This window comes from Bacillus sp. FSL R7-0685 (assembly GCF_038002425.1).
GTDB classification, from domain to species: domain Bacteria; phylum Bacillota; class Bacilli; order Bacillales; family Bacillaceae; genus Bacillus; species Bacillus subtilis.
Genome location: NZ_JBBOCN010000001.1, coordinates 2,580,376 through 2,637,127, shown reverse-complemented (window position 1 = coordinate 2,637,127; position 56,752 = coordinate 2,580,376). Strand labels below are relative to the sequence as shown.

62 protein-coding genes and 2 pseudogenes (2 of these 64 running past the window's edge) are annotated in these 56,752 nt (G+C 41.0%); 38 read left to right on the top strand and 26 right to left on the bottom strand.

Annotated elements, in window-relative coordinates; translation table 11 throughout:
- From MKY50_RS13840 to MKY50_RS13820, 5 genes are all read left to right on the top strand, one after another.
- Positions 1-567, top strand: partial view of a class I SAM-dependent DNA methyltransferase gene (locus MKY50_RS13840; protein WP_003229807.1) — the 3' portion only. The gene continues 75 nt to the left of window position 1, outside the view; the window shows 567 of its 642 coding nt (coding positions 76-642); the start codon falls outside the window, past its left edge; it ends in the stop codon at positions 565-567.
- Between the two features lie 20 nt (positions 568-587).
- Positions 588-1,283, top strand: a complete 696-nt coding sequence (gene mtnN, locus MKY50_RS13835) for a 5'-methylthioadenosine/S-adenosylhomocysteine nucleosidase (protein WP_009967881.1) — start codon at positions 588-590, stop codon at positions 1,281-1,283.
- Positions 1,284-1,348: 65 nt separating this feature from the next.
- Positions 1,349-2,272, top strand: a complete 924-nt coding sequence (locus MKY50_RS13830; protein WP_341116843.1) for an O-acetylserine dependent cystathionine beta-synthase — start codon at positions 1,349-1,351, stop codon at positions 2,270-2,272.
- A 1-nt stretch (position 2,273) separates the two neighbouring features.
- Complete coding sequence (locus MKY50_RS13825; RefSeq protein ID WP_341116842.1) at positions 2,274-3,413, top strand: bifunctional cystathionine gamma-lyase/homocysteine desulfhydrase; 1,140 nt, start codon at positions 2,274-2,276, stop codon at positions 3,411-3,413.
- Between the two features lie 82 nt (positions 3,414-3,495).
- Positions 3,496-3,726, top strand: a complete 231-nt coding sequence (locus MKY50_RS13820; protein WP_003237358.1) for a YrhC family protein — start codon at positions 3,496-3,498, stop codon at positions 3,724-3,726.
- 35 nt (positions 3,727-3,761) lie between these two features.
- Here the strand turns inward: MKY50_RS13820 and MKY50_RS13815 are convergent, their stop codons facing one another.
- Together MKY50_RS13815 and fdhF are read right to left on the bottom strand one after the other, a co-directional pair.
- Complete coding sequence (locus tag MKY50_RS13815) at positions 3,762-4,244, bottom strand: DUF1641 domain-containing protein (protein ID WP_003246168.1); 483 nt, start codon at positions 4,242-4,244, stop codon at positions 3,762-3,764.
- An 18-nt stretch (positions 4,245-4,262) separates the two neighbouring features.
- Positions 4,263-7,205: a formate dehydrogenase subunit alpha gene (fdhF, locus tag MKY50_RS13810; RefSeq protein ID WP_010886582.1), complete on the bottom strand. Its 2,943-nt coding sequence runs from the start codon at positions 7,203-7,205 to the stop codon at positions 4,263-4,265.
- Positions 7,206-7,520: 315 nt separating this feature from the next.
- Here fdhF and MKY50_RS13805 point away from each other — a divergent pair, with 315 nt between their 5' ends.
- The 7 genes from MKY50_RS13805 (at position 7,521) to cypB (ending at position 14,524) form a co-directional block, all read left to right on the top strand.
- Complete coding sequence (locus MKY50_RS13805; protein WP_004398508.1) at positions 7,521-7,889, top strand: DUF2294 domain-containing protein; 369 nt, start codon at positions 7,521-7,523, stop codon at positions 7,887-7,889.
- A 262-nt stretch (positions 7,890-8,151) separates the two neighbouring features.
- Positions 8,152-8,952, top strand: coding sequence for a formate/nitrite transporter family protein (locus tag MKY50_RS13800; RefSeq protein ID WP_003229815.1), 801 nt, complete (start codon positions 8,152-8,154; stop codon positions 8,950-8,952).
- A 389-nt stretch (positions 8,953-9,341) separates the two neighbouring features.
- The gene (locus tag MKY50_RS13795) at positions 9,342-9,491 is read left to right on the top strand and encodes a YrzI family small protein (protein ID WP_004399102.1); all 150 of its coding nucleotides are present in this window, start codon (positions 9,342-9,344) and stop codon (positions 9,489-9,491) included.
- A 156-nt stretch (positions 9,492-9,647) separates the two neighbouring features.
- Positions 9,648-9,806, top strand: a complete 159-nt coding sequence (locus tag MKY50_RS13790; protein WP_003229817.1) for a hypothetical protein — start codon at positions 9,648-9,650, stop codon at positions 9,804-9,806.
- Between the two features lie 188 nt (positions 9,807-9,994).
- Entirely contained in the window at positions 9,995-10,537 is a 543-nt protein-coding gene (locus MKY50_RS13785; RefSeq protein ID WP_041351773.1) for a class I SAM-dependent methyltransferase, read from the top strand.
- A 222-nt stretch (positions 10,538-10,759) separates the two neighbouring features.
- Positions 10,760-11,344, top strand: a complete 585-nt coding sequence (gene fatR / locus MKY50_RS13780; RefSeq protein ID WP_213379597.1) for a TetR/AcrR family transcriptional regulator — start codon at positions 10,760-10,762, stop codon at positions 11,342-11,344.
- 15 nt (positions 11,345-11,359) lie between these two features.
- Complete coding sequence (cypB, locus tag MKY50_RS13775; RefSeq protein ID WP_015251588.1) at positions 11,360-14,524, top strand: bifunctional cytochrome P450/NADPH--P450 reductase CypB; 3,165 nt, start codon at positions 11,360-11,362, stop codon at positions 14,522-14,524.
- Positions 14,525-14,767: 243 nt separating this feature from the next.
- Here cypB and MKY50_RS13770 read toward each other — a convergent pair whose 3' ends face one another.
- From MKY50_RS13770 to MKY50_RS13750, 5 genes are all read right to left on the bottom strand, one after another.
- Positions 14,768-15,058, bottom strand: a complete 291-nt coding sequence (locus tag MKY50_RS13770; RefSeq protein WP_029727149.1) for a YrhK family protein — start codon at positions 15,056-15,058, stop codon at positions 14,768-14,770.
- 133 nt (positions 15,059-15,191) lie between these two features.
- A complete protein-coding gene (gene oatA, locus MKY50_RS13765) occupies positions 15,192-17,096 on the bottom strand; it encodes a peptidoglycan O-acetyltransferase OatA (RefSeq protein ID WP_341116840.1) in 1,905 nt (634 codons plus the stop codon).
- Between the two features lie 110 nt (positions 17,097-17,206).
- The gene (gene rsiV, locus MKY50_RS13760) at positions 17,207-18,064 is read right to left on the bottom strand and encodes an anti-sigma-V factor RsiV (RefSeq protein ID WP_003229823.1); all 858 of its coding nucleotides are present in this window, start codon (positions 18,062-18,064) and stop codon (positions 17,207-17,209) included.
- Positions 18,064-18,564 (bottom strand): RNA polymerase sigma factor SigV, encoded by a 501-nt coding sequence (sigV, locus tag MKY50_RS13755; RefSeq protein ID WP_341116839.1) that lies wholly within the window; start codon positions 18,562-18,564, stop codon positions 18,064-18,066. Before sigV ends, rsiV begins: the two co-directional genes overlap by 1 nt.
- Before the next feature lie 196 nt (positions 18,565-18,760).
- Positions 18,761-19,588 carry a TrmB family transcriptional regulator gene (locus MKY50_RS13750; protein ID WP_040082334.1) on the bottom strand — a complete coding sequence of 276 codons (828 nt, stop codon included), beginning with the start codon at positions 19,586-19,588 and terminating at the stop codon, positions 18,761-18,763.
- Between the two features lie 152 nt (positions 19,589-19,740).
- Here MKY50_RS13750 and MKY50_RS13745 point away from each other — a divergent pair, with 152 nt between their 5' ends.
- Positions 19,741-20,373 (top strand): LysE family transporter, encoded by a 633-nt coding sequence (locus tag MKY50_RS13745; protein WP_003229828.1) that lies wholly within the window; start codon positions 19,741-19,743, stop codon positions 20,371-20,373.
- Between the two features lie 85 nt (positions 20,374-20,458).
- On the opposite strand, the gene MKY50_RS13740 is transcribed toward MKY50_RS13745, so the two are convergent.
- On the bottom strand, positions 20,459-21,847 hold the full coding sequence (locus MKY50_RS13740) for an amino acid permease (RefSeq protein ID WP_077671553.1): 1,389 nt from the start codon (positions 21,845-21,847) through the stop codon (positions 20,459-20,461).
- A gap of 38 nt (positions 21,848-21,885) precedes the next feature.
- A pseudogene (locus tag MKY50_RS13735) lies at positions 21,886-22,025 on the bottom strand (hypothetical protein).
- A 555-nt stretch (positions 22,026-22,580) separates the two neighbouring features.
- Between MKY50_RS13735 and levR the strand changes: the two are divergent.
- The 7 genes from levR to sacC all read left to right on the top strand — a co-directional run bounded on the left by levR (position 22,581) and on the right by sacC (position 30,374).
- Complete coding sequence (gene levR, locus MKY50_RS13730; RefSeq protein WP_341116836.1) at positions 22,581-25,388, top strand: transcriptional regulator LevR; 2,808 nt, start codon at positions 22,581-22,583, stop codon at positions 25,386-25,388.
- A gap of 189 nt (positions 25,389-25,577) precedes the next feature.
- Positions 25,578-26,018 (top strand): PTS fructose transporter subunit IIA, encoded by a 441-nt coding sequence (gene levD, locus MKY50_RS13725; protein ID WP_003246144.1) that lies wholly within the window; start codon positions 25,578-25,580, stop codon positions 26,016-26,018.
- On the top strand, positions 26,018-26,506 hold the full coding sequence (gene levE / locus MKY50_RS13720) for a PTS fructose transporter subunit IIB (protein ID WP_004399158.1): 489 nt from the start codon (positions 26,018-26,020) through the stop codon (positions 26,504-26,506). The genes levD and levE overlap by 1 nt, the downstream gene beginning before the upstream one ends.
- 16 nt (positions 26,507-26,522) lie before the next feature.
- Positions 26,523-27,335 (top strand): PTS fructose transporter subunit IIC, encoded by an 813-nt coding sequence (gene levF, locus MKY50_RS13715; RefSeq protein ID WP_133954247.1) that lies wholly within the window; start codon positions 26,523-26,525, stop codon positions 27,333-27,335.
- Positions 27,336-27,356: 21 nt separating this feature from the next.
- Positions 27,357-28,184: a PTS fructose transporter subunit IID gene (gene levG / locus MKY50_RS13710; RefSeq protein ID WP_003229834.1), complete on the top strand. Its 828-nt coding sequence runs from the start codon at positions 27,357-27,359 to the stop codon at positions 28,182-28,184.
- An 80-nt stretch (positions 28,185-28,264) separates the two neighbouring features.
- A complete protein-coding gene (locus tag MKY50_RS13705; RefSeq protein WP_119123072.1) occupies positions 28,265-28,432 on the top strand; it encodes a hypothetical protein in 168 nt (55 codons plus the stop codon).
- Complete coding sequence (gene sacC, locus MKY50_RS13700) at positions 28,365-30,374, top strand: levanase (RefSeq protein WP_341117319.1); 2,010 nt, start codon at positions 28,365-28,367, stop codon at positions 30,372-30,374. The genes MKY50_RS13705 and sacC overlap by 68 nt, the downstream gene beginning before the upstream one ends.
- 43 nt (positions 30,375-30,417) lie before the next feature.
- Here sacC and yraA read toward each other — a convergent pair whose 3' ends face one another.
- The 3 genes from yraA to MKY50_RS13685 form a co-directional block, all read right to left on the bottom strand.
- Positions 30,418-30,927 (bottom strand): cysteine protease YraA, encoded by a 510-nt coding sequence (yraA, locus tag MKY50_RS13695; protein WP_341116833.1) that lies wholly within the window; start codon positions 30,925-30,927, stop codon positions 30,418-30,420.
- A 130-nt stretch (positions 30,928-31,057) separates the two neighbouring features.
- Complete coding sequence (gene adhA / locus MKY50_RS13690) at positions 31,058-32,107, bottom strand: formaldehyde dehydrogenase AdhA (RefSeq protein ID WP_014480388.1); 1,050 nt, start codon at positions 32,105-32,107, stop codon at positions 31,058-31,060.
- A gap of 130 nt (positions 32,108-32,237) precedes the next feature.
- On the bottom strand, positions 32,238-32,432 hold the full coding sequence (locus MKY50_RS13685) for a carboxymuconolactone decarboxylase family protein (protein ID WP_251233095.1): 195 nt from the start codon (positions 32,430-32,432) through the stop codon (positions 32,238-32,240).
- Between the two features lie 182 nt (positions 32,433-32,614).
- Between MKY50_RS13685 and adhR the strand changes: the two genes are divergently transcribed.
- The gene (adhR, locus tag MKY50_RS13680) at positions 32,615-33,037 is read left to right on the top strand and encodes an aldehyde stress transcriptional regulator AdhR (protein WP_004398725.1); all 423 of its coding nucleotides are present in this window, start codon (positions 32,615-32,617) and stop codon (positions 33,035-33,037) included.
- 255 nt (positions 33,038-33,292) lie between these two features.
- Here the strand turns inward: adhR and MKY50_RS13675 are convergent, their stop codons facing one another.
- Genes MKY50_RS13675 through MKY50_RS13655 form a run of 5 tightly spaced genes read right to left on the bottom strand, consistent with a single transcriptional unit; the run spans position 33,293 to position 35,610 of the window.
- Complete coding sequence (locus MKY50_RS13675) at positions 33,293-33,592, bottom strand: spore coat protein (protein WP_080529600.1); 300 nt, start codon at positions 33,590-33,592, stop codon at positions 33,293-33,295.
- Positions 33,593-33,607: 15 nt separating this feature from the next.
- On the bottom strand, positions 33,608-33,805 hold the full coding sequence (locus MKY50_RS13670) for a hypothetical protein (RefSeq protein ID WP_264099079.1): 198 nt from the start codon (positions 33,803-33,805) through the stop codon (positions 33,608-33,610).
- A gap of 18 nt (positions 33,806-33,823) precedes the next feature.
- Positions 33,824-34,960, bottom strand: a complete 1,137-nt coding sequence (locus MKY50_RS13665) for a zinc-dependent alcohol dehydrogenase (RefSeq protein WP_003229843.1) — start codon at positions 34,958-34,960, stop codon at positions 33,824-33,826.
- Positions 34,961-34,978: 18 nt separating this feature from the next.
- Positions 34,979-35,347 carry a spore coat protein gene (locus tag MKY50_RS13660; protein WP_009967868.1) on the bottom strand — a complete coding sequence of 123 codons (369 nt, stop codon included), beginning with the start codon at positions 35,345-35,347 and terminating at the stop codon, positions 34,979-34,981.
- A gap of 17 nt (positions 35,348-35,364) precedes the next feature.
- A complete protein-coding gene (locus tag MKY50_RS13655; protein WP_014477469.1) occupies positions 35,365-35,610 on the bottom strand; it encodes a hypothetical protein in 246 nt (81 codons plus the stop codon).
- Between the two features lie 273 nt (positions 35,611-35,883).
- Here MKY50_RS13655 and MKY50_RS13650 point away from each other — a divergent pair, with 273 nt between their 5' ends.
- The 4 genes from MKY50_RS13650 (at position 35,884) to MKY50_RS13635 (ending at position 37,548) form a co-directional block, all read left to right on the top strand.
- Positions 35,884-36,270, top strand: a complete 387-nt coding sequence (locus MKY50_RS13650) for a VOC family protein (RefSeq protein WP_015251599.1) — start codon at positions 35,884-35,886, stop codon at positions 36,268-36,270.
- A 144-nt stretch (positions 36,271-36,414) separates the two neighbouring features.
- On the top strand, positions 36,415-36,516 hold the full coding sequence (locus MKY50_RS13645) for a hypothetical protein (RefSeq protein WP_121572432.1): 102 nt from the start codon (positions 36,415-36,417) through the stop codon (positions 36,514-36,516).
- A 263-nt stretch (positions 36,517-36,779) separates the two neighbouring features.
- A complete protein-coding gene (locus MKY50_RS13640; RefSeq protein WP_004399021.1) occupies positions 36,780-37,139 on the top strand; it encodes an SH3 domain-containing protein in 360 nt (119 codons plus the stop codon).
- A 52-nt stretch (positions 37,140-37,191) separates the two neighbouring features.
- Positions 37,192-37,548: an SH3 domain-containing protein gene (locus MKY50_RS13635; protein ID WP_004398671.1), complete on the top strand. Its 357-nt coding sequence runs from the start codon at positions 37,192-37,194 to the stop codon at positions 37,546-37,548.
- Between the two features lie 406 nt (positions 37,549-37,954).
- On the opposite strand, the gene MKY50_RS13630 is transcribed toward MKY50_RS13635, so the two are convergent.
- Both MKY50_RS13630 and MKY50_RS13625 read right to left on the bottom strand, forming a co-directional pair.
- Positions 37,955-38,770, bottom strand: a complete 816-nt coding sequence (locus MKY50_RS13630) for an alpha/beta fold hydrolase (RefSeq protein ID WP_339202941.1) — start codon at positions 38,768-38,770, stop codon at positions 37,955-37,957.
- Between the two features lie 136 nt (positions 38,771-38,906).
- Positions 38,907-39,170, bottom strand: coding sequence for a CD3324 family protein (locus MKY50_RS13625; RefSeq protein WP_003229850.1), 264 nt, complete (start codon positions 39,168-39,170; stop codon positions 38,907-38,909).
- Positions 39,171-39,263: 93 nt separating this feature from the next.
- Here MKY50_RS13625 and MKY50_RS13620 point away from each other — a divergent pair, with 93 nt between their 5' ends.
- Together MKY50_RS13620 and csn are read left to right on the top strand one after the other, a co-directional pair.
- The gene (locus MKY50_RS13620; RefSeq protein ID WP_341116829.1) at positions 39,264-39,416 is read left to right on the top strand and encodes a hypothetical protein; all 153 of its coding nucleotides are present in this window, start codon (positions 39,264-39,266) and stop codon (positions 39,414-39,416) included.
- A gap of 197 nt (positions 39,417-39,613) precedes the next feature.
- Positions 39,614-40,447, top strand: coding sequence for a chitosanase (gene csn / locus MKY50_RS13615; protein WP_003229851.1), 834 nt, complete (start codon positions 39,614-39,616; stop codon positions 40,445-40,447).
- A gap of 271 nt (positions 40,448-40,718) precedes the next feature.
- On the opposite strand, the gene MKY50_RS13610 is transcribed toward csn, so the two are convergent.
- Positions 40,719-41,822: a 2-methylaconitate cis-trans isomerase PrpF family protein gene (locus MKY50_RS13610; protein WP_017696050.1), complete on the bottom strand. Its 1,104-nt coding sequence runs from the start codon at positions 41,820-41,822 to the stop codon at positions 40,719-40,721.
- Positions 41,823-41,966: 144 nt separating this feature from the next.
- Here MKY50_RS13610 and MKY50_RS13605 point away from each other — a divergent pair, with 144 nt between their 5' ends.
- Both MKY50_RS13605 and MKY50_RS13600 read left to right on the top strand, forming a co-directional pair.
- On the top strand, positions 41,967-42,836 hold the full coding sequence (locus MKY50_RS13605; RefSeq protein ID WP_015251604.1) for a LysR family transcriptional regulator: 870 nt from the start codon (positions 41,967-41,969) through the stop codon (positions 42,834-42,836).
- Positions 42,837-42,950: 114 nt separating this feature from the next.
- A complete protein-coding gene (locus MKY50_RS13600) occupies positions 42,951-44,267 on the top strand; it encodes a CitMHS family transporter (RefSeq protein ID WP_038429373.1) in 1,317 nt (438 codons plus the stop codon).
- A gap of 275 nt (positions 44,268-44,542) precedes the next feature.
- Here the strand turns inward: MKY50_RS13600 and MKY50_RS13595 are convergent, their stop codons facing one another.
- Positions 44,543-45,523, bottom strand: coding sequence for an aldo/keto reductase (locus MKY50_RS13595; protein WP_004398762.1), 981 nt, complete (start codon positions 45,521-45,523; stop codon positions 44,543-44,545).
- A gap of 134 nt (positions 45,524-45,657) precedes the next feature.
- Here MKY50_RS13595 and sigZ point away from each other — a divergent pair, with 134 nt between their 5' ends.
- The 3 genes from sigZ (at position 45,658) to MKY50_RS13580 (ending at position 47,300) form a co-directional block, all read left to right on the top strand.
- Complete coding sequence (sigZ, locus tag MKY50_RS13590; RefSeq protein ID WP_015251607.1) at positions 45,658-46,188, top strand: RNA polymerase sigma factor SigZ; 531 nt, start codon at positions 45,658-45,660, stop codon at positions 46,186-46,188.
- 133 nt (positions 46,189-46,321) lie between these two features.
- The gene (locus MKY50_RS13585) at positions 46,322-47,077 is read left to right on the top strand and encodes a metal-binding protein ZinT (protein WP_251233093.1); all 756 of its coding nucleotides are present in this window, start codon (positions 46,322-46,324) and stop codon (positions 47,075-47,077) included.
- 73 nt (positions 47,078-47,150) lie between these two features.
- On the top strand, positions 47,151-47,300 hold the full coding sequence (locus tag MKY50_RS13580) for a hypothetical protein (RefSeq protein WP_128474279.1): 150 nt from the start codon (positions 47,151-47,153) through the stop codon (positions 47,298-47,300).
- 285 nt (positions 47,301-47,585) lie between these two features.
- On the opposite strand, the gene MKY50_RS13575 is transcribed toward MKY50_RS13580, so the two are convergent.
- From MKY50_RS13575 to MKY50_RS13560, 4 genes are all read right to left on the bottom strand, one after another.
- Complete coding sequence (locus tag MKY50_RS13575) at positions 47,586-47,663, bottom strand: YjcZ family sporulation protein (protein ID WP_072175780.1); 78 nt, start codon at positions 47,661-47,663, stop codon at positions 47,586-47,588.
- A 582-nt stretch (positions 47,664-48,245) separates the two neighbouring features.
- Positions 48,246-48,953 (bottom strand): YrpD family protein, encoded by a 708-nt coding sequence (locus MKY50_RS13570; RefSeq protein ID WP_015483480.1) that lies wholly within the window; start codon positions 48,951-48,953, stop codon positions 48,246-48,248.
- Between the two features lie 458 nt (positions 48,954-49,411).
- The gene (gene murI / locus MKY50_RS13565) at positions 49,412-50,209 is read right to left on the bottom strand and encodes a glutamate racemase (RefSeq protein WP_341116826.1); all 798 of its coding nucleotides are present in this window, start codon (positions 50,207-50,209) and stop codon (positions 49,412-49,414) included.
- Between the two features lie 349 nt (positions 50,210-50,558).
- Positions 50,559-51,602: a nitronate monooxygenase gene (locus tag MKY50_RS13560; protein WP_341116824.1), complete on the bottom strand. Its 1,044-nt coding sequence runs from the start codon at positions 51,600-51,602 to the stop codon at positions 50,559-50,561.
- A 389-nt stretch (positions 51,603-51,991) separates the two neighbouring features.
- Between MKY50_RS13560 and aadK the strand changes: the two genes are divergently transcribed.
- Both aadK and MKY50_RS13550 read left to right on the top strand, forming a co-directional pair.
- Entirely contained in the window at positions 51,992-52,846 is an 855-nt protein-coding gene (gene aadK / locus MKY50_RS13555) for an aminoglycoside 6-adenylyltransferase AadK (RefSeq protein ID WP_341116823.1), read from the top strand.
- A gap of 226 nt (positions 52,847-53,072) precedes the next feature.
- Positions 53,073-53,576: a DinB family protein gene (locus MKY50_RS13550; protein WP_015251612.1), complete on the top strand. Its 504-nt coding sequence runs from the start codon at positions 53,073-53,075 to the stop codon at positions 53,574-53,576.
- A 229-nt stretch (positions 53,577-53,805) separates the two neighbouring features.
- Here the strand turns inward: MKY50_RS13550 and MKY50_RS13545 are convergent.
- A pseudogene (locus MKY50_RS13545) lies at positions 53,806-53,931 on the bottom strand (TetR-like C-terminal domain-containing protein); the annotation flags it as partial.
- Between the two features lie 455 nt (positions 53,932-54,386).
- On the opposite strand from MKY50_RS13545, the gene MKY50_RS13540 reads away from it, so the two are divergent.
- From MKY50_RS13540 to MKY50_RS13525, 4 genes are all read left to right on the top strand, one after another.
- Positions 54,387-54,758, top strand: a complete 372-nt coding sequence (locus tag MKY50_RS13540; protein WP_341116822.1) for a YrdB family protein — start codon at positions 54,387-54,389, stop codon at positions 54,756-54,758.
- A 230-nt stretch (positions 54,759-54,988) separates the two neighbouring features.
- Positions 54,989-55,555, top strand: a complete 567-nt coding sequence (locus MKY50_RS13535) for a cysteine hydrolase family protein (RefSeq protein ID WP_341116820.1) — start codon at positions 54,989-54,991, stop codon at positions 55,553-55,555.
- Between the two features lie 179 nt (positions 55,556-55,734).
- Entirely contained in the window at positions 55,735-55,989 is a 255-nt protein-coding gene (locus tag MKY50_RS13530; protein WP_341116819.1) for a hypothetical protein, read from the top strand.
- 204 nt (positions 55,990-56,193) lie between these two features.
- On the top strand, positions 56,194-56,752 hold the 5' end (the start) of the coding sequence (locus MKY50_RS13525) for a cytochrome P450 family protein (RefSeq protein ID WP_341116817.1). It continues 674 nt past the right edge of the window; the window shows 559 of its 1,233 coding nt (coding positions 1-559); the start codon lies at positions 56,194-56,196; the stop codon falls past the right edge of the window.

The window sequence follows — 56,752 nt, the reverse complement described above, 5'->3', positions numbered from 1 at the left end:
CAGTATAAAGAAGCGTTCAGAGGCTACGATCATATCCTTGATGCCATCGTCAGAAAATCTGGAACGCATGTGTTAGAATTTGGCCCGGGGACCGGGAATTTGACAGCTAAGCTGCTCGATGCAGGCAAAACTGTATTTGGAATCGAACCTTCTCCAGCAATGCGTAAACTGGCTTCTGACAAGCTCTCAGGCAGGACGGAAATCGTTGATGGAGACTTCCTGACATTCCCTGAGCCGCCATTTCAGGCTGATACGATTGTCAGTTCATATGCTTTTCATCATTTGACTGACGAAGAAAAGCGGGCTGCCATAAAGCAATATGGCAAATACCTTCACTTGCATGATAAAATAGTGTTTGCCGATACCGTCTTTGAAAATGCGCAAGCGTATCAACAGGCTATCGATAAAGCCCGTTCTCAGGGCTTTTATCAGCTTGCAAATGATTTAGAGACAGAGCATTATCCTACATTGGATGCGTTGAAAGAAATGTTTACAGCTGAAGGTTTTGCAGTCCGATTCACTCAGCAAAACGACTTCGTGTGGATAATGGAGGCGATCAAACGGTAAAGTGAAGGGAATGTGAATAGATGAGACTAGCAGTCATCGGAGCAATGGAAGAGGAAGTTACCATCTTAAGAAACAAACTTGAAAATGCAAAAACAGAAACGATCGCACACTGTGAATTTACAACAGGCGAATATGAAGGAACTGAAGTGATTCTTTTAAAATCAGGAATTGGAAAAGTAAATGCTGCTATCAGCACGACGCTTCTGCTTGACCGTTACAAGCCTGATTATGTCATTAACACAGGCTCAGCCGGCGGATTTCATCATACATTGAATGTAGGGGATGTCGTCATTTCCACTGACGTTCGCCACCATGATGTAGACGTAACGGCTTTTGACTATGAATACGGCCAAGTGCCGGGTCTTCCGGCTGCTTATGCGGCGGATGAAAAGCTGATCAGCATCACTGAAGAAGCGGTATCTGAACTCGACGGCATTCAGGTTGCAAAAGGAACGATTGCAACAGGCGATTCTTTCATGAACGATCCGAAGCGGGTTGAAGAGGTGCGTGCGAGATTTTCTGATCTGTACGCGGTTGAAATGGAGGCTGCGGCAGTGGCTCAAGTATGCCATCAATTTAAAACGCCGTTTGTTGTCATCAGAGCGTTATCAGATATCGCAGGCAAAGAATCACATGTTTCATTTGACCAATTTTTAGAGCAGGCGGCTGTTCATTCAACAGAGCTTGTGTTAAAGGTGATCAAACGAATTCATTAAAACGGGGAGAACGTTTTCTCCTCCGTTTTTTCTAAAAACAACCTCTAATAAGGAGGAGGACATATATGACCGTGATTACGGACATTACCGAGCTGATTGGGAATACACCGCTTCTCCGCTTGAAGAACTTTGATGTTCCAGAAGGAGTCGCGGTGTATGCCAAGCTTGAAATGATGAATCCCGGGGGTAGCATCAAAGACAGACTGGGAAATATGCTGATTCGTGACGCGCTCGATTCAGGCAAGGTAAAACCCGGCGGAGTGATTATAGAAGCTACGGCAGGCAATACAGGGATCGGCCTTGCGCTAAGTGCCAGAAAATATGGGTTGAAAGCGATTTTCTGTGTCCCTGAACATTTCAGCAGAGAGAAACAGCAAATTATGCAAGCGCTTGGCGCATCAATCATTCATACACCGCGTCAAGACGGAATGCAGGGCGCCATTCAAAAAGCCATTCAACTGGAGACTGAAATTGAAAATTCTTATTGCGTTTTGCAATTTAAAAACCGAGTAAATCCATCGACTTACTATAAGACGCTTGGACCTGAAATGTGGGAAGCGCTTGATGGGAATATTCATACATTTGTCGCAGGGGCAGGATCAGGGGGCACGTTCGCAGGAACAGCTTCCTTCTTAAAAGAAAAAAATCCAGCAGTCAAAACGGTGATTGTTGAACCGGAGGGCTCGATTTTAAACGGAGGGGAGCCCCACGCTCATAAAACAGAAGGCATCGGCATGGAGTTTATCCCCGATTATATGGATAAGAGCCATTTTGACGAGATCTACACCGTAACAGATGAGAATGCGTTTAGACTTGTAAAAGAAGCGGCAGAAAAAGAAGGCCTGCTGATCGGAAGCTCTTCAGGTGCAGCGCTTTATGCGGCATTGGAGGAAGCGAAAAAAGCATCCGCTGGAACTAACATTGTCACAGTATTTCCTGACAGCAGCGATCGATATATCAGCAAACAAATATACGAAGGAGGCATCTGATATGAAGAAAAAAACATTGATGATACATGGCGGAATCACAGGTGATGAGAAAACAGGCGCAGTTTCCGTGCCGATTTATCAAGTAAGCACGTACAAGCAGCCGAAAGCAGGGCAGCATACAGGCTACGAGTATTCAAGAACGGCCAATCCGACTCGAACCGCTCTCGAAGCACTTGTGACAGAACTGGAAGGCGGGGAAGCAGGTTATGCGTTCAGTTCAGGAATGGCTGCCATTACAGCGGTTATGATGCTGTTTAACAGCGGAGATCATGTCGTGTTGACTGATGATGTGTACGGCGGAACATACCGCGTGATGACAAAGGTGCTTAACCGTCTTGGCATTGAATCAACATTTGTTGATACGAGCAGCAGGGAAGAAGTTGAAAAAGCGATTCGCCCTAACACAAAAGCCATTTATATTGAAACGCCGACTAACCCGTTGCTCAAAATCACCGACTTGACGCTCATGGCTGATATCGCAAAAGAAGCGGGTGTTCTGCTTATCGTAGACAACACCTTTAACACTCCTTATTTTCAACAGCCGCTTACTTTAGGCGCTGATATCGTACTTCACAGTGCGACAAAATATCTTGGCGGACACAGTGATGTCGTCGGAGGTTTAGTTGTGACAGCTTCGAAAGAGCTTGGAGAAGAGCTGCATTTTGTGCAAAACTCCACAGGCGGCGTGCTCGGCCCCCAAGATTCCTGGCTGTTAATGAGAGGAATCAAAACGTTGGGACTCAGAATGGAAGCGGTCGATCAAAATGCGCGGAAAATCGCAAGCTTTCTTGAGAATCACCCTGCTGTCCAAACGTTATATTACCCTGGTTCTTCAAATCATCCCGGACATGAGCTTGCAAAAACGCAAGGATCTGGCTTCGGCGGCATGATCTCCTTTGATATTGGCAGTGAAGAACGGGTTGATGCGTTTTTAGGAAATCTGAAACTGTTTACCATTGCTGAAAGCCTGGGGGCGGTTGAAAGCTTAATTTCTGTTCCTGCAAGAATGACACATGCCTCTATTCCGAGAGAACGCCGGCTTGAGCTCGGCATTACGGACGGCTTGATCAGAATTTCTGTAGGAATTGAAGATGCGGAAGACTTGTTGGAAGATATCGGCCAAGCGCTTGAAAATATATAACAAATGGATAGAATTACTTTCTCTGTAAGCCGCCGGATTATATTATAATAGTCGTATACTATGAATCTGGCAGGTGATTCTTTTGAACAAAAATAGAATGAAATCTTTAAAAGAAGACTACAAGCATTTTGCTTTTACATTGCTTGCAGTCAGCACTTTTTTATATATAGGCGCAGTTCTCCCTGATCAAGGCTTAACATTAGGCCAGAAATCGACGATGTTTTTAGCGGATTGCGTATTTTTAGCCGGTGCCTTCTTTTGCGCTGACCGTTCACTTATTTACAAGAAGCGTCTGGAAGAAGCCGACGAATAAAAAAACAGCCATCATCAGAGATGGCTGTTTTTCTGTTATTGTTCTCGAAGTTCTTTTCCCATGCCTTTTAAAAACTGAAGGCCGAACCCGACGGCTCTGTTGATGTCAGGATCGTTCATTGCTTTTAACAGGTCGAGAATCCCGACTTTCTTGTCTTCTTTTAAAAAGCTTTGTGCCTGTTCAGTCCCAGCCATTACGCTTTCTAAAAGCTTTGCTGTAAACTCAGGATCGGCTTTTGTCAATGCGCCTCCGGCGGCCATCATCGTGTTGATGAGGTTGGTGACAGGCTCGCGGGAAACTTGGCCAAGCGCAATCTTGGCAATGTCTTCCTTCGCTCTGAGCATGCTTGTTGCCGCATCAAAAATTCCAAGATCATTGAGTTCATTCATTAACGTCATCGTTTTAGAGACGGCGTCCTCATTTTCCGCCAGCAGCTCTTTCAGTTCTTCTATTTTTTCAAGCTTAATTTGCTCAGCTGTTTTTGTTTCTTTTTTGATCGTCGTAATCGGAGTGGCCATTCGTTTTCCTCCTATCGTTTAATCAGTCAGATGTACATAGCCAGGGCGGTTCCATTTTCTTTCTGCTTCGACTCCGTTTTGCGGATGCCGTTTTTTGTTGCGCGGATTTGTTTTTGGAAGCGGCGCTGTTTCACAGCCGCCAAGCACTTCCATGCGGACCTTTGTCTGTTTATAAGCAGGCGTGTTCGTCCGTTTATCAGCTGCAGGGCCCGTCAAGAAGTTAATCGCTGACTCCTTGTCTGTCGAGTTCATTGGCAAATAGAGTTCATTTTTCCGTACCCGGTCTGTGATCAGCGCGTTCAATTTGACTGCTCCGAACGGAGAAACGAGCCGTACAAGCGAACCGTCACAAACACCTCGCTCTTGTGCAAGCTCAGGTGAGATCTCAACGAATACATTCGGCACTTTCGCTTGGATGCCTTTCGATTTATTTGTCATGTTTCCTTCGTGGAAATGCTCCAGCATCCGGCCGTTATTGATATGAAGGTCATATTCCTCCGGAAATGCCGCTGGCTCGGTCCAATCAGAAAGGGCAAAGCGGGCTTTTTTGTCAGGGAAATTAAATCCGTCTTCATACAGAAGCGGTGTGCTTTCACCTGTGAAGCTGCCCCATAGGAAGCTGTTCCAGCCTTCAAGCACCTCATAGCTTGCTTTGGCAAACAGAGGAGAAAGACTTGCCATTTCAGAGAAAATGTCACTTGGATGGCTGTAATTCCAATTCGCTCCTAAACGGTTTGCCACCTCTTGAATAATCCACCAGTCCGGTTTTGCGTCACCAAGCGTCGGAAGCGCCTGATACAATCGCTGGACACGGCGTTCTGTGTTGGTAAATGTTCCGTCTTTTTCAAGTGAAGGAGTGGCCGGCAAGACGACATCAGCATATTGAGCTGTTCTTGACAGGAAGATGTCCTGTACCACGAAGAAATCAAGGCTTGATAAAATATCATGCACATGGTTCGCGTTTGAATCGACCAGTGCCATATCCTCACCGACAAGATACATAGCTTTCATTTTTCCTTCTTCAATGGCATGAAGCATTTGAATATTATCTAAACCAGGCTTTCCATCAATCTCGACACCATATGCCTCTTCAAATTTAGCGCGTGCTTTGTCATCTGTAATATGCTGATATCCCGGCAGCCAGCCAGGCAATGTTCCCATATCACATGCGCCTTGCACGTTATTGTGTCCGCGCAGAGGATAAGCGCCGGCACCTGGACGGCGATAGTTGCCCGTAGCGAGAAGCAGGTTTGAAATGGCTGCTGATGTATCAGAACCGCCTGTATTTTGTGTGACACCCATTCCCCAAAGGACACAAGTGCCGTCAGCATCACGAATCATTTCAGCAATTTGAATGATGTTTTCTTTTGAAAGGCCTGTGATGCGTTCTGCATAATCAAGCGTATACGTTTTAAGGGTTTCTTTATAATCTTCAAAGTAATTGACGTTCTCATCAATAAACGCCTGATCGTGCCAGCCTTGGTCGATCATATATTTCGTAACAGCCATCAGCCAAACTTGGTCTGTGCCTTGTTTAGGGCTGATGAACAGATCAGATCGCTCAGCCATCTCATTTTTACGCAGGTCAGCAACAATCAGTTTTTGACCGTGGAGCTTGTGTGCCCGTTTGACGCGTGTTGCGAGCACTGGGTGTCCTTCCGCCGGATTGGCACCGACAATGATGACCAGGCCTGCTTTGGCAATATCTTTAATCGTGCCGGCGTCACCGCCCATGCCGACAGTGCGGAACAATCCGTCTGTAGCAGGAGACTGGCAGTAGCGTGAGCAGTTATCGACGTTGTTTGTTTCAAATACCTGACGCGCTAGTTTTTGAATGACGTAGTTTTCTTCATTCGTAATTTTAGAAGAAGAAATAAACCCTACAGAGCCTTTACCGTACTGCTCTTTAATTGATCCTAATCTGCTTGCGACAAGATCGAGGGCTTCTTCCCAAGAAGATTCCACAAAGGCTCCGTTTTTACGGATTAAAGGCTTTGTGATCCGCTCTTTTGAATTGACAAAATCCCAGCCGAATTTCCCTTTGACACATGTGGAAATTGCGTTAACCGGAGCATCAGAAACAGGCTGGATCTTTAAAATATCCCGTCCTTTTGTCCATACTTCAAATGAACATCCGACACCGCAGAACGTACATACAGTTTTCGTTTTTTTCGTTCTCGTTTCACGCATTGCCGCTTCGACTTCAGAAATGGCAAAAATGCTGCCATACCCCGGTTCAACATTTTTCACGAGATCAATCATCGGTTCCATGACGTCCTCTTTAATGCCTGTCATAAAACCAGCCTGCCCGAGCATTGATTTTTCCATCAGTGCATTACATGGACATACTGTTACACACTGACCGCAGCTGACACAGGAAGATTCATTGATCGGAACTCCCTCATCCCAAATGACGCGAGGGCGTTCGCGTTCCCAGTCGATTGAGAGTGTTTCATTTACCTGAAGGTTTTGACAGACCTCAACACACTGGCCGCAGGCAATACATTGGTTTGGATCATAGCGGTAAAAAGGATGAGACATATCAACCGCGCAAGAAGGATCTTCTTTTGGCGTGTATGGGTATTTTTGATGCTCGATCCCCATCATTTCCGCTGTATTATGCAGCGTACAGTTTCCATTGTTGTTATCGCAAACTGTACAATACAGCAAATGATTTTCAAGAAGGCGGTCCATCGCTTCGGTTTGCGCTTCTTTCACTCGATTTCCTGAAAGATCAATAGACATCCCGTTTTCTGCAACCGTCGCGCATGAACGAACCAGCTTGCCGTTTGCCTCTACTATGCAAGTATCACAAGTTTGAATCGGGTCAACCTCTGGTACGTGGCAAATCTGCGGGTACTCAATTCCGTTTTCATTTAAAATATCTAAAATTGTGGCCCCTGCTCGTGCTTGAATTTCTGTTCCGTCTACACGGACACTGATCGACTTAACGTCCATCATATTCATATTCCCCTCCATCTTTCTTTCAAGAAGTCAAAAAAAGCCATGTATAGATACACCTGCCCTTAATTCTAAGAAGGTGTAAACACACATGGCGGAATAGTTCACTAGCAAGTCTTACTAACAGACCAATCCTTGATTTTTATAAAACGATAGACTCATAACAAGATCCTATTACAAATCCATCAACACTGCTTTTATTATAATGTGATATTTATTATAATACAATATGGCAGGAAAATTTTAACCAAGTGAAATGTCCTGAGGGGAACCGGGAAAAGCCTTTATAAGGCAATATCGGAAGGGGTAATCAGCATGTCTAAAAAAATTCATGAATTCAATGATATTATTCGAAAACTTCGCAAAGAATTGTTCGGAAAAGGGCCTGAGAGAATTCATACTGTATTTGTAGAAAACATGGCAGTTTCAACACTATACGGAAATCTGAGTGCAAGCGAGCAGTTTATTGCCCGCACGCCTGAAGGAAGAGAGATGGTACATGCCGCCCGGACAAGCCTAATTCAAGACCTTTATTCCAAACAAACACCGGAAGGAATGGAGGAACTTATGGGAGCTAAGCTAGTCCATTTGTTTTCTGATATTAAAATTGAGGAAAACATCGCTGTATCTGTATTTGTTTTTGACCGAAAAATAGATGAGCAAAAAGAAGCTCTGCAAAGCTAGTATATTTGTCATTGACACAAATTTGTCACATTTGATATGATGTTGCTACAGTTATAGAAGGCTAAAGCAATGGAATGTATGCACGAACTGTATATATTCTCTTTCAATATCTTATATACTGCTTGATATTGTTGTATGGGTATGCATACAAGTTAGGCAGCATTCAAACGCCTGGTTTGACACAGGTTATTTGAGTGCTGCCTTTTTTATTGCCTTTCTTGCATAACTGTGAGAAAAGAAGAAGTAATGGAGGCGTTTTATTATGGCTTTTCGAAAACCGGATGAAATAGCGGAAGCAGCAATTGAAGCAGGGATGAAAAAAATAAAGCTCCCGCTGCCGTCACTGCTTGTGCTGGGGTTTTTAGGCGGTGCATTTATCGCGCTTGGGTATTTGCTTGATATCAGGGTAATTGGCGATCTTCCGAAAGAATGGGGGAGCCTGTCCAGTTTGATTGGTGCAGCAGTATTTCCAGTCGGCCTGATCCTTGTCGTTCTCGCTGGCGCTGAACTGATCACAGGCAATATGATGTCAGTTGCGATGGCGTTATTTTCGAGAAAAATATCAGTAAAAGAGTTAGCGATTAACTGGGGAATCGTCACAATTATGAACTTAATCGGCGCATTGTTTGTTGCTTACTTTTTCGGGCATTTGGTTGGATTGACTGAAACAGGTCCTTATTTAGAAAAAACGATTGCCGTTGCCCAAGGAAAGCTTGATATGAGCTTTGGCAAGGTTCTCATTTCCGCCATCGGCTGTAACTGGCTTGTATGTCTTGCAGTGTGGCTTTCTTTCGGCGCCCAAGACGCAGCAGGAAAAATCCTTGGCATCTGGTTCCCAATCATGGCTTTTGTGGCTATCGGATTTCAGCACGTTGTCGCCAACATGTTTGTGATTCCTGCTGCCATTTTTGCAGGCTCATTCACGTGGGGGCAGTTCATCGGAAACATCATTCCGGCTTTTATCGGTAATGTCATCGGCGGAGCTGTATTTGTCGGTCTCATTTATTTTATTGCATATCATAAGAAAGACCGCTCCAGAAAAGAAATGAAGCAGGTGTCATGACCAACGGGCAAATCCATTCGATGATTTGCACAATTTCCGTCCATTTTTAGAAAAAGATGTTTACAAAATGGAATTTGGTGGATATACTTACAAAGTAAGAAAAAAGCAAAGGAGGCTGAACCAAAATGACAATGAGACAACGACGTCAACCTGTACGTGATACACATGTAAAAGTTCATGGTTTATTCAGCCTGTGGAAGAGTTCGTGTCCTTCCTTAACCGATGCTTATCGCACGCATTAAATTCGGAATAGTCGGACATACGCAACTCCCCGCAGGCAGTAGAGGCATTGGTGTCTTCTTTTGTCTGCGGTTTTTATTTGCCCGCGGCAGAAGGGTTGTGCCGCGGGTTATTTCGCTTGATGCGGACTTTGAAAGGGGGTGAGCGATATGACGATTAACCTATTCTTTTTAACGTTAACGATTAAAAAACGGTTTAAAAGCCTGGAAGAATTCGAACGAGAACAGCAGATTGAACAAATTTATGATGAAATGAAAGAGTCTCAGTTAAAGCATCTTTATTTAACAAACTGGCGCTAAAAGCAACGAAAAAAACTGAAGGGGGAATGGCATATGCTTAGAATGGAACTATTGATGCATTATACAATGGAGAAGGACCAAGTTTAGCGAAATAGCTGTCAAGAAAATGCGCGCCTGCATATAGTAAATCAACGTTATTGTGAGGCAGGTGATGGCATGATGAACGATTATCAAAAAAGACTGCCGTCGATTGGCCATGGTTATGCGTCCATGCCGCATTCCTTCAAACATGGTTATGGAAATCCATTCCGACAGCAGAGGCTGATGGCAATGCAGCAGCAAAGGCTGTATGTATTCCCTTATCATTGGCATTAGAAAGAGGGCAGAAAACATTATGTTTTCTGCTTTTTTTTCGGAAAAAAATGAAAAAGTTTAGTTCTATTGAAACATTTTTCAATACATTGCCGTCTAGTTGGTACCTTCCTTCACTTTTAGAAATGAAGATGATGTTTATTTTTTTAAGATAATAAATAAACATAGGAAACCAAAAGCAGGTGTTTAAAATGCTAGAAAATAGACTCTATAAACGATCGGATTTTTGGAAATTATTTTCTCGGAAATATAAGCTAACCAAAACAATTGAGCATATGATGATTGACTCTATAGATATACAAGAAAATGACAGAATTTTAGAAATTGGAATCGGAAACGGCACTGTCTTTAAAAGCATAACCAAGAAACTAAAAAAGGGTAGCCTAAAAAGCATTGATCCTTCAAAACGAAAGGTAAGACAGATATCACGTGCGAATCGAAAGAACATGGGGAACGGGGAGGTTTTTCATGGCTATCCAGAGGACATTCCCTTTGATGACCGTACCTTTAATAAAGTCTTTTCTTTACATACGGTTCAAAGCTGCACCAATATTAGGCTTGCATTAAGAGAAATTTACAGGGTGCTTCAAATTGACGGCCGGTTTTATATCAGTATTGACACAAATACCGGTGAAAAAGAGAAAACGTATATTCAACTGCTGAAAGACCAGCATTTCAGGGATCTTTCTGTTATCAGGCGTGATTCCTGTCTATGTATTGTGGCTGTTAAATAAAAAATTTCTCGGGAAATATATCCAAGATCCTCGCATTAGGATTTGGGTATATTTTCTTAATTTTTTATTTTTTGCATATACTTTATATTAAAAAAAGTTTTTTTCATTTAAACTTATAACAGAAGAAAGAACAAAGAGGTGATATCAGACAGGGCAGACATTCTTTGTGAACAAAAGGAATGAATATTCATTCCGTAAACGAATCGGAGGTTGTCAGATTACATGATATCCGCATCCAGCAGTAAATACGACATGATTATGAAAGCGTCAGTCTCACTTTTTACGGAAAGGGGTTTTGACGCTACCACTATTCCTATGATAGCTGAACGTGCTCATGTAGGGACAGGAACGATCTATCGTTATTTTGACAGCAAAGAAACACTCGTAAACGTGCTGTTTCAAGAAAGCATCCAGCGATTTACGGAAAAACTGAAGCAAGACGTTTCAGAATTGCCTGTCAGAGAAGGCTTTCACCACGTATTTTGCTGTCTCGTTCAGTTTACGAAAGAGAGCGACTATGCGCTTTTTTTTCTTGAAACCAAAAAAGACGCTCATTACTTAAATCATACAAGCAAAGAAATGATAGAAAATCTGACTCAAATGCTTGATGACTATTTTAATAAGGGAAAAGCGGAAGGCGTGATTCGCAGCCTGCCCTCTAATGTGTTAATTGCGATTGTATTAGGGGCGTTTCTCAAGATATATCAGCTCGTTCAAACAGGTGATATAGAGATGGACACTGATTTAATTACTGAATTGGAACAATGCTGCTGGGACGCCATTAAGCTTCATTCATCACAAAAATAGGAAAGGGAGATGTTAATGAAACAGGCAAGCGCAATACCTCAGCCCAAAACATACGGACCTTTAAAAAATCTTCCGCATCTGGAAAAAGAACAGCTTTCTCAATCCTTATGGCGGATAGCTGATGAATTGGGACCGATTTTCCGTTTTGATTTTCCGGGAGTATCCAGTGTTTTTGTCTCGGGCCACAATTTTGTGGCTGAAGTATGTGATGAAAGCCGCTTTGACAAGAACCTTGGCAAAGGCTTGCAAAAGGTGCGTGAGTTCGGAGGAGATGGCTTATTTACAAGCTGGACGCACGAACCGAACTGGCAAAAAGCCCACCGCATTTTGCTGCCGAGTTTTAGTCAAAAAGCGATGAAAGGCTATCATTCTATGATGCTGGATATCGCAACCCAGCTGATTCAAAAATGGAGCCGGTTAAACCCTAATGAAGAAATTGATGTAGCGGACGACATGACACGTCTGACGCTTGATACGATTGGGTTATGCGGGTTTAACTATCGATTCAACAGCTTTTACCGTGATTCACAGCATCCGTTTATCACCAGTATGCTCCGTGCCTTAAAAGAGGCGATGAATCAATCGAAAAGACTGGGCCTGCAAGATAAAATGATGGTGAAAACGAAGCTGCAGTTCCAAAAGGATATAGAAGTCATGAACTCCCTGGTCGATAGAATGATAGCGGAGCGAAAGGCGAATCCGGATGAAAACATCAAGGATCTCTTGTCTCTCATGCTTTATGCCAAAGATCCAGTAACCGGTGAAACGCTGGATGATGAAAACATAAGGTATCAAATCATCACATTTTTAATTGCTGGACATGAGACAACAAGCGGGTTGCTTTCCTTTGCGATTTATTGTCTGCTTACACATCCGGAAAAACTGAAAAAAGCTCAGGAGGAAGCGGATTGCGTGTTAACGGATGACACGCCTGAATATAAACAAATCCAGCAGCTCAAATACATTCGGATGGTTTTAAATGAAACCCTCAGACTGTATCCAACAGCTCCGGCTTTTTCTCTATATGCGAAGGAGGATACTGTTCTAGGCGGGGAATATCCGATCAGCAAAGGGCAGCCAGTCACTGTTTTAATTCCAAAACTGCACCGGGATCAAAACGCTTGGGGACCGGATGCGGAAGATTTCCGTCCGGAACGGTTTGAGGATCCTTCAAGTATCCCTCACCATGCGTATAAGCCGTTTGGAAATGGGCAGCGCGCTTGTATTGGCATGCAGTTTGCTCTTCAAGAAGCGACAATGGTTCTCGGTCTTGTATTAAAGCATTTTGAATTGATAAACCATACTGGCTACGAACTAAAAATCAAAGAAGCATTAACGATCAAGCCGGATGATTTTAAAATTACTGTGAAACCGCGGAAAACAGCGGCAATCAATGTACAGAGAAAAGAACAGGCAGACATCAAAGCAGAAACAAAGCCAAAAGAAACCAAACCTAAACACGGCACACCTTTACTCGTTCTTTACGGTTCAAACCTTGGGACAGCTGAGGGAATAGCCGGTGAACTGGTTGCTCAAGGCTGCCAGATGGGCTTTACAGCTGAAACGGCTCCGCTTGATGATTATATCGGCAAGCTCCCTGAAGAAGGGGCAGTCGTCATTGTAACGGCTTCTTATAATGGGGCGCCGCCTGATAATGCTGCCGGCTTTGTAGAGTGGCTGAAAGAGCTTGAGGAAGGCCAATTGAAAGGTGTTTCCTATGCGGTATTCGGCTGCGGGAACCGGAGCTGGGCCAGCACGTATCAGCGGATTCCCCGCCTGATTGATGACATGATGAAAGCAAAGGGGGCATCGCGTTTAACAGCGATTGGGGAAGGTGACGCCGCCGATGATTTTGAAAGCCATCGCGAGTCTTGGGAAAACCGCTTCTGGAAGGAAACGATGGACGCATTTGATATTAACGAATTAGCCCAGAAAGAAGACAGGCCTTCATTATCGATTACTTTTCTCAGTGAAGCGACGGAAACGCCGGTTGCTAAAGCATATGGCGCGTTTGAAGGGATTGTATTAGAGAATCGAGAACTCCAGACAGCTGCCAGCACGCGTTCAACCCGCCATATTGAATTGGAAATTCCGGCTGGTAAAACATATAAAGAAGGCGATCATATCGGAATCCTGCCGAAGAACAGCAGGGAGCTTGTTCAGCGGGTTCTCAGCCGATTCGGTTTGCAGTCCAATCATGTGATAAAAGTAAGCGGAAGCGCTCATATGGCTCATCTGCCGATGGATCGGCCAATCAAAGTAGTGGATTTATTGTCGTCCTATGTAGAGCTGCAGGAACCGGCATCAAGGCTTCAGCTTCGGGAGCTGGCCTCTTATACAGTTTGTCCGCCGCATCAAAAAGAGCTGGAACAGCTCGTTTCAGATGATGGCATTTACAAAGAGCAGGTACTTGCAAAACGTCTTACCATGCTTGATTTTTTAGAGGATTATCCTGCCTGCGAAATGCCGTTTGAACGGTTTTTAGCACTTTTGCCATCACTAAAACCGAGATACTATTCCATTTCAAGCTCACCGAAAGTTCATGCAAATATCGTGAGCATGACGGTAGGAGTTGTGAAAGCCTCAGCATGGAGCGGCCGAGGTGAATACCGGGGTGTTGCCTCTAATTACTTAGCAGAATTGAATACAGGTGATGCAGCAGCCTGCTTCATTCGTACACCGCAGTCCGGATTCCAGATGCCGGATGAGCCTGAAACGCCTATGATTATGATCGGGCCGGGCACAGGAATTGCACCATTCAGGGGCTTTATTCAGGCAAGATCGGTTTTGAAGAAGGAAGGAAGCACCCTTGGTGAAGCACTTTTATACTTCGGCTGCCGCCGCCCGGACCATGACGACCTTTACAGAGAAGAGCTGGATCAAGCGGAACAGGACGGTTTGGTCACAATCCGCCGATGCTACTCGCGCGTCGAAAACGAACCAAAAGGATATGTCCAGCACTTGCTCAAGCAAGATACGCAGAAATTGATGACACTCATTGAAAAAGGGGCTCATATTTACGTATGCGGTGATGGATCGCAAATGGCTCCTGATGTAGAGAAAACTTTGCGATTGGCGTATGAAGCTGAAAAAGGAGCAAGTCAGGAAGAATCAGCTGAATGGCTGCAAAAGCTGCAAGATCAAAGACGTTATGTGAAAGACGTTTGGACAGGAATGTAAAATATAAAATCCCGCCAATCTGATTGGCGGGATTGCTTTGCATATGAGAAAACCGGCACGATAATGAAATCTACTGAAAAGGATGTTATAGGGAGTATCGCGCCGGCCTTATTATTCATATCGTCATGCAGAGGCAAAAGTTTAGTTCTTTTTACCTTATTTTTAAAAATAAATAGTCTAAAAGTCTTGTTTTCGATTTTCAACTCAGGCTTTTGGCATTTTGTTCTTTCTTATTCCTTAAGATCAGTCATCTGTTGAAGATTGATGCTTGAATTGCCGTTCCACATGTTTACGGTAATGAAGGTCATGAATCAGCCGAATGGTCGGCCTGATTAACAGCAGCAAACTTCCGACCGCAAACAGCCATATCCCTGCCGACTTTAAACGGTCATAGAAAAAGAAAAAGCTTCCAACGAGGAACAAAGCACCGATGATAAAATCGTTTACTGTATAAAGAACCTTATATCGTTTTTTGAAAAAAAGCTCATATCGTTTCAGCTCTTTTTGGATGTCATGTTCTTCATTTCCTTTCATTATCATCCCTCCATTCAATTTTGGCTTACCCTTACGTAAACGGCATGTAAACATAAGGGCTGCCTTGCTGAAAGAAGACATAATCAACGATCAGAAACTAAAGTAAAAAAGTGATCCGTATAGGATCTCTTTTTTACGATTTCATCGCCTGAACAATAAGAGCAGTCAAAGCTTTTGCCCCTTTAGGAACCAAGTGAACACCATCAGGGGTAAAATATTCCGGATGCCGAAGGGCTTCTGTATGCCAGTCAACTAACGTAACATTTTGATGTGCGCTTGCCTGGTGCTGTAAAGATTCATTAACCTTGCTTTCCCATTGGCGGGGAACCCGTGTATTGACGAGATAAATATGGGCTTTTGAGAAAGATTGAAGCAGTTGTTCGATTTGGCTGTTTGTAAAGTAGCCATTGGTTCCAAGCTCAATGATGACAGCCTTGTTGGGCTGATTAAAAGACTTGTATTCCTTTGCGAGTTCCAAAGCTTGAGACATTTGTCTTCCCACCTTTCCATCAATCGTCACATTTGAAAGTGACTGATGCAGGTGTGAAGAAATATCAAGCATGACGGAATCGCCTATAGCTAACACTTCTTTCGCAGTGTCTGCGGGTTCTTTCGACTGTTGAGATTGCGTGTCTTTCTTTTTATGAGTCTCTTGCCCATTATTTTTATTTTCCTTTTGTCCTTGCTTGGAGCCTGGTGTTTTTTGTTCAGGATTGTGTTTTTTATCTGCTGCAGCATCCTTTTCATCCCCAGAAGCTTGGCTGGTGTCAGCATTTGTTTCTTGTGAGCTATAGGTCCATTTGGTAGGGTGCTTTTGCTCGCCGGCTAGCCCTGACAGCCCGCCTGCAAAAATAAGTATAGCGAAAATGATGAAACCAATTGACATTTTGCTGATGACAGATGTCGTTTTCCATTCCTTGATTCTATGTATAAAAACACGGCGGAAAAATGACCTAAATCCCTGTGTCCGTATCGGCTTCTCAATAAAATGGTAGGAAAGCTCGGCAAGTATACATGTCACAATGACCTTTAGCACGATATGCCAAAAAACAGGGTTTCCGATTTCTTGAACTGGCGTGCTTAACACAATAACAGGGTAGTGCCAAAGATAAATTCCGTAAGACCTCGTTCCAAGCCACCGAAGCGGCCTCCATGAAAGCAGATTGCCTAAAAAGCTGCTCGGATGGCAAACACATGCAATAAGGATTGCGGCAGTCACGCTAATGAATAGCATTCCGCCTCTGTAAAGAAAAGGCTCGTATTCATCTGTGAAATAGACACACAACACTAAAATACAAAATGCCAAAAATTCAGTGGCGTGCAAAGTGTGCTTCAGTTTGCTTGGCAGCCTGTTGGAAGACAGCCTTTTCATCGGCCATACCAAAGCCAAGGCACATCCGATGAGAAGTTCAAACGAACGAGTGTCTGTGCCATAGTAAACGCGGCTCGGATCTCCGCCAGGTTCATACAGTACGCTCATCATCACGGCTGAACAAAGCACAAGCAATGATATCACCGCAGCCAATCTGGCGCGGCTTTTCAGTATGTACATTCCAACAACTAAAAACATCGGCCATATGATATAAAATTGTTCTTCAATCGCCAGCGACCAAAGGTTTTTTAGAGGTGATGGGGAACCGAAACTATCAAAATATGATAGCTTGTGAAAAATAAACCACCAATTGCTCATATAAAAGAGAGAAGAGATCGCATCTCCACGTACAGTGTGTAATAGTTCTCGATCAAACAATACGACCCACACAACAGTGGAAAAGATCATAAGGTAAGCCGCTGGCATAAGCCGCCGAATGCGGCGCACCCAAAAATCCCGAAAATCAAGATTGATATCATTTCCATATGCCGGTAATAGAATAGATGTAATCAAATATCCGGATAAAACAAAAAAGATATCAACTCCGATAAAACCACCGTTAGCCCAATTGAAATTTAGGTGATAAGCGATAACTGACAGGACGGCGAAAGCCCGAAGGCCATCAAGTCCAGGAATGTATCGATGATGCTGTGTCTTGTGATACATGGGTATTCCTCCAATAGTATGCAAATATTCTCGTTGTTTTTGGTAGCGAGGTTACGACCTCGAATAGAGAAGAGAGAAAACATCCATAATCTTAGATGGATGTTTTTATTTTATCGAATATAACGTTCTCCCACGAGCAAGTTTGAAATGACGCCGGTTGGAATTGTAAACTCTGTAACGCCCATATAGCCGGGGGCGACTTCATATTCGTCAAATGAGATCACAAGTTTATGGTCTTCAGTAATGTAAAACGTCTGATCAGGAAGAATCGTTTTGAACGGTTCTGCATCTTCGTCAGTGAGCCAATATATTTTATTTGGATCTTCCTTCATTTGCTGTTTCATTTGTTCTTTGATGTTTTGACTGATGACTTTGATATAGCGCTCATCTTTGAATAAGCTTTTTAATGTAAGTAAAATATCATTCTTTTTGTCAATTGTAATATAACGGCTTTGTGTGTAGGAAGATGCTTGTGTTGTTTCAATATTGCGCCGGATAGAGAGTAAATCTGGCGTGTCTGTGACCGTCTCGTAATCACTGTAGATGCTGAGATGCCCTTTTTTGTTTTTGGATGTGGACTGTATAAACTCTTTATACAGCTGCTGGCTTTCTTTCAAGTATTTCTGGTTAATGCTGTTTTCAAGCTCTTTATTAGAAAGCCCGGACAAAGCAGGTGTTTTGACATCAATGCTTGATTGGTCTTTTTCCTCTTTGATTTCAATAAAGGTGATCGCTTTGACGATTTTGCCGATGACAGGGATCTTGGACATAGCCTGAGCGGCGTCCGGGTTGATATTAACAAGCGCAGTGAATAAAATAGCTGCAGCGATTGCTGCTGATGTCGGCCACATGACGATTCTTTTCTTTTTTGGTTCTTGCTGAAGGGCTTTTTCAACAATGATATCCAATTCTTTAGGAATCTGAACATTTTTATATTCTTCTCTTAATTGCTGTAATCTCTTATCCATTAAGAAAGATCCTCCTTCGTCAATTGAATGCGCATCAGCTTCAATGCTCTGTATAGGCGCGTTTTGACGGTATTCGTGTTTTCTCCTGTAATTTCCGCAATTTCTTCTAATTTGAGGTCTTCAAAAAAACGTAAAATAATAATGGTTTTATAGCGGTACGGCAATTCGTCAAGCGCTTCATGGAGATCAGTATCCTTGTAATGGTCTTCCTTTCCTTTGCTTGAAAATTCTATCGTTTCGTCGTCCATCACTCTTATCTTTTTTTGTTTGCGCAAAAAATCAATGGCTGTCCGTACTAAAATTTTATAAAACCAGCTTTTTATCGTCCCAGGGTTCCTGACCGTTTCAACTGAGCTCAGCGCTTTTTTTATAGATTCCTGAACAATATCTAATGCGTCATCTTGATTTTTCACATAACTGAAAGCCAACCTGTAGAAATCTTGCTTATGGTCAGTTATGCATGTGACAAGCAACGCTTTTGTTGTTTGTTTTTTCTTCATTGCAATAAAGGGCTCCTTTTTGAATATACGTATATCGTAGGCTGTTACCTAGGATAGACGCGGCAGGCTGAAAAATAGTTTGCGCAGAATCACATTTTTTTAAAAGAGAGAAGTAAATCAGCATGGGGGGTTTATGCATAAAAAAACAAGGCTTGTTTTGTACAAGCCTTGTTTTTGGGGTAAGAGATGCCAAACATTATTCCAAATAATGTTTCTTGAAATCTGAGTGAATAGAAAATTTACGGCGCAACTGGATGAGATTTTTCCCGAAGCTCTCTTCTAATAGCTCTCTATGCTTTTTCAGAATTTCCATGAGGTACAGATCATGAATGATCACTTCAGTAATAGGCATGACTAAACCTACATGCATCGTCCATGCAGCACGGCTGTCATTGCCAAGTGAGACAATGCCCGCTACTACTTCTGAATCATCTCCGCTATAGACAAGCCACCGTCCGTCATACTCTTCTGTAATTTCACTGCTCATATCATGAAGGTAAACATTGGCAAAATCAGATACGATGTCTCCGTACGCAATAATGGTGACAATAACGCCTTGATCTGCCGCCTGTTTGAGCTCTGATTCTATCTCCTCAAAATCCTCTTTCCATATTTCTAAGAGGATTCTTTTTTTGGCGGATAAGATACAAGCCTTCACCTTTTCAAGAATTTCACTGCGGCCGGTGATATTCCAGATGTTTTCCCGGTCATTAGCAGTCTGCTCGAACTTTTCAAAATATTTCTCAGCCTGATCAAAATGCTCTTCCGCTTTGAGCCGGCGGTTTTTAATCAGTTCTTTTGCGGGGACTGGAACATACTGAGGCGTATTTCCATGACTGACAAAAACATCTCCCCTTATGACAAGGCTTTCCAATACTTCATAAATTTTAGAACGGGGCACTCCGGATTTTTTGGCAACGGCATAGCCTGTTAAAGGTGATTCTTGCAATAATGCCAAATACGCTTTCGATTCATATTCTGTAAAATTGAGGTTTTTTAAAATGTCTAACATATTTTCTTTCATATATCCTCCAATATAAAGAGCAATCGCTGCCTTAGTAATCGCTATTTTAACAAACCATATTGATTTATTCCAAATGCATTGATACACTTTTATAAGTAGTTACTTTTGTAGTCACTATATGATTGAGGGGATTTTTAAAGGGGGAGAGAACAATGCACAGCTTACTCGCATACATACCGATCGCTGCCATGATGGTTATCATACCGGGGGCAGATACGATGCTTGTGATGAAAAATACGCTTAGGTATGGCCCGAAAGCCGGCCGTTATAACATTCTCGGATTGGCAACAGGACTTTCCTTTTGGACGGTGATTGCCATTTTAGGATTATCAGTGGTGATCGCAAAGTCAGTGATTCTTTTCACAACGATCAAATATTTGGGAGCGGCATACTTAATTTATTTAGGTGTAAAAAGTTTTTTTGCTAAAAGTATGTTTTCGTTAGATGACATGCAATCCCAAGCAAAAAATATGGCAAGTTCTCCGAAACGTTATTATAAAACTTCCTTTATGCAGGGATCACTCAGTAACATTCTCAATCCTAAAACTGTTTTGGTGTATGTTACAATCATGCCCCAATTTATCAATTTGAACGGAAATATAAACCAGCAGCTCATTATTTTAGCTTCAATCCTAACCTTATTAGCGGTGTTGTGGTTTCTGTTTCTTGTTTATATTATTGATTACGCAAAAAAATGGATGAAAAACTCAAAGTTCCAGAAAGTGTTTCAAAAAATTACCGGAATAATATTAGTAGGTTTCGGCATCAAAACTGGTTTGAGTTAACACTTAAATGAAATTTGAAACCAAAGTTTAATTTAGTGTTTGCCCTATAAAAAAGACAAGGGAGTGAGTATCCCTTGTCTTTTTTTTATTTCATCTTATGTCCTCTGCGGGTTTGCACCTTATACAAAATAATCAATAAAACAAACCAGACCGGGGTGACAAACAAAGCAATACGTGTATCATTCGCCAGTGCCAATATGACAAGAATGAACGCGAGAAATGCAAGTGTTAAATAGTTGGATAATGGGTAAAAAGGCATTTTAAATTTGTTTGCTTTCGCTTCATGCTGCCTTGTTTTTCGATATTTCAAATGGCAAATCACCGTGATGCCCCAAATAAAAATGAAGCATATTGTAGAAACACTTGTAATCAGTGTGAAGACTTGCTCGGGCATTAAATAATTCAGACTAACGCCAATCAGAATGGCGATGGATGAAAAGAACAGCGCATTGCTTGGCACGTTAGAAGAAGTTAATTTCTTTAATAGTCCAGGTGCGTGATGATCCTTTGCAAGTGAATAGACCATTCGGCTTGTGCTGAATAAAGCGCTATTTGCAGCTGATGCGGCTGATGTTAATACAACAAAATTGATCAAACTGGCAGCCACAACGATGCCTACTGCAGAGAAGACCTGAACAAATGGGCTTTCATTTGGATTCAACACATTCCAAGGATAGATACACATAATCACGAAAAGTGCGCCAACATAAAAAAGTAAAATCCGGACAGGAATTTGATTGATGGCTTTAGGGATCACTTTTTGGGGATTTTCTGTTTCACCTGCTGTCAGTCCAACAAGTTCAATACCCACGAAAGCGAAGACGACCATTTGGAAAGATAGGATAAACCCATGCCATCCATTTGGGAACATGCCGCCGTGGCTCCAAAGGTTGTTGAGGCTGGCAGGGCCGGAAGCTGCGGAAAAACCTTTCGCAATCAGGAGAATACCAGTTACGATCAGAGCCAGTATGGCAATGACTTTGATCAATGCAAACCAAAATTCTAATTCTCCGAAAAGTTTAACGGTGGCAAGGTTCATGATCAGCAGGATAATAAGCGCAAGAAGACCCGGCAGCCATTGAGGCACATCGGGAAGCCAATATTGCGTATAAATGCCGACCGCCGTTAAATCAGCCATCGCGAGGGAAATCCAACAGAACCAGTAGGTCCACCCAGTGATAAATGCTGCCATGTTTCCTAAATAGTCCCTTACAAAATCAACAAAAGAGTGGTATCCCGCATTTGATAAGAGCAGTTCTCCGAGCGAACGCATAATGAAAAAGCAAAATACGCCGGTGATCAAGTAAGCAAATAAAATGGATGGCCCTGCAAAATGGATGGATTTACCTGAACCTAAAAATAAACCTGTACCGATTGCACCTCCAATCGCCATTAATTGTATATGCCTGTTTTTAAGGCCTCTAGACAATTTCTGTTGCTGGCCAAAATTGTCTTTGCTAGAATTGCCTATCAATTTTATTTTCCTCCAGTAATAAAAAGATGAGTAAAGTTTTATCGGATATTATAACATTTAAAAGAATAGATACTTTTATTTTTAAATTTTAAAACTATTTTAAGTGCTGTTACATGTCTTGTGGCTCTATTTTTACTCGTGATTCTACCTGAATAGCAGAGTAAAACAGGAAAGTCATTTGGACAATCTGACAGGCTAGTTTTAATCGGTAACGATTTGTATAATTGCATACCCACTATGTTTGAGGCCTGCAGGGGGGATCAAATCGAGAGAATCGGAGATAAAGTTTTTAAGCTTACAGATTCCTTAACCTCCAATGTGGATTGCAAAATGACGAAGTTTTGCAAATTGTAATACTGTGGCGGTCACATAGAGTGTTCGTCTTTTTAGTTGTGAACGAACTTAAGGGGTTATATTTGGGTAATTTGTCATGATCTATAAGATTCATTTTTTGTCATTGATGATTTTGACATCATTACATTCCCCGAGAATGATAAACTGTTTACTGATTATTACTTTTGAAGGGGACTGGCCCTCTAGAACTGAGCATCTATCATACTAATATGAGATGCAAATGATTCAACATGTAAACATATACGCATAAAAGCCAGCTTTGTCAATCTGCTATAGAGACCTTTTTAAACGTGTATCAGCAGATAATCTCAACGCGGACTATAAAGTTTCGAAATATTCTTGTTAATGGCTTATCTAATAAGGACAAAGGATGATAGACGTGAGAAGAATAGATAAAATATACCATCAGCTCAAGCATAATTTTCATGATTCAACCTTAGATCATCTTTTAAAAATACAGGGGAATTCAGCAAAGGAGATTGCCGAGCAGCTGAAAATGGAGCGGTCCAATGTCAGCTTTGAATTGAACAATCTCGTCCGGTCCAAAAAGGTCATCAAAATTAAAACGTTTCCTGTAAGATACATCCCAGTCGAGATAGCAGAAAAATTATTCAACAAGAAATGGGATACAGAGATGATGGAAGTGAAAGACCTTCAGGCGTTTTCCGGAAATTCAAAGCAAAATCATCAACACATTTCCACGAATCCCCTAGAGCTTATGATAGGGGCAAAAGGGAGTTTGAAGAAAGCGATCTCCCAGGCAAAAGCAGCTGTCTTTTATCCGCCGAACGGTCTGCATATGCTCCTCCTAGGGCCGACTGGTTCCGGTAAATCCCTTTTTGCGAACCGAATTTACCAGTTTGCCATTTACTCTGACATATTGAAGGCCGGCGCACCATTTATTACATTTAACTGTGCAGACTACTACAACAACCCTCAATTATTGCTTTCTCAATTATTCGGACACAAAAAAGGTTCATTTACAGGTGCTGCCGAGGATAAGGCGGGTTTAGTCGAACAGGCCAATGGGGGCATTCTTTTTATGGATGAAATCCACCGTCTCCCTCCCGAGGGACAAGAAATGCTGTTTTATTTTATTGACAGCGGTTCTTATAACAGGCTTGGAGAATCTGAACATAAACGAACATCGAACGTATTGTTTATTTGTGCGACTACAGAAAATCCGAGTTCTGCACTATTGAAAACGTTTTTGCGAAGAATCCCAATGACCATTCATATTCCTTCGCTTGAAGAACGATCGCTTAAAGAAAGAGTGGATCTGACGACGTTTTTATTAGGGAAAGAAGCAGAGCGAATTAAGAAGAATCTGAGTGTGCATATCGATGTCTATAATGCGCTTATTCACTCTGCGAAATTTGGAAATGTCGGACAGCTGAAATCAAATGTCCAGTTAGTTTGCGCACACGGATTTTTGCATAACCTTGACAGAAATGAAGTTATTGAACTGACTGTTCGCGATCTGCCTGATGAAATCAAGCAAGAATGGATGTCCAGCAGCAAAAACATGCAAAGAAGCAAAGCCATTTCTGAATATGTCAATATTACAACGATTATCTCTCCGATTGTAGAAGATGAAACAACAAAAATTGACGAAGACCTCTCATTTAACTTATATCATTTGATTGAGGAAAAAGTGAAAACGCTTATGAAAGAAGGTTTATCCAAAAAGGATATTAACCAATACATCTTGACTGATGTCCATTTGCATGTCAGAAGTTTTTTTCATCATCAAGCTTTTCAAAAAGACAACCTGCTGACATTCGTTGAAGATGACGTGATTCAAATGACAAAACAGTTAAAAGAAATAGCTGAACATGAGCTGGATTGCACATTTGACCGTAAGTTTATTTATTTCTTGAGTATGCATATTGACGCATTTTTAAAGCGAGGAAAGCAAATTGATGTTTTGAATACACAGGAGACAGATGAAATTCGTGATACTCATGTGAAAGAATATCGGGTGGCGATGATTTTTAAAGATAAAATTCAGGAATATTTTAAAGTGGCTATTCCTGAAATAGAAGTCATCTACTTAACGATGTTAATTCATTCCATCAAATCGTTAAAGGAGAACAAAAGAGTCGGTATTATCGTGGCTGCTCATGGAAACAGCACGGCGAGTTCGATGGTTGAAGTCGCGACAGAACTGCTGGGGAGCACGCCGATTGCAGCAGTCGATATGCCGCTTTCTGTTTCACCTTCGGACATTCTTGAATGCGTAGCAGAAAAAATGAAACAGGTTGATGAAGGTGAAGGTGTTTTAATGCTGGTAGATATGGGGTCGCTTGCAATGCTGGAAAGCAGGCTGGAGGAAAAGACAGGAATTTCCATTAAAACGATCAGCAATGTTACGACTTCAATGGTGCTGGATGCTGTCAGAAAGGTCAACTATTTGAATTTAAATTTGCATGCGATCTATCAATCGGTCACGAAGGATTTTATCGAGTTGTGGGAGCGTCAGCCAGCGGCACCCGGCAAAAAGAAGGCATTGGTATCCATCTGCACCACGGGCAGCGGGACGGCCAAAAAGCTGGAAGACATTCTAACCACGATCGTAAACAAGGCCTCCGATACACCGATTCACATATTGACCGTATCATCGATTAAGCTGGCCAACAGCATAAAAGAAATCGAAAAAGAGTATGAAATCCTTGCGACAGTCGGAACGAAAGACCCTAAAATCAATGCTCCGCATGTATCTTTAGAAGTGTTAATTGAAGGGGAGGGAGAGAAGCTGATTCAACAGGCGATTACAAAAGGAAGCATCCCCTTGAGCAATGGATTGAACGAAGCAAATATTATTGTCAGGGAGCTTTGCGAGGATAGCCTGAAAAAATACCTTGTCTTCTTGAATCCCCACCATGTGATCGAAATGTTATTGGAGTGGCTGCAAACCGTTCAAGATGAGCTGGGGGTCATTTTCAATAATGCGGTTTTGATCAAAGTCATTATGCACACGGCTTTCGCCTTTGAAAGGGTAATTAAGCAGAATCCGATCGCTTTCTCAGAGGAAGAAGAGATCAATGATCAGCTGAAGGAAATGGTGTACGTGACAGAGCGAACATTAGCCCCTTATGAAGAAAAGCTCGGACTTCGCATAAGTGATGATGAAAAATTATTTATAGCCGCCATATTTGCTGAAGAAGTGCATGGCCAGCTGTTTTAAAAACAGTTTTTTCATATGAACCTGTATTAAATGGAACACCATTTTAATACAGGTTTATTTTTTTCGTTTTAAGTGTTTCAACAACAAATTGCTATTGGCTGAAATAACAATGAAAACGCTTAACACAACTGTGTTGGCACGATCCTTGCATTATATATGGATGTACAAAACAGGAAAGGAGCAATAGATATGATTTCAGTTATTATCAGCGGTCATGGAGATTTTCCCATAGCATTAAAAGAGTCTTCAGGGATGATATTCGGTGAAGAAAATAACCTGATTGCAGTGCCGTTTTTTAAAGGGGAAGGAATACAAACGCTGCAAGAAAAATATCATCAGGCGCTCAAGGATATCCCGGAAGAACATGAAGTGCTTTTTTTAGTCGATATTTTTGGAGGGACGCCATATAACGCGGCAGCTTCCTTTATTGCTGAGGATCAAAGAATGGATATGGCAGCCGGCGTAAACCTGCCGATTCTGCTGGAGGTATTAAGCCTGAGAGAACATCTGGCTCTCAAAGATTTGCTGAACAACTTAAAAGCAATGAGTCAGCAAAGCTTTCAAGTGTGCAGTGAACATTTAGAAAAAGTAAAAACAGCCAATCAAGATACAAGAGAGGATGAATTATGATGAACATTGTGTTAGCAAGAATTGATGACCGCTTTATTCACGGCCAAATCCTGACAAGGTGGATAAAAGTCCATGCAGCCGACCGAATCATCGTTGTCTCCGACGATATTGCTCAGGACGAAATGAGAAAAACGCTGATCCTTTCTGTTGCGCCTTCAAATGTAAAGGCGAGTGCCGTCTCGGTTTCTAAAATGGCAAAAGCATTTCATAGTCCGCGCTACGAAGGGGTAACGGCAATGCTCTTGTTTGAAAATCCGTCCGATATTGTATCTCTTATAGAAGCAGGTGTACCGATCAAAACCGTAAACGTCGGGGGAATGCGTTTTGAAAATCATCGCAGGCAAATCACAAAATCAGTCAGTGTCACAGAACAAGATATAAAGGCATTTGAAACATTAAGTGACAAGGGCGTGAAACTGGAATTGAGGCAGCTGCCTTCAGATGCCAGTGAGGATTTTGTACAGATTTTACGGAACGTAACAAAATAATCAAGGGGATGAGAGCATGTCTTCATTACAAATTATTTTGTTGTTAATCATTGCAGCAATCACCGGAATCGCAAGTGTATTGGATGAAGGGCAGACACACCGGCCGCTAGTGGCCTGTACGTTAGTTGGCTTGGTGCTCGGGGACTTAAAAACGGGAATTATTCTTGGAGGCACACTGGAGCTGATGGCGCTCGGCTGGATGAACGTCGGGCTTGCCATGGCACCTGATACAGCGATCGCCTCTGTCATCTCAACCATTTTAGTTATTACCGCTGATCAAGGAATTGGCGAAGGGATTGCTGTCGCTGTTGCTTTAGCAGCTGCGGGTCAGGCGCTGACGATTTTTGTTCGGACGATCACTGTCTTTTTCATCCACCGCGCTGATCAATATGCAAAAGCGGGAAATATAAAAGGAATTGAAATTATGCATATTACCGCGATGGTGTTTCAAGCTTTGCGCGTCATGATTCCTACATTGATTGTTGCTTTAATTAGTGTCAGCGCTGTTCAGGCGTTCCTGGGAAATATTCCTGATGTCATTACAAAAGGACTGCAAATAGGCGGAGGCATTATTGTGGTAGTCGGGTATGCCATGGTGATCAATATGATGAATATTCCTTATTTAAAGCCATTTTTCTATATTGGTTTCTTATTAGCGGCGTTTACCGATTTTAACTTAGTGGGATTTGGAGCCCTTGGTCTCTGTCTGGCGCTTTTATACCAGCAGGTGATGCAAAAACAAAGCGCTCACGGAGCAGTCGCGGCCGCATCAGACAGTGGCAGTGTTGCTGTTTATGATGACGATGATGATGATGATCTTGATGCCTAAACGATGAGGGGGGAAGAAAAAATGGAGAAAGAAAAACGATTAACGAAGAAAGAAATTTTCAGCATGTTTATTCGTTCAAATTTTTTACTCGGTTCCTTTAACTTCGAACGTGTGCAGGCAATGGGATATTGTTATGTCATGATACCGGCGATCAAAAAATTGTACGGTCCCGGAGCGAAAAGAAACGAAGCCTTGCAGCGGCATTTGGAATGGTTTAATACACATCCGTGGCTGACAGCGCCTATATTTGGCGTGACGGCAGCCATGGAAGAAGAAATGGCGAACAATAAAGGAATTGACGGAAAAGCGATAAGCGGAATGAAAATTGGTTTGATGGGACCAATAGCGGGCGTAGGCGACCCAATTTTCTGGGGAACGATTCGTCCTGTCTTAGCTGCGCTAGGAGCCTCCCTTGCTTTAGGAGGAAACATTGCCGGCCCTTTGCTATTCTTTTTCTTGCTGAATGCCATAAGATTAAGCACAAAATATTACGGATTAAAGTATGGCTATGTGAAAGGAATGGAGATTCTTCAGGATTTAGCGGGGAATCGCATTCAAAAGCTTACAGAGGGCGCTTCGATTCTCGGGTTATTTGTTATGGGGGCTCTTGTGTCCAAATGGACCACCATCAACATTCCAATCGTTGTATCCAGGATTAAGGATGAAAGCGGAAAAGTAGATGTTCAAACGGTACAAAACGTGTTAGACAGCATTATGCCGGGTGCGCTGCCTCTCGGATTAACGTTATTGGTGGCATGGATGCTTCGCAAAGGGGTGAATCCACTTCTCATTATTTGCGGCATCTTTGTCATCGGGATTCTCGGGTATTGGGCTGGATTCTTAGCATAAGGTGTGTGAAGGAAAGAGAGAGAAACTGCAGCAGTCTTTTCATATATAAATCATTCGGATAACAGTGTAACAGAGGAGAATTGCCAGAAACGGACCAGCTTGCGCAGCAGTCTCTCTTGAAAGTGTTCAAACATGAAGAGAGGAGCGAAGGAACAAATGAAAAAGAGACTGATTCAAGTCATGATCATGTTCACCCTGCTGTTGACTATGGCATTTTCGGCAGATGCAGCCGATTCAAGCTACTATGATGAGGATTACCGTCCTCAATACCACTTCACACCGGAGGCAAACTGGATGAATGACCCAAACGGAATGGTATATTATGCTGGGGAATATCACTTGTTCTATCAATACCATCCATACGGGCTTCAGTGGGGGCCCATGCATTGGGGGCATGCCGTCAGCAAAGATTTGGTTACATGGGAACACCTTCCTGTTGCGCTGTATCCGGATGAAAAAGGCACGATCTTTTCTGGAAGCGCAGTTGTAGATAAAAATAACACAAGCGGTTTTCAAACAGGCAAAGAGAAGCCGCTTGTGGCCATTTATACACAGGATCGGGAAGGCCATCAAGTGCAAAGTATTGCCTATAGCAACGACAAAGGAAGAACATGGACGAAGTACGCTGGCAACCCTGTCATTCCAAACCCGGGTAAAAAAGATTTTCGCGATCCAAAAGTCTTTTGGTATGAGAAAGAAAAAAAGTGGGTGATGGTGCTTGCGGCCGGTGACCGAATCCTCATTTATACATCAAAAAATCTGAAGCAGTGGACGTATGCAAGTGAATTTGGACAGGATCAAGGAAGCCACGGGGGAGTATGGGAATGCCCGGATTTATTTGAGCTTCCGGTAGACGGCAATCCGAATCGAAAAAAATGGGTCATGCAGGTCAGTGTCGGAAACGGAGCGGTCTCGGGAGGATCAGGCATGCAATATTTTGTAGGGGACTTTGATGGAACTCATTTTAAAAATGAAAACCCGCCAAACAAAGTTCTCTGGACGGATTACGGCAGAGACTTTTATGCGGCTGTATCCTGGTCTGATATTCCATCCACAGACAGCCGCCGGCTATGGTTAGGGTGGATGAGCAATTGGCAATATGCGAATGATGTTCCGACATCCCCATGGAGAAGTGCAACGTCCATTCCAAGAGAGTTAAAATTGAAAGCGTTTACCGAAGGGGTTAGAGTGGTCCAAACACCGGTGAAAGAGCTGGAAACCATTCGCGGAACCTCTAAGAAGTGGAAGAATCTGACCATATCGCCTGCAAGTCATAATGTGTTAGCGGGGCAATCTGGAGATGCCTATGAAATAAATGCAGAATTTAAAGTAAGCCCTGGTTCAGCTGCTGAATTTGGTTTTAAGGTCCGAACAGGTGAAAATCAATTTACGAAGGTCGGCTATGACCGAAGGAACGCCAAATTGTTCGTTGACCGGAGCGAGTCAGGCAACGACACCTTTAATCCGGCCTTTAACACCGGAAAAGAAACAGCCCTGTTGAAGCCGGTAAATGGGAAGGTTAAGTTGCGCATTTTTGTTGACCGCTCCTCGGTTGAAGTATTTGGGAATGACGGAAAGCAGGTCATAACAGATATTATTCTCCCAGACCGATCAAGCAAAGGGCTTGAATTATATGCTGCAAATGGCGGTGTAAAGGTAAAATCTTTAACCATACACCCTTTAAAAAAGGTATGGGGAACGTCACCTTTTATGTCCAATTTGACTGGCTGGACGACTGTAAATGGCACGTGGGCAGACACAATTGAGGGGAAACAAGGGAGGTCGGACGGAGATTCCTTTATCTTGTCTTCAGCATCCGGGTCAGACTTCACTTATGAATCTGATATCACCATTAAGGATGGAAACGGAAGAGGGGCAGGAGCACTAATGTTTCGCTCTGACAAAGATGCCAAAAACGGTTACCTTGCCAATGTGGATGCGAAGCATGATCTAGTGAAATTCTTTAAATTTGAGAACGGTGCTGCTTCTGTCATTGCTGAATACAAAACACCGATAGACGTTAATAAAAAGTATCATCTGAAAACAGAGGCCGAGGGCGATCGCTTTAAAATCTATTTAGATGATCGTCTTGTGATTGATGCAAATGATTCCGCATTTTCAGAAGGCCAATTTGGCTTGAATGTGTGGGACGCGACTGCTGTCTTTCAGAATGTAAAGAAGGAGTCTTAATTTTAAAAAAGGCACAGACCTGAACAGTCTGTGCCTTCTCGTTTTATTTTAACAAATTTAATGATTCGCGGTTAAATACTTCCAAATCATCAGGTGTTCTGCTTGTGACAATGTTGTGGCTGACGACTACTTCTGCATCTTTGTAGTTTGCACCGGCATTGATTAAATCTTTGCGGATGCTGCGGTAGCCTGTGATATCTTTGCCTTTTAGAAGATCCGTATCAATCAGTACTTGCGGGCCGTGGCAAATTGCGAAAACAGGTTTTTTGTTTTCGACAAATGCTTTTGCGAATTCACCCGGACGGTCATCTGCACGAAGCAAATCCGGAGAGAATCCCCCAGGAATTAAAAGTGCATCAAAGTCACTTGCATCCACATCAGAGATGGCTTTGTCAATCTTTACTTTCTCGCCATGCTTACCGGTAACTTCTTTGCCGGCTTCCAAATCGATAGCCACAACACTGTAGCCAGCTTCTTCGTATGCTTTTACCGGACTTGTATATTCGATGTCTTCGAATTGGTCTGTAACAAGAACTGCAATTTTTTTGCTCATAAAAAACCCTCCTAATAACTCTCTATTCATAGAATAACAGGAAGATTGACCGGCCTTCAAAATATTTGCTTAAAGAGATCATTTTTCGTGAGTTTCAATAAAAGCGGCAGCCCATATAAGGACTAACCTATTACAATGTGGAAATATCAATCACAAATCGATAACGGACATCGCTTCGGAGGATACGTTCGTATGCTTCGTCCACTTGGTCAGCTCCGATGACTTCGATTTTAGGTTCGATGCCATGCTCAGCTGCGAAATCCAGCATCTCTTGAGTTTCTTGAATTCCGCCGACTAGAGAACCTGCAATGCTGCGGCGCCCCATGATTAGGGAAAACACACTGTATGTGTCCGGCTTGGCAGGAGCTCCAACGTTTACAAGTGTCCCGTCTATACGAAGCATTGATAAATAGGCATCTACATCGAGATTTGCCGATACCGTATTTAAGATCACGTCAAAACGCCCGGCCAATGCAGTGAATGTAGCTGGGTCACTTGTTGCAAAGTAATGATTTGCACCGAGTTCCAGAGCTTCCTCTTTCTTATTCATGGAACGGCTCAGAACGGTTACCTCTGCACCCATCGCATGTGCAAATTGAATCGCCAAATGTCCAAGGCCACCCACGCCTACAATCGCAACTTTTTTACCAGGGCCAACATTCCAGTGTTTCAGCGGGGAATACGTGGTGATACCTGCACACAACAGCGGACTGGCAACATCCATTTCCAAACGATCTGGTATGCGAACAACAAATCTGTCAGTGACAACGATTTTTTGGCTGTACCCGCCATAAGTGGGGTTTCCGTCGTAGTCTACTGAGTTATACGTTTGAACAACACCCTTCGTGCAGAATTGTTCCTCTCCGTTGAGACAGTATTCGCATTCTCCGCAAGAGTCAACAAAACAGCCGACACCAACGCGGTCTCCGACAGCAAACTTGGTGACTTCTGCTCCAACGGCTGTTACGACACCGGCTATTTCATGTCCAGGCACCATTGGGAAGATGCCACCGCCCCATTCATCAAAAGCGCTATGAATGTCTGAATGGCAAATACCGCTGAATTTAATATCGATTAAGACATCGTGCGGCCGTAATCCTCTTCGCTCAATCGTCGTTTGTTCAAATTTGGCTTTTGCATGTGACACGCTTAATACACGGGTTTGATGTTGATTACACATATGAACCTATCCTTTCTTCATCATAAGTGTTGTAAATAAAAACATGCACTTATTTATGTTTTATGGTGTCTTCAACATAACGATAAACCTTAAAGTCTGCTTTAAGGCAAGGGTTTTTTAAAAAAACCATTTAAAATGAACCTGATTTATAAGCTGAGAAACAGTCAGTAATTAATCCAGAAACTGTAATCATGCTGCGATCCCGGGATGAAAGTTCTTCTTCTCTTGCCCAAATGTCACCGAATAGAACATCATCATGAAGTTCAGCAAACTTTGGCGCAAATTCTCCTAATTGTTCTCTTCCGGCAGTTTGTTTATTTGCCATTCAGCAATCCCTCCATCTACACTGTTTTTAGTGCATGGAGAAGTATAGAGTTTAAATTGTGCTTTAAGGCAAGTACCGAATATATAAACCCAGATTCAGCAGCTAACCACTTGTTTTGAGCTTGACTTAAAGTTAACTTTAAGTGTTACCTTCACAACATACAGGATAGAGAGGTGAAGATCATGAATATTGCTCAGGTGGCAAAGCAGTTTGGCCTGACAGCCGCAACACTCCGATATTACGAACGTGTAGGATTAATCCCGCCTGTAAAACGAAAAGACAGCGGCATTCGCGACTATGATGAAGAAGATATCAAATGGATTGAATTCATTAAATGCATGCGAAATGCGGGACTATCGATAGAAGCGCTAATTGAATATACAACATTATTTACCGAAGGTGACCGTACAGTAGAAGCTCGAAAAAATATCCTGGCTGACGAACGACAGCGGCTGATAGAGAAGCGGAAAGAAATTGATGAAACAATTAAAAGATTAGACACAAAAATTAAAGATTATGATGGGAAATTGCGCGAAAACGAGGCAAAGCTCAAAAGCAGGCCTAAAACGGAAAGTCTTCACGGATCAGTGGAGCAAAGAAGGTAGCATTCTTTGCGTGTGAAGAGGGCAGGGCAAAAACGAAGGATTTTGTTTCTGGCCTGTTTTCTCCATCAAGAGATCGCATAAAAAGAGGTGGTTACGATTCCTTATTTGGATTGGAGAATTTGCAAACATTATCGGAGATCAGATGGGGAAAAGCGGGTTAAGCCCGAAAAAACAGTGCTCATGGCGATTCAACTTGAAGCTGAGGAACAGTTGTGGCCAATCAATACTGTTCCTCAGCAAATCAGTCATTGTATGTTAAAGGGTTGGCAATTGAATGGCTGTATCAATATTTTTTAAATTCAGCTTGACTTGTTCGTCAGGGTTCCAAGGATGGTACCAGCCTTTTTCCATCATATAGTTTGAGAGTTGTTCGTGCATATCGAGTGCTTCTTCCAAATGGCGGATAAGTACCTCTTTTACTTCAGGTGTTCCGGCTTCAGTGGCTGCCATCGCATAATTTCTGACTCCGTTCTTTGCTGAAATTAATAAGTCCATAGCAATGATTTGGTCTGTTAGAACATTCATGCCAGTCAGATATTCTATGATAGGATTCATGATTTATTCATCTCCTCATTCGTGCTTTGCATAAGATAAAATAGAGGCAAATTCCTGCAACTGGCGTGTGGTGATATCAACATCTTGCTGCATGATTTCTTTCAGCTTCGGATCAGATACCAGTGCTTTCATTGTTTTAGATTTCGTCAAACAAAGTGTCTTAAATGCAGTCATTTCCTGAACCTCAAGCACTTCGTGTAAGGCGTATTCCATTTCTGTAACCTCCGTTTTTTAAGGCTTTAACACAACTTTGATACAATCATCCATTTTTGAATCAAAAATGTCATAGCCATGCTTGGCTTCACTAAGCGGCAGGACATGGCTGACAACATCTCCCGGATCAATTTTGCCTGTCGATACTAGTTCAAACATGTACGGCATATAGTGGATCACTGGAGCCTGTCCAGAGCGTATATTGACGTTTCGCTGCATAATATCTCCTAACGGAAAACCGTTATATCTGCCTCCATACACACCTGTAATTTGTATGGTTCCTCCTTTGCGAACAGCTTGGGAAGCAATGACCAATGCACTCATCGTTCCGCCATGAAGCTTTAAGCCGCTGGCAAGGAACTCGAGATCGCTCATTTTACCATCCATCCCAACAGCGTCAATGACTACATCCGCTCCGCCTTTCGTGATTTCCTTTAAATAATTCCCTGTATTCTCATGGTCTTCAAAATTAACGATTTCTACTTTGTTTGTACGTTTCGCATGCTGTAAGCGATAGTTTACATAGTCTACTGCTATGACGCGTTTTGCACCTTTTAGCCAACAAAACTTTTGAGCAAACAGGCCGACTGGTCCGCAGCCGAGAACGATAACTGTATCGCCTTTTTTTACGCCGGCATTATCCACACTCCAAAAGCCGGTGGTCATGGCATCGGCAATCACGCTTAATTTCTCATCGGGTTCCTCACAAGATTCAGGGATTTTAAAATGGGTAAAATTCGCAAACGGCACTCTTAAATATTCAGCTTGCCCGCCTGGATAACCGCCAGTTTGCCCTGAATAGCCGAAATAAGCACCCATTTCCCCATTGTCATTAGACTGATCACATTGGCTTTCCAGCTGGTTTTTACAAAAAAAGCATTCCCCGCATGCTATATTAAAGGGAATAATTACCCGATCTCCCTTTTTTAGTTTAGTCACCCCAGAACCAACTTCTTCGACGATTCCCATCGGTTCATGGCCGATGACATAGTCTTCTTGCATATTTGGAATGAATCCATGGATTAAATGTAAATCTGATCCGCAAATGGCTGTACTGGTGACTTTGATAATCATGTCATCGGATTTTTCAATCTTTGGATCGGGGACATCTTTGACAACAACATTTTTAATGCCTTGATACGTTACTGCCTTCATGCTGTAAAACCTCCAGTGTTAGTGTTCATCAGGTGTCCGGTCAAACATCCCTTTACGATTTGTTTCATCAGGAAAGAGGTTCATATTGCCGACCATGATCGTGTTTTTTGCAGAGAGCTGATCCAGCTTATACTGTTCGCTCAGCTCATATGGATGGAACCATTTTTTGCTGATCATCAGTTCCGTAATCTCTTGGTGCATTGCAATTCCTTGCATCAGCTGTTTCCGCAGCAAGGCTCTTACATCTGGTGAAGCGGTTTCTGTCAAAGCTACAGCAGTATTCCTTACGCCTTCCTTAGCTCGTATAAGAAAATCCATTGCGAATGTAGTGTCTGCTAGTTCAGGCACATTCAGCGAATTAATGGGGTCTAAATGATCATTATTCAAAGAGGCTTACCTTCCTTTCAATTGATGATTGGCGTTGGGCGGCTTTGAGGGACAGGGGCCTGAAATGAGGCACGCTCATAAACCGCTTGTAATTCAGTAAGGTCTTGAATGGATTGCTGTACATCTTTTTGCATCAAGTCCTTCAGTTCTTGGTCAAACACAAGTCCTTGCATTAACTTTGATTTCGCTATACAAAGTGTTTTAAAGTTCACGATTTCATGTAAGTCAACAGCCTCGTGAGCTGCCAATGTTTGATGATCCATATTGATGTAACCTCCTTTATCAACGTTACATTTCCCGAAATGAAGTTGAAGCATACAGAAAATACACTCGGTATCATTTTTTGTTTTAAGAATCGCTGTTTTTGCTCGTTAGCGTAGATTTCTTATGACATGGAATAAACTGCACTTAAATCTGAAATAAAGGTGAAGTAGGAAATTTATTTATGGAAACTTGACATAGTGCTGTCAGGTTTCCTTTTGTATCATTAAATTGGATGACCAGTAAAAAGTATGGTTTTATAGGAGGCACTCGATATGAAGCTGTTACAAATTAGACTGTTGGTGAATGATTTTAAGAAAAGCGTCGAGTTTTACAAAGATTCATTAGGACTTCCAATAAGTTGGTTAGAGAATGAAATGGAATATGCACTCTTTGATAATGGGGAAACGAAAATAGAGCTTTTATCTCGAGAAACGATGGCTGAAATCGTTGGAGAGGAAAAAAAATCGTTGGAAGGAGAAGCTCAATCAAAATTTTTGCTTCAGTTTAAGGTAGAAGATGTTGATAAAACATATGACGATTTACACGAAAAAGGAGTTAAATGTGTAAATAAACCGCATGATCGCAAGGAATGGAGTGCCCGAGTTGCTCACTTCAGAGATCCAGATCATAATCTGATTGAAATATATAAAATGTTATGATTTTTCGACTCGCAAAATCATAGAATATAACGTTTGATAACGTACCTAATCATTTTTATACGCCCTGGTAAAAGAAAGCAAAGTCATAATAGGTTGCGGACACTGAACTTGCAGCATTTACGCTGATTTGTTTGGTGTCCGTTTTTGATTGGTGAAAAAGGTGGAGTATCTATGAATCGAGAAGAAGCGTGGATACAAGGCAGAAGTACACTGATTGAGTTAATTGGTGGACACGAAACCGCTTGATCCATGTCCTTTTTCCTGATTGTCAATCGTGATTACCGACTGGACAAATGCCAAATGTAACACACCATCAATATCAAGACTGACTACCATTTATTTTGTATCCTTAATTGTCGAAAACATAGGAATAATTCCACTTTTGAAAGATCTAGTTTATGGTACATTGATAAATATATGGGAGGGGAGGGGGCATGGTATCTGAAAGTAAATCCTTAACTGGATGTAAGAAAGTCAAACGTACGGCATTTATAAGGGGAGGGTATAAGGTGAATAAGCTAAAGAGGCTAAGTATGCTAACGGTGATGATTGCATCTGTGTTCATTTTTTCTAGCCATGCACTTGCGGCTCAGTATTATACGGTTTCAACAAGCAGCGGTGCTCCTGTCAACATGCGCAGCGGCCCAGGTACAAGTTGGGGAATTGTAACGACCATTCCGAGCGGAACCCGCATCCCGATCTATTGCTACAAAACCGGTACAACTGTAACTGGAAAGTATGGAACGAGCAATATTTGGAATTACACAGAGCGGACGCTTGCCAGCGGGGAGATCGTTCCTGGATTTGTCTCTGATACATATATGTATACAGGCTCAGACGGTCCGGTTGTTCCTAAATGCAGCTGGTAGCCTATGTTCTATCGTTTCTTAAAATGAAGAAATTGAAGAAAGAGGGATGACATTGACTAAACTGAAAATGCTGAGTATGTTAACCGTTATGATTGCATCATTATTTATTTTTTCCAGTCAGGCACTTGCCGTTCAGTACTTTACTGTCTCAACAAGCAGCGGTGCTCCTGTCAATATGCGCAGCGGTCCTGGTACAAATTATCCTATTATGCTTTCCATTCCGAGCGGCTCCCGTGTTCCTTATTATTGTTATGCTTATGGAACGACTGTTACAGGGAAGTATGGAACGAGTAATATCTGGGACCAAATCCAGTGGAAAGATTCCCGGGGTGTCGTGAATATTGGATATGTGTCTGACACATATGTGTACACAGGTTCAGACGGCCCTGTCGGTTACAAATGCAATTAGCTAAATACTCCGTACAATAGAATCTCTTCTTAAGGGCCTATCTAGGACGAACCATACCAACAACAATAGTTGGTATGGTTTTTGCTGCGATGAAGTCTTCCATACCTGCATTTGTGGTGATTTTCAAAAGAGATTCATGATGTTAGACACTGGTTGTTGTTGAGGACAAAATAACGAGCCGCTTTAGAGTTGTATCTAATGGTATAAATACGGAATTAAGATAGGAAATAATCAATAGGAGAACGTAATGTACAAACCTATTTTTCGATGAAATCCCTAATATCACTTTGGTTAGAGATCTCACATTGCGTTCTTGTTAGTGAAAAGTTCTTTTTACGCTTCGTGAAATCTTCTCCAATTCCATAGTTAGTTTTATCTTTCCTATTATGAAAATTTTAATCAATCCTTAACACGTATGTTTCTTTTCTTTTTCTAACATGTCGTGTAACCTCTCAGAAAATTCTTTATGGTATATTGTGTACCCCGTATGATTTCCGGGGAATTCAACCAATTCTGTTTTCAATTGTTCCGCTAGGGCGTTCGCGCAACGATAAGGAAAAAGCTCCCGAGAAGCACTTCCGCCAGCTGGGAGTATCTTCATCGGTGAAGATGTAAACACAGTTTTTAATGCTTCGAAATCTAATGTATAGCTGAGAATTCCTTGAATTTCATACTCAGTGAAATACGTTGAATTGCCGAGAAGCCGCTTTGTCAGCACTGCCTTTGATTGTTCGTCTGTCTCTAATCTTGACATTAACTTAATGACTTCACTTCGGTGATTTTTCTTAAGGTCTTCCATGAATTGCTCGGCTTGTTTCAGCTCATTTCCATGCAGAAGCTGCAATAAGATTGGTTCGTGTGAGATCATGACATGTACTTGTTCGGGATGGCGTATGCACAGATCAAGCCCGATAACAGCCCCGGAGCTGCTTCCAAATATGTATGCCGGTTTATTGGTGATTTTGGCTAGAAGACGGTGAGCATCGTCACTGTGTGTTTCCACACGGTAATCCTCAATCTGATTGGCGAGATTGCTGCGGGAATGGCCGCGGCGATCGTAAGTAACAACCGTGTACCAGTTAGCCAGATGATTGGCAACATGATGGAACTTGTCGGCATCACCGCCTCCGCCGTGGACCAAAAGAATGATTGGACCTGAGCCACGCACCTGATAGTGGATGTTCGCGCCGGGTACTTGCAACGTTCCATTGTTTATCGTCATTTGTAGGACCTTCCTTTCTTCTCATCTCCCTTAACTTTACACAATTGGCCAATGGTATTATATGCAGGAAATAACTAAGAAACAAACTCGCCATATAAAAAGCACTGATGATTTTTCATCAGTGCTTCCGTTTTGTTTATTTAGAGTAGACAATTTTTTTTATTGTTTCAATAGAGAGGTGATATTCATCAGATAATTGATGAATGGTTTTGCCGTTTTTAAATGCTTTTTTAATAGAAGCGTTTCTGTCATCGATCAGCTTTCTTGTTCCTGAACACGCACCCCATTTTTGATGAGAGGATTCAGGTTTAGGGATATATATTGTTTTTCCTTGAACATACTTTTGAATTTCCGATATCAGCTTTTCAGGTAAAATAGCGGTTGCTTTTACATATGCCATTTCTGCCAGCTCCTTATTTTTTTATGTTAAATAAGGTGCAAAGCCACTATATCAGAAAAGCTTACTTGGGCGATCTTTTAGAAAGTCTACCCCATGCAAAGTATCGCCTTCCCAATAGTAGGCTTTGCATGGGACGTTGCGGAATCTGGCATTCTCATCTTGCTTGCCATTTACATCACCTCCCTAACGATTTTCGATGATCATCTCCATTATAAAATAGAGGAAAGCCTTATGGCATCTTGTTAATGAAAGTTGAAGCAGTATGAAAATCAAGAGACCTTCCCAGTGAGAGGGGCTAAGGCTGATTGGCAATGAAAAGAGTAAGATTCAAGCTATATTACTTTAGATTCAAAATATTGACAAATTGATGTATTTTCAACAATAGGGCAGTTTCTTCATGTATACTGAGTCTGTATTTACAATATTTAGAAAGGGGAAGTGAAATGAAAATCAGTATGCAAAAAGCAGATTTTTGGAAAAAGGCAGCGATCTCATTACTTGTTTTCACCATGTTTTTTACCCTGATGATGAGCGAAACGGTTTTTGCGGCGGGACTGAATAAAGATCAAAAGCGCCGGGCGGAACAGCTGACAAGTATCTTTGAAAACGGCACAACGGAGATCCAATATGGATATGTAGAGCGATTGGATGACGGGCGAGGCTATACATGCGGACGGGCAGGCTTTACAACGGCTACCGGGGATGCATTGGAAGTAGTGGAAGTATACACAAAGGCGGTTCCGAATAACAAACTGAAAAAGTATCTGCCTGAATTGCGCCGTCTGGCCAAGGAAGAAAGCGATGATACAAGCAATCTCAAGGGATTCGCTTCTGCCTGGAAGTCGCTTGCAAATGATAAGGAATTTCGCGCCGCTCAAGACAAAGTAAATGACCATTTGTATTATCAGCCTGCCATGAAACGATCGGATAATGCCGGACTAAAAACAGCATTGGCTAGAGCTGTGATGTACGATACGGTTATTCAGCATGGCGATGGTGATGACCCTGACTCTTTTTATGCCTTGATTAAACGTACGAACAAAAAAGCGGGCGGATCACCTAAAGACGGAATAGACGAGAAGAAGTGGTTAAATAAATTCTTGGACGTACGCTATGACGATCTGATGAATCCGGCCAATCATGACACCCGTGACGAATGGAGAGAATCAGTTGCCCGTGTGGACGTGCTTCGCTCTATCGCCAAGGAGAACAACTATAATCTAAACGGACCGATTCATGTTCGTTCAAACGAGTACGGTAATTTTGTAATCAAATAAGCAGTGAGGAAAAGAAACCGCTGCAGATGAACTCAATCTAAAAGATACCAATGATATTGGTATCTTTTTATTTGCAGTAAAAAGTATTCAATTTTCTCTATAATGATTATGTCATGCTTGAGGCAGATACATTAAAGGACCTTGGCGATTTCATAAAAAACAATATAGAGGCTTTCCTAAAGCCATGCAAGATTACAATGGATCTGTGCAAGAAGGCGCATTCAATCCATCTATTAACGATGGAAAGGGGGAGGCTTTTTGCACAGTCCATCTACATCATTTGATAGTCTCCATGCGTATAAACTGTTCCGTCCATAATACGTCGTGCGGTACGGACGATCTTTATACCAGTGGGCTCCACCATTGTTTCAATAATACCAGAAGAATGAGCTAGCCGAACCTTTGTAGAGTGGTTTTTTGCTATTCTTGCAGGGATTGCACCTTCCACTGAAAGGGCTCTTGTTGTACATATCGCTCCAGTGACAGCCAGTGCTTGATGTGGCTTTTGCATGGACATCATCCTGATGTGTAAGTCCATCTCAACGCTTGAATGCCAAGCACCTGTACTATCTTTATATTTCTCTGGTTTTGCTACTATAGCCAGTTTGGGGACAGCCGGCGATAACTTTGTAGCTGAAAATCGACTGGCAAAGCCGCATTTCTCTGCCGCAATGGATCTTAATTCTTCAAATTGAGCCAACTGTAAATCAGTAAATTCTTCTGCAAGTTCCGTTCCCTCCAGGCCGATACTGCTCGCTTCCACAAAAACTAATGGATTTGCATAGTCGATAATAGACACCTCTATTTGGCCTTGACTTGTATCTAAAAACTCCGAACTATTTCCAGTAGGCAATAAATGACCGGTAACTGAACCAGCGGCATCATGAAAGTTTAAATAGATTGGAGATCCAGATCCAGGCACTCCAGATATCGTAACATCTCCGTCATATTTGACCTGACCGTCTTCCACTTCTACTTCCGCAATGATCATTTTATTCGTATTGGTATTCAGGATCCTTACCGCAGTCATTGGTTCTGTCGCTTTTACAAGTCCTTCTTCGATAGCAAATGGACCAACAGCAGCGGAGATATTTCCGCAGTTCCCCTTAAAGTCCACCTTTTCTTCCGAAATGCTGACTTGACCGAAAGTATAGTGAACATCAATATCCGAAGTATATGCTTTCTTTATTATTGCAACTTTACTAGTAAGGGAATTACCGCCACCCAAACCATCTATTTGTCTTTTATCAGGACTTCCCATGACATCAAGCAAAAAGGGCTCCCATTCGTTTTTATTGTTAGGCATGGCTGATTCGTGGAAAAAAACGCCTTTGCTTGTTCCGCCTCTCATGATTGTTACATTCGTCTTGACCATCGTCATCATCCTCATCTGAAAGGTAGTATTTTTTATGTTTTTTAGTGTAGAAGGTAAAAAAATAAAAATAAAATATAAGTTTTCTTAATATTCGATAAAAAAACTTTTATAATTGTGAAAGAAGGACTAGAAAGGAAGATGAAAATGGATGAGAAAGATTGGATTTTATTGAAAATTCTTCACGAAGAACAAAGTGTAACAAAAACAGCAGAACGATTATTTACATCACAGCCTTCCATCACTTATCGGTTGAATAAGATTGAGGAGATTTTCGGAATTGAATTATTCACCAAAAGGCATAAAGGAATTACCTTTACTGCGGAAGGAGAACACTTGGTTGCTTATGCAAGAAGAATGCTACAGGAACTTCAAGATACCAAAGATCATATCTCTAATCTAAGCAAAGAGGTGCAAGGACATCTAAGGCTGGGGGTATCAAGCAATTTCGCTCAATATAAGCTCCCTAAGTTATTAAGGGAATTTTCCACTATGTATCCTAATGTCCAATATAGTGTACAAACAGGCTGGAGCACAGATGTCATGAAATTATTAGATGCTGGTATTGTACAAGTCGGTATACTGAGAGGAAGCCATCGCTGGAAAGGGGTGGAGGAACGGCTGACACGGGAAAAATTACATATCATCTCAAAAAAACCAATAACGATAGAGCAACTTCCTTTTTTACCTTTTATCAAATATAAAACGGATGCTTCTTTAAAAACGATTATAGAAGATTGGATGCATACGAATCTAAAACAAGCCCCCATTATTGCAATGGAAGTGGATCGACAAGAGACTTGCAAAGAGATGGTAAAGCATGGTCTTGGTTACTCCATAGCACCAGAAATTTGCCTGCAGGAATCTGATCATTTGTACACAATGGAACTGTATAATGCTAAGGGTAAGCCTCTAATGAGAGATACTTGGCTAATGTACGATCAAAAATCATTAGGAATCAAACTCGTTAAAGCATTCATTGATTTTTTAAAGGGTGAACAAATGGTAACCATTTAAAGTTATGATAGAATTTTTTTTGAAACACAGTAAAAAAATATTTATTTAACTTATTACACCGTATAAGATATGTTAATCAAAAGTCATTTGAAAGCGCATTCTTGGAGGTGTAATATGCTTACTATTTTAGGTTTTTCGATGGTAACTGTTTTTACAATATTAATAATGACAAAGAAAGTCTCGCCTATTGTTGCCTTGACCATCACTCCCATTGTTTTTGCTCTTATTGGAGGTTTTGGTAAGGGTATTGGCGACATGATTTTAGAAGGAATTCAAACAGTTGCAAGTTCAGCGGCATTGCTATTGTTTGCTATTCTTTTTTTCGGAATTTTAATTGATGCAGGTTTATTTGATCCGCTAATAGAAAAAATTTTATCTATAGTAAAGGGAGACCCTGTGAAAATAGCGATAGGATCTGCCGTCTTGGCAATGCTTATCGCTTTAGATGGGGACGGTACAACAACCTATATGATAACAGTCTCAGCAATGTTACCTTTGTATAAAAGAATTGGTATGAATCCCATGGTTATGGCGACATTAGCAATGCTGTCGTTGAGTATCGTTAGCGGAATGACTCCATGGGGCGGACCAGCTACAAGAGCGATTTCAGTGCTGGGTTTGGATCCTTCAGATTTTTTTGTGCCATTACTTCCGACCATGCTTGGAGGTATTGCTTGTGTGATATTTCTGGCTTTTCTAATGGGAAGGAAAGAGAGGAATCGAATAGGCATCGTTCAATTAGAGCCTAGACATATAACAAAGGACAGCTCTCAATCTTATATGGCTGCTAGTTTGGAGAGCGAGCAATTGAAAAGGCCACGCTTAATATATCTTAATTTATTCCTCGTTATAAGTATCATGGTGTTTATTGTGCTTGGAACTAAGCATCCGTCAGTTTTATTTTTAATTGGTTTTGTTCTTGCCCTTACTATAAATTATCCGAATGTAAAAATGCAGAAGGAGCGAATCGCCGAGCATTCTGGTAATGCCATAACTGTAGTATTATTGGTATTTTCAGCAGGAGTATTTGCTGGTATATTATCCGGGACAAAGATGGTGGATGCCATAGCAGGATCATTAATATCCATCATCCCCTCATCAATGGGAGGGTTTTTCCCCGTTATTGTAGCACTCACTAGTATTCCGTTTACTTTTGTTTTATCAAATGATGCATATTACTTTGGTATGGTACCTATCTTTGCAGAAGCTGCCTCAGCATATGGTATAGAACCAGTAGAAATTGCAAGGGCTTCTATAATGGGGCAGCCGGTTCATCTGATGAGTCCATTGGTTGCGTCAACAGTATTGCTAGTAAGCATGCTTAAAATGGACTTGGGGTCATTTCAAAGGTTTGCCGTTAAGTGGGCTGTAATTACATCATTAGTTATTACGTTGTTAGCAATCATTACAGGGGCTATTACTATTTTGTAAAGAAACAATAATAATATTTAGACTGCCAATGAATCATTAGTTTGATTGATTTAAATACAGCTGAAAGGGGTCCCAAGCTGATCAAGCCAGTTGTCTCTCCAGTTACTCTATTGTTTAGGGTTCTTTTTTAGAAGTGGCAGCATTTTTGTCGATGTTTAGCCAGCATTTTCAGCATGATGTGGAAAAGACAAGAGACAAACATGCTCTTGTCTTTCTTAATATGATAGTTCAGTATAAATATTTAAGAAAAATGTCAGTATTGAGTAATGAATGTATCACCAGGCGTATGCCTCAGGTGTCTCTCCTCCAGGTCCGGGAAAGATATCATTTAACATGCGGAGAATCTCCTTATCCAGACTGATTTCAACGGCTTTTATCGTATCACGCAGCTGCTCAACCGTTCGTGGTCCGATGATCGGCGCAGTTAAAACTGGATTTGCCAGCACCCATGCCAAAGCCACATTTGCTTCTTTTTCTCCTAGTTCTTTGCATAAATCTGAAAATTTCTCGAGTTGCAAACGATGTTTTTCAATTAAATCTGCTCTTTTTGCTGTACGAGTTCCGGCATTGCTTTTCAATGCCTTCCCGCCAAGAAGCCCTCCTGCAAGGGGACTCCACGCCACTACTCCTAAACCAAGATCCCGTGCAGCCGGCAGCACTTCCATTTCAGCTGTTCGTTCTAATAAACTATACTTATGCTGTTCAGTGACGAGTCCCATGAATCGCCGTTTTTCAGCTTCAGCTTGCGCTTTAACTAAATGCCAGCCTGCAAAATTACTGGATCCAATATAGTCTACTTTGCCGGAGCGAACCTGAGTCTCAAAAGCTTCCCATATCTCATCCCACGGTGTCCGCCTATCGATATGATGCATTTGGTACAATTCGATATGATCTGTCTGAAGCCGCTTCAGTGATCCTTCCAGATGACGTCTGATTTTGTATAGAGACAAGCCCCTCATATCATTTGGTCCGTCATTCGGATCAGAAATCGGTTCATATACTTTTGTCGCCAGAACAACTTTCTCGCGGCGCTGTCCTCCTTGTGCAAACCATTTTCCAATGATGCTCTCTGTCAATCCTGCGTTTTTGCCCCAGCCGTAAATATTGGCAGTATCAAAAAATTGAATGCCGTTATCAAGCGCTTCATCCATGATACGGAACGCAGTCTTTTCGTCTGTATCAACTCCAAAATTCATCGTGCCTAAACATAAACGGCTCACCCGCAATCCTGTTCTCCCTAAATAGGTATACTCCACAACAAACCTCTCCTTTATCATTATTTTTGGCAACAGCTGCAATACAATTGATTCAACAATTGTTTGCTCTTTGTTACGATTAAAAAGACGAAGCAAATGTAAAGCAGACGCAAAATTATAGGAGGTTTTTTCAAATGAATATAGAGGATCTATGGGATCAATTTCATCAGCCGTTAAAAACATATATTTCACATAGGGTTAACGATCAATCTATCGTTGATGACCTCTTGCAAATCGTATTTATGAAAATACAAGTACATCTTCCAAATCTGATCGATGAACAAAAGATCGACAGCTGGATTTATCGGATCACTAGAAATACAATTATTGATTTTTACCGTACAAAAAAAACAAGCGAAATATTGCCTGATGTTCTACATTTTAATGACAGTGCAGAGGAAGAAAATTTCACCAAGGAAGCAACTGTGTGTATTCGATCGACCATCAAACGGTTGCCTGAAAAGTATCGAGAGGCGCTCGAGTTAACTGAATTCCAGGGGTTATCACAAAAAGAGTTGAGTGAAAAGCTCGGCATTTCTTACTCCGGAGCAAAATCAAGGGTACAACGCGGACGTGGAAAATTAAAACAGCTGCTTGAGGGGTGCTGTCATATTGAAGCGGATCGATATGGAAATATCGTAGACTTTCGTATTTTAAAGGAATAACTGATGAACAAAGTCAGTTATTCCTTTAAAATAGGCCATCCGCATGAAGAGCATTTTCCCTTTGATGTTTGTAAGAGATGTATGTATAATATAAATCGTAACGTTTTCGATTTAATAAAAAAGGAGTGTTGGAATGAACATTTTATTTTCAAAGCCGCTAGGCATATTAACGATTGGTTCATTACTAGTTTTGACAGGATGTCAGACTTCCGGTTCTTCTGCAGGTGAGTCTAATAAAACAACATCATCCTCAGCAGTTGAAGAAGACTCTTCCAAAACGCAAGAGCAAACATCTGACAGTCATACACACGAACATTCTCACGATCATAGTCATGCGCATGATGAAGAAACAGAAAAAATATATGAAGGCTATTTTAAAAACAGCCAAGTAAAGGATCGCTTACTTTCTGATTGGGAAGGAGATTGGCAATCTGTATATCCATACCTGCAAGATGGTACTCTTGACGAAGTGTTTTCATATAAATCAGAACACGAAGGCGGCAAGACAGCTGAAGAATATAAAGAGTATTATAAAAAGGGCTATCAAACAGATGTTGACCGTATTGTAATCCAGAAAGATACTGTAACGTTCTTCAAAAATGGAAAAGAATATTCTGGTAAGTATACGTATGACGGATACGAAATTCTAACCTATGATGCGGGCAATAGAGGGGTAAGATACATATTCAAACTAGCTAAAAAAGCAGAAGGGCTGCCTCAGTATATTCAGTTTAGTGATCATAGTATTTACCCGACTAAAGCTAGTCATTACCATCTCTATTGGGGGGACGACCGTGAAGCTTTACTTGATGAAGTCAAAAACTGGCCTACCTACTACCCGTCAAAAATGGGTGGACATGATATTGCCCATGAGATGATGGCTCATTAAATGATGATTACTCTATGAAAGTTGTTCTGCCATAGCCATTTTTTCTGTGGAGAATTGATAGAATGGGGAAAAACTGATTGAGACCATTCAGTATCCGCCATATTATTGTGACGTGGCATACCTTGAGTCATCTCACATGAAGAGTAGAAGAAACCTATTTCAAAATAAAAAATCATTGGATGTATGGCAGTGGATTACGCTTGAAATCTATTGGCTTATATGAAGCAAAGAAGAGACCCAAAGACCGCAAAGCTTTCAAGAAAGCTTTGCGGTTTTTTATATGTCTAAGCCTCGATTCATCTCACCATAAAAAGGTATTTCAACTTTCTCTTTTGATCGACAATAGTCCATAAAGGGAAGAATATTTCCCTCACAAAGAAGTCGTGGCAGTAATCTCCATAGGTGTGTTTGCATGGCCCCACTTTAATGGTTTTGTTTAAATCTAATAAAAAACAGACGCCATAAAGATTTCTTATGGCGTCTGATGGATATGAGGTAAGGTGTGTTCTTAATAGCCACCAAAGAAAGATGTCCCAACGATGATTAATAGGATGAATAGAACTACGATTAATGGAAATGACCTCATAACATCACCTTCCTTAAAAGAGGATAGTACATGATATGCAGATCGAGCTTATTCGATAGTGATGCTAGTTTAATTGATGTAAAAATATTTTTTAGCCTAAGGCTGGACTGCTAACTCATCTTTATTAGTTATTAGATCATACTTATGATTTTGGAATGAATCCGTTTCAAAGTGATGTGTTGTTCTCGGCCAATCGCTGGCTAATCTTCCTGATGCAATCGAGCTATATGAAGCCATCCCTCTTTTATGAAAGTACACCCAAAACTTCTCTCTCTTGCAGACCCTTAATCATTTGACTTGCATATCGAGCGTAAGCATGCCTCATCTAAAAATAAAGTGCACCATCTGCTATTTGTTTTAACTTTTTTAAGACAGTGATGCACACCTTTTGCGTTGAGCAAATGGAACAGGCTCAGAAGGGGCGAGCTGCTCCTTACTTCACCCAGATAAAAGACGGGGATAGACGGCATGCACCGAAGCTAACTGAAAGTTAAATTGAAATGAAAAAAGGGGCATGTTAAGCCCCCTTTAAGACTATCGAGAACTTCTCAATAGCCTAATGCATTGTATGTTTAACATGTTTTAATTTTTCACAACGGATAAACTGACACTGTTGCCTGAGACTGTTACTTTAGCGAAGTCTTGTGTATCAATTACAGGTGTTATTGCTTTGTTGTCGATGGTGATGTTTGTAAAAGATGTTGAAAAATTTGATTTGATAGATTGGCGTGAACCTGTTGTTGCAACTGTAGCGAGCGCTTTCCATTTGGAGATGGAGCCGACATTTGTTTTGCTGATTTCTGAAATGAGACGGCCGTTGTATCCTGCATTGTTTGTGCCCCAGTATGTAGCGCGTGTATTGCCGTTAAGGTTTTTGTAGATGGTAAGTTGTACGGTGCTGCCGGGACGGAAGCCTTTCGTATTCGTAAATTGGCTTCCTCCTTCGAGGTACTGAACCTGATCCTGTCCTTTTGAACCGACTTTCATATATGGTTTCCATACGTTATATTTATCACTGTACTGAAACCCGATATCGGATTCTGTGCCCCCGCTAAAGCCAGAGTAGATATAGGCTGTCCCATTTGAAACCTGAATGGAGCTAGGAAGCTGGATTTTTGTAACAAAAATGGCACCAGTGCTGTTCAAGTAAGCCCTCCCGCCGATTCCATCAGTTAGCTGTGATGCAGCTTCTGCGGTTTTTGGGCTAATAATACCCGGCACATCTACTGCACATGTGCCAAAAAGCACAGTTGCCGTAAGCGCACCCGCAAGCAGTCCTTTTTTCATCATCATTATTTCCCCCTATCATTATAATTAGAAAGCGTTATCATCTTGTATTATAAAACATTATGAAAATAATTCCATAATAAACATGAAAATAGACACAGAATTTACACATTATTACTTTGTATATCTGGCAAACGGTCGATTCGCAATCTCGAAAAATGTCCCGTGAAGTGTACATGTTACGATAACTTTTCAATCGATACTTGTGCTTTATTGTAATAGAAAAGCTATAGAGATGGGGTAGAAATAAGAGGGGAAAGAGCGAAAACACTGTAATCAGATTTGTGTGCATAACTCAATTGTTTGTTAGAAAAGAAGTGGGCTTTTTCAACCCGCTTCTTAGTTCATGTTTCCCTTCAGGAGACTGTCTTTTTCATTTACATTGGATAACAAACCCGAATTCATACTTCTCTCTTTTGTAAATTTACTGAAAAAATGTTTATAACCAGAGCCCCTTACATTCAATGTCCAACACGACTCCTTTGATTTTCATCTAATATTTCAAACAATTTTTTGTACTTTGATATGATTTCTTGGTCCACAATTTTCTGCCCTGAATTGAAAAAGGTGATTGAGCCCGATCCTTTACCAAGCTGGTTACGATCTGCAAGAACTTTTTTCAACTGTTTTGCAGTACCGACACTGCCTGAAATCATATCAACTTTTATCCCAAACAGTTTTTCAAAACTGTTTTTGAAAAACGGAAAATGAGTGCATCCTAACACAATCGTTCCGTATTGTTTCAAATCAAAAGAAGATAGTTCGTTCTCTAGATATTTAATGATCTTGTCTTCACTAAAATCAAAGTTCTCAGCAAATTCAACTAGTCCTGGAAGCGCTAAGCAATCAACAAGGTCATGGTGATCAATTTCTTTTACTAGATTATGAAATTTCTCTTCTTTAAGGGTCAAATTAGTAGCAACTACCAGAACTCTTTTTCTTTCCTTTGTACATTTATTTATAGCAGGCTTTACAGCGGGTTCGATTCCGATTATCGGAAAGTCGAAGTTTCTCCGAAGATCCTCTATCGCAATGCTAGTAGCTGTATTACACGCAATAACAAGAGCTTTGATATTTTGACTGGCCAGAAATTCAGCTGCATTGAAAATATATTCTTTAACTTTACCCTTTGATTTTTCACCGTATGGAACGTTTAACGTATCTGCATAAAAAATGTAATCTTCATAAGGAAGAACTTTTATGGCCTCATACAATACAGTCATGCCACCAATTCCTGAATCAAAAAATCCTATTTTCATCACTTCTCACGCTTACTGTCTCATTCTTTTTTTATCATATGACTTTATATCATCTGAATCAAACGAAAAAGAACCATTTTACTATTCAAATTTAATATGGGAGCTATCGATTATTCGAATAGGGAGCAAAACTTGAGAAGGGGAGATAAGATCGAAATGTTGGTAATGTATTGTGGTTGTGGTGAAATTATCAAGATCGCATCGTATCAATGTGATGATTGATAACCCGATTCAAATTAGCTTTGAAAATGTAGGAGTATTTAGATTTCCAGAGTCAGTGGATGAAATTACGAAAAAAAAAGCAAACTGCCTGTCAAAGTTTGCTTTTTGCTCTATCAATGAGGTGCGCCTATATTTTTATATCCTCTTGGCAAAGCTGATTTAAAAGCTGCTTAACCGAAATTTCCTCAGTCAATGACCGTATCCCTTGACCTGCCCATAAAGACATCTGATCATGGTTATTTTGAAGTGAAGCCTGCTGTCTCATTGCCTTCGTTAGTGTATTTTGATAAGGGTACGGAAGGGTTTGTGTCTCAAACTGTTCTTTTTCTTCCATCCAGTTATTTACGATTCCTCTGGCCTCTTTACCTGAAAATAATGTCGTAAGCTTTGTATCTGCTTCGTTTGCTTCTAGTATTTTCTGTTTATGTACTGGATGTGCGTTACTCTCGTGACAAATTAAAAAGGCAGAACCGATTTGAACTCCTTGGGCTCCAAGGGTTAAAGCTGCTTTTACTCCTCTGTGGTCTATCATTCCCCCAGCAGCTATGACAGGTACGCTCAGTGCATCTGCTGCTTGTGGAATCAGAGCCATTAAACCTACGGCAGATTCACCTTTGGAAGGTAAGAATGCTCCGCGATGTCCACCGGCTTCACTTCCTTGAAGGACTACTATATCCATTCCCCGTTCTTCCATTAACAATGCTTCTTCTACTGTTGAAGCGGTTCCTATTAAACAGCATCCAGCGGTTTTTAGCTCCTTTACTGCGTCTTCAGGCGGCAGATCAAAAGTGAATGAGCAAGCCTTAACCTTATATTTTAAAATTAGATCAATTTTTTGATAGAAGTCATCCCACTCTTCTTGTACAGATGTGAATTGATTTACTTGATTAGCTAACGGTATGTTTTCTTTCCACTTTTTAACCTGATCTTCTGGTGGCATTTCTAGACCAAGCGGAACAAACACATTAATTTGAAAAGGAGCGTCTGTCAGCTCAAACATTTCTTTTATCTGTTGTTCTAGCAGGTCTGGCGTAAGATACCCCGATGCTAAGCTGCCAAGAGCACCTTGATTCGAAACTGCAGATGCAAGTCGGGGTTTTGTAATACCGCCGGCCATTGGAGCTTGAATAATCGGTTTTGTTAAGGAAAACTTCTTCATAAATTCATTCATACCGAATCCCCCCGTTAAGACATGATTTTTGAAAAAGTGTCATTTTTAAGTTTACTCAAAAACTCGTATTCGCTTAAATATATCGTTTTCCTTCTTTTTGTCAATCTCTCATACCAGTTAACATGTCGATAAAGCAGGGGAGATTAAAGTGTGTCAAAGAGTGTCGTCCCATGGCGGCTCTACAAAAAACTGAATATTCATATAGTCCTTCATAGTTGATATCTGATTTTGAGATGTCTTGCATCTTAATTTTGAATGATATATAGAAGGACTTCATGTAAAATAAAGCTTAGAAGAATACATCACATTCAAGAGTAAAAAAATCTATAAGACGTACAGAATATTCGGTTTTACAGTTAGATATTAAGGCTGAAACGGAGGAACATGCGATGCGAAGTGAGCAGGAAATGATGGACATTTTTTTGGACTTTGCTTTGAACGATGAGAGAATCCGATTGGTCACTTTGGAAGGGTCGCGTACAAACAGAAATATCCCTCCTGACAACTTCCAAGATTATGACATCTCGTATTTTGTAACTGATGTAGATTCTTTTAAAGAAAATGATCAGTGGCTCGAAATCTTTGGGAAGCGCATTATGATGCAAAAACCAGAAGATATGGAGCTTTTTCCTCCCGAATTAGGTAATTGGTTTTCATACATTATTCTTTTTGAGGATGGCAACAAATTAGATCTAACCCTTATTCCAATTCGTGAAGCAGAAGACTATTTTGCTAATAACGATGGTTTGGTTAAGGTATTGCTTGATAGGGATTCGTTCATCAACTATAAAGTGACCCCAAATGATCGCCAATACTGGATGAAAAAGCCGACTGCAAGGGAATTTGATGATTGCTGTAATGAGTTCTGGATGGTTTCGACTTACGTAGTAAAAGGATTAGCAAGAAATGAAATCCTTTTTGCCATTGACCATTTAAATGAAATTGTACGTCCTAATTTATTGAGAATGATGGCCTGGCATATCGCATCTCAGAAAGGGTATTCATTTAGTATGGGGAAGAACTATAAATTTATGAAACGGTACCTTTCAAATAAAGAATGGGAGGAACTCATGTCTACATATTCTGTGAATGGGTATCAGGAAATGTGGAAGTCTTTATTTACTTGCTATGCATTATTTAGAAAGTATTCAAAAGCTGTATCAGAAAGTCTTGCATATCAGTATCCTGATTACGATGAAGGCATCACTAAGTATACGGAAGGTATTTATTGCTCAGTAAAGTAATAAGAATATAGGATTGTTTTCATATGATATTTGATTCTCGCTGACAATGGAGACCAAGGAGTCACCATGTTTGTAAAAAGATGCGTAAATCGTTATGTTTAAGAATGTCTACGCATTTTACTATGATTATTCTTGTCCAAAATTTTTGTTCTTTTTAACGAAACGAGGCATTATAATTAACCTATAGGCACATTAAAAAAATAATAGAATGTAAAGGAGGATTTTTGTGTTCCAAACCTTAGACCATTTTTTGAAATCTTGGGAGTTCGAAGCAGATGCTACACAGAAACTATTAAATAGTCTGACTGATGAATCACTTAAACAAGAAATAACTTCACAAAATTGGACTCTAGGCCGTATTGCTTGGCATACTGTTGCTGCCATTCGCATCATTACCTCAAACACAGACTTAACGTTCCATGCCCCAGCTGAAGATTATCCTGTTCCAACTTCGGCTCAGTTTATAGCTGACAGCTATCATCAAGCCAGTAATGCATTTGTACAGGCATTAAAAACCCAATGGACTGACCATACACTTCAAGAACGTATCAACTTTATCGGACAACAATTGCCTAACGGTTCACTTTTGATGTTTTTAATTCAACATCAAAATCACCATCGGGGACAAATGACTGTTCTTATGAGACAAGCAGGGTTAACTGTTCCAGGTATTTATGGTCCAGCAAAAGAAGAATGGGCAAAATTTGGTTTGGAAGCCCCGAAAATGTAATCAACCTTTTTATAAAAAAGTTACGCTATGACAACATATAAGAAGATATTTTGATCTATCTTTTTTCAAAACATGTTCTTTTTTTGTTCGTTTACCAATGATAAGAACATATTCGAATCATTTTTATTCCAAACCACTTCAAATGACAACGTTCTTCCGCTTTATTGTTGGCCTATTCCCAACGATGTAAGTATAATTTTTAATGCTGTCAAATCTTCGATACACATATCTATAGATTCCTCTCTAACAAAACCCCCGCTTTTTCTGCCATCACTCGAGGTGGGGAAGGCATTTCATTTTTCAACCACCATTCGACTACTCCTACGTATGCATTTGCAACAAATTCAGCAGCGATCGATGGTTCAGAAATTCCAATGAAACATTCAGGTGTTGCTCAATTTTTGAATAAAAGCAGCTGCGCCAAAAGGAAGCCTATTGGAAGAGTCTAGCTGAGTTGGAACGTCTTCTCAAAAGGGAAGGCAATTTATTTACTGTAATTCATACAATGAGTAAAGCCTCCCGGTATAATCTTTACTTCGTTCGACAAATTCTGCAAATTGTAGACAACTTCCTGATTATTTGGATAATTAACTGAATAGGAGGGGAAAAGTTGTCATATTTCATTATACTTATCATCGTTCTATTATCGGAGCATTGGTAACAGCAGCAGTCGGTATCATCTCTTCAAAAGTAGAGGTAATCTCGCCGAAAACTACAATAGAATCTAAAGAGGAAGAACAGAAAAGTTTTTATACGCTGAAATAAAGAAGAGAAAGAGCATCTCCTGCGGGGGTGTTTTTTATAGAGGAGTTGGAAAAACTGAATCAGACTAATTTACTTTTAAGATTCACCCTTGAAATTGCTGCACTAATCTCCTTAGGGGGGTATGCTTGGATAAGCTTTAATGGTTATTTTAAATATGTTTTAACTTTGGTTTTACCTATTGCAGTTATGATTGTCTGGTCTGTATTTGCAGTACCTCATGATCCTAGTCGAAGCGGACAAACTGTAATAGCTGTAAACGGAGTAACAAGGTTAGTTATTGAATTATTGATCTTTGCAATGGCTGTTGCAGCGCTTTATTTTAGTCATTTAAAACCAGTTGGCATTGTCTTTTTATGTCTAATAATACTCCACTACATCTTTTCAGCTGAGCGTATCAAATGGCTTCTAAATCAATAGTTTTTCATATCGGTTCTCGTTATTAGAGTGCTTTTTATCATTCTCTGTAGAGCCAGTGATTCTCAGATTAGATTATTGAAGGTTAACGGCTTGGGCACAGTTGCAGTTTAGAACGCATTTTCCAATAAAGAAGGCGGTCAGTTGAAATTCATCATTAAACAATTGTACAAAAGTAAAATTTGTATTTAGAATGTAGTAATAAATAGAAATTCTACGTAGGAGGGTATCTTGTGGAAGAAAAGAAAGCTTTAATCATTGTGGATGTACAAAAAGCCTTCGATGATAAAAAATGGGGGGAACGGAATAACGTAAAGGCGGAAGAAAACATTAGTAAAATACTAAAATTATGGAGAGAAAAAGGATGGACAGTCATATACATACAACACACTTCTGATAAACCTCATTCTTTATTCCATCCAAAGAATGAAGGGTTTGCGATAAAGGAAATAGTTAAGCCTATGGATGAAGAAGTCATTATAACCAAGACAGTAAATAGCAGCTTTATTGGTACGAATTTAGAAGAATTCTTAAAATTAAATGAAATAACCACTGTAGTCATAACTGGTTTAACCACGCCTCACTGTGTATCAACCACCACAAGAATGAGTGGTAATTTAGGGTTTGATACATACCTGATTTCAGATGCAACAGCAGCCTTCGGAATGAGAGACCAAAATGATACATATTATGATGCGGCGACTATTCATAATATATCTCTAGCTACATTGCATGATGAATTTGCCACAATATTGACAACTGATCAATTAATAAATGATTTTATAAAAACTCACTTATGAAAAACATTTTGGCACAGTAAAACGGCAGGCGCCTTTCCAATAGGAAGGGCGCTTTAATTCGATTTCCTGCTTTACTGCTCAGAGGAGGTGCATCAATGTTTCTTTATCGACAAGCAAGGGCAGATGAATGAAGCAAAGTGGCAAGGCTATTCCATGAATCTTTCAATCAATATCCTTTTATGGATTTACTCGTAAAACGCGAAAAAAAAGATCGTTCATTTATTTTTGAAATGCATAAAGTACTGACAAGAGCATATTTTAAAAAGCATTTCTTTTTTGTTGGCATTCAGAATGGTGAAATGGTTGTTGCCGCTCTATTAAAACATCGTGATAAACCCGACATTAAACTTGATCGATTATATAGCAGCAGGGGGGATAACATTAATCAAAATGGGGCTAAAAAATTTTCCAAATCCTTAAAAGAGCCGGCATAGAAGTATTAGGAGTTTCGCCATTTTATCAGGGAAAGAGTTTAGGCAGCAAAATGATTAATGACTGTCTCATATCTTTTATTTCAAAATGCGGGGACGGCATTTTGGCCCTTATCATGAATACTGATCTCAATGGATCATTTTACAAATCGTCCTGATTTTATATTTAAAGATTATCATAACTTTTCAAAGATGGAGGTCGAATGAATGTCTTCAAAAGAAAAAAAGAGTGTAACCATTTTGACGGAAAGTCAATTGTCTTTGAGAGCATTTAAAGATGAAGCGTATGAATTTTATAAAGAATTGCGAAAATCACAGCCTCTCTACCCATTATCTTTAGGAGCTCTGGGGAAAGGCTGGCTCATATCGAGATATGATGATGCAATACATTTATTAAAGAATGAAAAATTAAAGAAAAACTATGAAAATGTATTTACCGCAAAAGAAAAACGTCCTGCTCTATTGAAGAATGAAGAGACTTTAACAAAACATATGCTTAATTCAGATCCCCCTGATCACAACCGCTTGCGAACTCTTGTTCAAAAAGCATTTACGCATCGGATGATTTTGCAGTTGGAAGACAAAATCCAGCATATCGCAGATTCTTTATTGGATAAAGTGCAGCCCAACAAATTCATGAACCTAGTAGACGATTATGCGTTTCCATTGCCGATTATCGTGATAAGTGAAATGCTCGGCATTCCCTTGGAAGATCGTCAAAAATTCAGAGTATGGTCGCAAGCAATTATTGATTTTTCAGATGCCC

Bases quoted from the DNA above. Each gene is read 5' to 3' on its own strand.
- MKY50_RS13795 (WP_004399102.1), top strand. From the start codon at position 9,342: ATGACGATTAACCTATTCTTTTTAACGTTAACGATTAAAAAACGGTTT.
- MKY50_RS13625 (WP_003229850.1), bottom strand. From the start codon at position 39,170: ATGGCATATGTAAAAGCAACCGCTATTTTACCTGAAAAGCTGATATCG.
- MKY50_RS13665 (WP_003229843.1), bottom strand. From the start codon at position 34,960: ATGAAGGCAGTAACGTATCAAGGCATTAAAAATGTTGTTGTCAAAGAT.
- rsiV (WP_003229823.1), bottom strand. From the start codon at position 18,064: ATGGATAAGAGATTACAGCAATTAAGAGAAGAATATAAAAATGTTCAG.
- MKY50_RS13745 (WP_003229828.1), top strand. From the start codon at position 19,741: ATGCACAGCTTACTCGCATACATACCGATCGCTGCCATGATGGTTATC.
- MKY50_RS13785 (WP_041351773.1), top strand. From the start codon at position 9,995: ATGCTAGAAAATAGACTCTATAAACGATCGGATTTTTGGAAATTATTT.
- MKY50_RS13655 (WP_014477469.1), bottom strand. From the start codon at position 35,610: ATGGATCATCAAACATTGGCAGCTCACGAGGCTGTTGACTTACATGAA.
- csn (WP_003229851.1), top strand. From the start codon at position 39,614: ATGAAAATCAGTATGCAAAAAGCAGATTTTTGGAAAAAGGCAGCGATC.
- oatA (WP_341116840.1), bottom strand. From the start codon at position 17,096: ATGTATCACAAGACACAGCATCATCGATACATTCCTGGACTTGATGGC.
- MKY50_RS13630 (WP_339202941.1), bottom strand. From the start codon at position 38,770: ATGACGATAAACAATGGAACGTTGCAAGTACCCGGCGCGAACATCCAC.
- sigZ (WP_015251607.1), top strand. From the start codon at position 45,658: ATGAATATAGAGGATCTATGGGATCAATTTCATCAGCCGTTAAAAACA.
- MKY50_RS13675 (WP_080529600.1), bottom strand. From the start codon at position 33,592: ATGAATCCTATCATAGAATATCTGACTGGCATGAATGTTCTAACAGAC.
- adhR (WP_004398725.1), top strand. From the start codon at position 32,615: ATGAATATTGCTCAGGTGGCAAAGCAGTTTGGCCTGACAGCCGCAACA.
- adhA (WP_014480388.1), bottom strand. From the start codon at position 32,107: ATGTGTAATCAACATCAAACCCGTGTATTAAGCGTGTCACATGCAAAA.
- MKY50_RS13685 (WP_251233095.1), bottom strand. From the start codon at position 32,432: ATGGCAAATAAACAAACTGCCGGAAGAGAACAATTAGGAGAATTTGCG.
- sigV (WP_341116839.1), bottom strand. From the start codon at position 18,564: ATGAAGAAAAAACAAACAACAAAAGCGTTGCTTGTCACATGCATAACT.
- MKY50_RS13825 (WP_341116842.1), top strand. From the start codon at position 2,274: ATGAAGAAAAAAACATTGATGATACATGGCGGAATCACAGGTGATGAG.
- MKY50_RS13600 (WP_038429373.1), top strand. From the start codon at position 42,951: ATGCTTACTATTTTAGGTTTTTCGATGGTAACTGTTTTTACAATATTA.
- murI (WP_341116826.1), bottom strand. From the start codon at position 50,209: ATGAAAATAGGATTTTTTGATTCAGGAATTGGTGGCATGACTGTATTG.
- MKY50_RS13575 (WP_072175780.1), bottom strand. From the start codon at position 47,663: ATGAGGTCATTTCCATTAATCGTAGTTCTATTCATCCTATTAATCATC.
- fatR (WP_213379597.1), top strand. From the start codon at position 10,760: ATGATATCCGCATCCAGCAGTAAATACGACATGATTATGAAAGCGTCA.
- cypB (WP_015251588.1), top strand. From the start codon at position 11,360: ATGAAACAGGCAAGCGCAATACCTCAGCCCAAAACATACGGACCTTTA.
- yraA (WP_341116833.1), bottom strand. From the start codon at position 30,927: ATGAGCAAAAAAATTGCAGTTCTTGTTACAGACCAATTCGAAGACATC.
- MKY50_RS13530 (WP_341116819.1), top strand. From the start codon at position 55,735: ATGGATTTACTCGTAAAACGCGAAAAAAAAGATCGTTCATTTATTTTT.
- MKY50_RS13770 (WP_029727149.1), bottom strand. From the start codon at position 15,058: ATGAAAGGAAATGAAGAACATGACATCCAAAAAGAGCTGAAACGATAT.
- MKY50_RS13805 (WP_004398508.1), top strand. From the start codon at position 7,521: ATGTCTAAAAAAATTCATGAATTCAATGATATTATTCGAAAACTTCGC.
- levD (WP_003246144.1), top strand. From the start codon at position 25,578: ATGATTTCAGTTATTATCAGCGGTCATGGAGATTTTCCCATAGCATTA.
- MKY50_RS13830 (WP_341116843.1), top strand. From the start codon at position 1,349: ATGACCGTGATTACGGACATTACCGAGCTGATTGGGAATACACCGCTT.
- MKY50_RS13800 (WP_003229815.1), top strand. From the start codon at position 8,152: ATGGCTTTTCGAAAACCGGATGAAATAGCGGAAGCAGCAATTGAAGCA.
- MKY50_RS13815 (WP_003246168.1), bottom strand. From the start codon at position 4,244: ATGGCCACTCCGATTACGACGATCAAAAAAGAAACAAAAACAGCTGAG.
- MKY50_RS13570 (WP_015483480.1), bottom strand. From the start codon at position 48,953: ATGATGAAAAAAGGACTGCTTGCGGGTGCGCTTACGGCAACTGTGCTT.
- fdhF (WP_010886582.1), bottom strand. From the start codon at position 7,205: ATGATGGACGTTAAGTCGATCAGTGTCCGTGTAGACGGAACAGAAATT.
- MKY50_RS13560 (WP_341116824.1), bottom strand. From the start codon at position 51,602: ATGAATGAATTTATGAAGAAGTTTTCCTTAACAAAACCGATTATTCAA.
- levG (WP_003229834.1), top strand. From the start codon at position 27,357: ATGGAGAAAGAAAAACGATTAACGAAGAAAGAAATTTTCAGCATGTTT.
- MKY50_RS13610 (WP_017696050.1), bottom strand. From the start codon at position 41,822: ATGGTCAAGACGAATGTAACAATCATGAGAGGCGGAACAAGCAAAGGC.
- MKY50_RS13620 (WP_341116829.1), top strand. From the start codon at position 39,264: ATGCAAAGTATCGCCTTCCCAATAGTAGGCTTTGCATGGGACGTTGCG.
- sacC (WP_341117319.1), top strand. From the start codon at position 28,365: ATGATCATGTTCACCCTGCTGTTGACTATGGCATTTTCGGCAGATGCA.
- MKY50_RS13605 (WP_015251604.1), top strand. From the start codon at position 41,967: ATGGATGAGAAAGATTGGATTTTATTGAAAATTCTTCACGAAGAACAA.
- MKY50_RS13670 (WP_264099079.1), bottom strand. From the start codon at position 33,805: ATGGAATACGCCTTACACGAAGTGCTTGAGGTTCAGGAAATGACTGCA.
- aadK (WP_341116823.1), top strand. From the start codon at position 51,992: ATGCGAAGTGAGCAGGAAATGATGGACATTTTTTTGGACTTTGCTTTG.
- levE (WP_004399158.1), top strand. From the start codon at position 26,018: ATGAACATTGTGTTAGCAAGAATTGATGACCGCTTTATTCACGGCCAA.
- levF (WP_133954247.1), top strand. From the start codon at position 26,523: ATGTCTTCATTACAAATTATTTTGTTGTTAATCATTGCAGCAATCACC.
- MKY50_RS13585 (WP_251233093.1), top strand. From the start codon at position 46,322: ATGAACATTTTATTTTCAAAGCCGCTAGGCATATTAACGATTGGTTCA.
- MKY50_RS13790 (WP_003229817.1), top strand. From the start codon at position 9,648: ATGATGAACGATTATCAAAAAAGACTGCCGTCGATTGGCCATGGTTAT.
- MKY50_RS13650 (WP_015251599.1), top strand. From the start codon at position 35,884: ATGAAGCTGTTACAAATTAGACTGTTGGTGAATGATTTTAAGAAAAGC.
- MKY50_RS13750 (WP_040082334.1), bottom strand. From the start codon at position 19,588: ATGAAAGAAAATATGTTAGACATTTTAAAAAACCTCAATTTTACAGAA.
- mtnN (WP_009967881.1), top strand. From the start codon at position 588: ATGAGACTAGCAGTCATCGGAGCAATGGAAGAGGAAGTTACCATCTTA.